The sequence below is a fragment of the Pseudomonas sp. TWI628 genome (assembly GCF_039673865.1).
GTDB lineage: Bacteria > Pseudomonadota > Gammaproteobacteria > Pseudomonadales > Pseudomonadaceae > Aquipseudomonas.
The window spans coordinates 1-57,671 of the sequence record NZ_JBDJMM010000011.1 but is presented as its reverse complement, the minus strand read 5'-3'; the positions used below and the strand labels follow the sequence as shown (position 1 = coordinate 57,671).

General features: G+C 62.8%; 52 protein-coding genes and 1 pseudogene (1 of these 53 running past the window's edge). 8 read left to right on the top strand and 45 right to left on the bottom strand.

The annotated features are described in order from the left end of the window. The 4 genes in view from ABE528_RS10515 to glnH are tightly spaced (at most 31 nt apart) and all read right to left on the bottom strand, a layout consistent with a single transcriptional unit that may run on beyond the window. Positions 1–539, bottom strand: the 5' portion of a protein-coding gene (locus ABE528_RS10515) for a C45 family peptidase (RefSeq protein ID WP_346652883.1). The gene continues 499 nt to the left of window position 1, outside the view; only the first 539 of its 1,038 coding nucleotides appear in the window; it begins with the start codon at positions 537–539; its stop codon lies off the left edge, out of view. 11 nt (positions 540–550) lie between these two features. Beyond that, a complete protein-coding gene (glnQ, locus tag ABE528_RS10510; protein WP_346652882.1) occupies positions 551–1,273 on the bottom strand; it encodes a glutamine ABC transporter ATP-binding protein GlnQ in 723 nt (240 codons plus the stop codon). After that, positions 1,270–1,926, bottom strand: coding sequence for a glutamine ABC transporter permease GlnP (glnP, locus tag ABE528_RS10505; RefSeq protein WP_152957397.1), 657 nt, complete (start codon positions 1,924–1,926; stop codon positions 1,270–1,272). The genes glnQ and glnP overlap by 4 nt, the downstream gene beginning before the upstream one ends. Before the next feature lie 31 nt (positions 1,927–1,957). Next, complete coding sequence (glnH, locus tag ABE528_RS10500; RefSeq protein WP_152957396.1) at positions 1,958–2,701, bottom strand: glutamine ABC transporter substrate-binding protein GlnH; 744 nt, start codon at positions 2,699–2,701, stop codon at positions 1,958–1,960. A 223-nt stretch (positions 2,702–2,924) separates the two neighbouring features. Here glnH and ABE528_RS10495 point away from each other — a divergent pair, with 223 nt between their 5' ends. Together ABE528_RS10495 and ABE528_RS10490 are read left to right on the top strand one after the other, a co-directional pair. Then, entirely contained in the window at positions 2,925–4,253 is a 1,329-nt protein-coding gene (locus tag ABE528_RS10495) for an aspartate aminotransferase family protein (protein WP_152957395.1), read from the top strand. 10 nt (positions 4,254–4,263) lie between these two features. Then, positions 4,264–4,827 (top strand): carboxymuconolactone decarboxylase family protein, encoded by a 564-nt coding sequence (locus ABE528_RS10490; RefSeq protein WP_346652881.1) that lies wholly within the window; start codon positions 4,264–4,266, stop codon positions 4,825–4,827. A 57-nt stretch (positions 4,828–4,884) separates the two neighbouring features. Here the strand turns inward: ABE528_RS10490 and ABE528_RS10485 are convergent, their stop codons facing one another. From ABE528_RS10485 to ABE528_RS10470, 4 genes are all read right to left on the bottom strand, one after another. Further along, positions 4,885–6,666: a monovalent cation:proton antiporter-2 (CPA2) family protein gene (locus ABE528_RS10485; RefSeq protein ID WP_152957393.1), complete on the bottom strand. Its 1,782-nt coding sequence runs from the start codon at positions 6,664–6,666 to the stop codon at positions 4,885–4,887. Positions 6,667–6,811: 145 nt separating this feature from the next. After that, on the bottom strand, positions 6,812–7,282 hold the full coding sequence (locus ABE528_RS10480; protein ID WP_152957392.1) for a phosphate-starvation-inducible PsiE family protein: 471 nt from the start codon (positions 7,280–7,282) through the stop codon (positions 6,812–6,814). A 60-nt stretch (positions 7,283–7,342) separates the two neighbouring features. After that, complete coding sequence (clpK, locus tag ABE528_RS10475; RefSeq protein ID WP_346652880.1) at positions 7,343–10,114, bottom strand: heat shock survival AAA family ATPase ClpK; 2,772 nt, start codon at positions 10,112–10,114, stop codon at positions 7,343–7,345. Positions 10,115–10,330: 216 nt separating this feature from the next. After that, positions 10,331–10,498 (bottom strand): hypothetical protein, encoded by a 168-nt coding sequence (locus tag ABE528_RS10470; RefSeq protein WP_346652879.1) that lies wholly within the window; start codon positions 10,496–10,498, stop codon positions 10,331–10,333. A gap of 354 nt (positions 10,499–10,852) precedes the next feature. On the opposite strand from ABE528_RS10470, the gene ABE528_RS10465 reads away from it, so the two are divergent. After that, positions 10,853–12,748 carry a GGDEF domain-containing protein gene (locus ABE528_RS10465; RefSeq protein ID WP_346652878.1) on the top strand — a complete coding sequence of 632 codons (1,896 nt, stop codon included), beginning with the start codon at positions 10,853–10,855 and terminating at the stop codon, positions 12,746–12,748. 305 nt (positions 12,749–13,053) lie between these two features. Here the strand turns inward: ABE528_RS10465 and ABE528_RS10460 are convergent, their stop codons facing one another. The 4 genes from ABE528_RS10460 to ABE528_RS10445 form a co-directional block, all read right to left on the bottom strand. Further along, entirely contained in the window at positions 13,054–14,583 is a 1,530-nt protein-coding gene (locus ABE528_RS10460) for an FAD-dependent oxidoreductase (RefSeq protein ID WP_346652877.1), read from the bottom strand. A 30-nt stretch (positions 14,584–14,613) separates the two neighbouring features. Further along, the gene (locus tag ABE528_RS10455; RefSeq protein ID WP_152957388.1) at positions 14,614–15,243 is read right to left on the bottom strand and encodes a dTMP kinase; all 630 of its coding nucleotides are present in this window, start codon (positions 15,241–15,243) and stop codon (positions 14,614–14,616) included. A 229-nt stretch (positions 15,244–15,472) separates the two neighbouring features. Then, positions 15,473–15,973, bottom strand: a complete 501-nt coding sequence (locus ABE528_RS10450) for a peroxiredoxin (RefSeq protein ID WP_152957387.1) — start codon at positions 15,971–15,973, stop codon at positions 15,473–15,475. Between the two features lie 88 nt (positions 15,974–16,061). Continuing rightward, the gene (locus tag ABE528_RS10445; RefSeq protein ID WP_346652876.1) at positions 16,062–17,555 is read right to left on the bottom strand and encodes an aldehyde dehydrogenase; all 1,494 of its coding nucleotides are present in this window, start codon (positions 17,553–17,555) and stop codon (positions 16,062–16,064) included. A 309-nt stretch (positions 17,556–17,864) separates the two neighbouring features. Here ABE528_RS10445 and ABE528_RS10440 point away from each other — a divergent pair, with 309 nt between their 5' ends. Then, positions 17,865–19,244, top strand: a complete 1,380-nt coding sequence (locus tag ABE528_RS10440) for an APC family permease (RefSeq protein WP_152957385.1) — start codon at positions 17,865–17,867, stop codon at positions 19,242–19,244. 87 nt (positions 19,245–19,331) lie between these two features. Here the strand turns inward: ABE528_RS10440 and ABE528_RS10435 are convergent, their stop codons facing one another. Next, positions 19,332–20,255: a LysR substrate-binding domain-containing protein gene (locus ABE528_RS10435; protein WP_152957384.1), complete on the bottom strand. Its 924-nt coding sequence runs from the start codon at positions 20,253–20,255 to the stop codon at positions 19,332–19,334. A 309-nt stretch (positions 20,256–20,564) separates the two neighbouring features. Between ABE528_RS10435 and cprA the strand changes: the two genes are divergently transcribed. Beyond that, positions 20,565–21,713, top strand: a complete 1,149-nt coding sequence (gene cprA / locus ABE528_RS10430) for a cationic peptide resistance protein CprA (RefSeq protein ID WP_346652875.1) — start codon at positions 20,565–20,567, stop codon at positions 21,711–21,713. A 57-nt stretch (positions 21,714–21,770) separates the two neighbouring features. Here cprA and ABE528_RS10425 read toward each other — a convergent pair whose 3' ends face one another. The 14 genes from ABE528_RS10425 to ABE528_RS10360 form a co-directional block, all read right to left on the bottom strand. After that, the gene (locus ABE528_RS10425) at positions 21,771–22,736 is read right to left on the bottom strand and encodes a D-glycerate dehydrogenase (protein WP_346652874.1); all 966 of its coding nucleotides are present in this window, start codon (positions 22,734–22,736) and stop codon (positions 21,771–21,773) included. A gap of 9 nt (positions 22,737–22,745) precedes the next feature. Further along, positions 22,746–24,038, bottom strand: a complete 1,293-nt coding sequence (locus tag ABE528_RS10420; RefSeq protein WP_346652873.1) for an MFS transporter — start codon at positions 24,036–24,038, stop codon at positions 22,746–22,748. 63 nt (positions 24,039–24,101) lie between these two features. Continuing rightward, a complete protein-coding gene (locus ABE528_RS10415; protein ID WP_346652872.1) occupies positions 24,102–25,052 on the bottom strand; it encodes a sugar kinase in 951 nt (316 codons plus the stop codon). Further along, complete coding sequence (locus ABE528_RS10410; RefSeq protein ID WP_346652871.1) at positions 25,045–25,824, bottom strand: AP endonuclease; 780 nt, start codon at positions 25,822–25,824, stop codon at positions 25,045–25,047. The genes ABE528_RS10415 and ABE528_RS10410 overlap by 8 nt, the downstream gene beginning before the upstream one ends. A gap of 69 nt (positions 25,825–25,893) precedes the next feature. Then, positions 25,894–26,916: a LacI family DNA-binding transcriptional regulator gene (locus tag ABE528_RS10405; RefSeq protein ID WP_346652870.1), complete on the bottom strand. Its 1,023-nt coding sequence runs from the start codon at positions 26,914–26,916 to the stop codon at positions 25,894–25,896. Positions 26,917–27,176: 260 nt separating this feature from the next. Continuing rightward, entirely contained in the window at positions 27,177–28,415 is a 1,239-nt protein-coding gene (locus tag ABE528_RS10400) for a cytochrome c (protein ID WP_346652869.1), read from the bottom strand. A 12-nt stretch (positions 28,416–28,427) separates the two neighbouring features. Next, on the bottom strand, positions 28,428–30,212 hold the full coding sequence (locus ABE528_RS10395; protein ID WP_346652868.1) for a GMC family oxidoreductase: 1,785 nt from the start codon (positions 30,210–30,212) through the stop codon (positions 28,428–28,430). A 3-nt stretch (positions 30,213–30,215) separates the two neighbouring features. Beyond that, on the bottom strand, positions 30,216–30,962 hold the full coding sequence (locus tag ABE528_RS10390; protein ID WP_346652867.1) for a gluconate 2-dehydrogenase subunit 3 family protein: 747 nt from the start codon (positions 30,960–30,962) through the stop codon (positions 30,216–30,218). 167 nt (positions 30,963–31,129) lie between these two features. Beyond that, a complete protein-coding gene (locus ABE528_RS10385; protein ID WP_346652866.1) occupies positions 31,130–32,413 on the bottom strand; it encodes an OprD family porin in 1,284 nt (427 codons plus the stop codon). Positions 32,414–32,451: 38 nt separating this feature from the next. Continuing rightward, entirely contained in the window at positions 32,452–33,768 is a 1,317-nt protein-coding gene (locus ABE528_RS10380; protein ID WP_152957373.1) for an MFS transporter, read from the bottom strand. Positions 33,769–33,835: 67 nt separating this feature from the next. Continuing rightward, entirely contained in the window at positions 33,836–34,360 is a 525-nt protein-coding gene (locus tag ABE528_RS10375) for a gamma carbonic anhydrase family protein (RefSeq protein WP_346652865.1), read from the bottom strand. After that, positions 34,361–35,563, bottom strand: a complete 1,203-nt coding sequence (locus tag ABE528_RS10370; protein WP_152957371.1) for a CaiB/BaiF CoA-transferase family protein — start codon at positions 35,561–35,563, stop codon at positions 34,361–34,363. Next, entirely contained in the window at positions 35,563–36,483 is a 921-nt protein-coding gene (locus tag ABE528_RS10365; protein WP_346652864.1) for a hydroxymethylglutaryl-CoA lyase, read from the bottom strand. Before ABE528_RS10365 ends, ABE528_RS10370 begins: the two co-directional genes overlap by 1 nt. A 98-nt stretch (positions 36,484–36,581) precedes the next feature. After that, positions 36,582–37,493, bottom strand: coding sequence for a LysR family transcriptional regulator (locus ABE528_RS10360; RefSeq protein ID WP_346652863.1), 912 nt, complete (start codon positions 37,491–37,493; stop codon positions 36,582–36,584). Between the two features lie 89 nt (positions 37,494–37,582). Between ABE528_RS10360 and ABE528_RS10355 the strand changes: the two genes are divergently transcribed. Together ABE528_RS10355 and ABE528_RS10350 are read left to right on the top strand one after the other, a co-directional pair. After that, on the top strand, positions 37,583–38,434 hold the full coding sequence (locus ABE528_RS10355) for a LysR family transcriptional regulator (RefSeq protein WP_152957368.1): 852 nt from the start codon (positions 37,583–37,585) through the stop codon (positions 38,432–38,434). Positions 38,435–38,533: 99 nt separating this feature from the next. Next, positions 38,534–39,529: an aldo/keto reductase gene (locus tag ABE528_RS10350; protein WP_346652862.1), complete on the top strand. Its 996-nt coding sequence runs from the start codon at positions 38,534–38,536 to the stop codon at positions 39,527–39,529. Positions 39,530–39,536: 7 nt separating this feature from the next. On the opposite strand, the gene ABE528_RS10345 is transcribed toward ABE528_RS10350, so the two are convergent. From ABE528_RS10345 to ABE528_RS10330, 4 genes are read right to left on the bottom strand one after another with little or no spacing between them, the layout of a single operon-like run. Then, positions 39,537–40,889, bottom strand: a complete 1,353-nt coding sequence (locus tag ABE528_RS10345) for an aromatic acid/H+ symport family MFS transporter (RefSeq protein ID WP_346652861.1) — start codon at positions 40,887–40,889, stop codon at positions 39,537–39,539. A 50-nt stretch (positions 40,890–40,939) separates the two neighbouring features. Continuing rightward, the gene (locus tag ABE528_RS10340) at positions 40,940–41,257 is read right to left on the bottom strand and encodes an NIPSNAP family protein (RefSeq protein WP_152957365.1); all 318 of its coding nucleotides are present in this window, start codon (positions 41,255–41,257) and stop codon (positions 40,940–40,942) included. Next, positions 41,257–42,975, bottom strand: coding sequence for an FAD-dependent oxidoreductase (locus ABE528_RS10335; RefSeq protein WP_346652860.1), 1,719 nt, complete (start codon positions 42,973–42,975; stop codon positions 41,257–41,259). Before ABE528_RS10335 ends, ABE528_RS10340 begins: the two co-directional genes overlap by 1 nt. After that, entirely contained in the window at positions 42,972–43,799 is an 828-nt protein-coding gene (locus tag ABE528_RS10330; protein ID WP_152957363.1) for an SDR family oxidoreductase, read from the bottom strand. The genes ABE528_RS10335 and ABE528_RS10330 overlap by 4 nt, the downstream gene beginning before the upstream one ends. A 177-nt stretch (positions 43,800–43,976) precedes the next feature. Here ABE528_RS10330 and ABE528_RS10325 point away from each other — a divergent pair, with 177 nt between their 5' ends. Further along, on the top strand, positions 43,977–44,855 hold the full coding sequence (locus ABE528_RS10325; protein ID WP_152957362.1) for a helix-turn-helix domain-containing protein: 879 nt from the start codon (positions 43,977–43,979) through the stop codon (positions 44,853–44,855). 13 nt (positions 44,856–44,868) lie between these two features. Here ABE528_RS10325 and ABE528_RS10320 read toward each other — a convergent pair whose 3' ends face one another. The 14 genes and pseudogenes from ABE528_RS10320 to ABE528_RS10255 all read right to left on the bottom strand — a co-directional run. Next, entirely contained in the window at positions 44,869–45,933 is a 1,065-nt protein-coding gene (locus tag ABE528_RS10320; protein WP_346652859.1) for a lipocalin-like domain-containing protein, read from the bottom strand. Then, entirely contained in the window at positions 45,923–48,370 is a 2,448-nt protein-coding gene (locus tag ABE528_RS10315; protein WP_346652858.1) for an FtsX-like permease family protein, read from the bottom strand. Before ABE528_RS10315 ends, ABE528_RS10320 begins: the two co-directional genes overlap by 11 nt. Beyond that, positions 48,367–49,026 carry an ABC transporter ATP-binding protein gene (locus ABE528_RS10310; protein WP_346652857.1) on the bottom strand — a complete coding sequence of 220 codons (660 nt, stop codon included), beginning with the start codon at positions 49,024–49,026 and terminating at the stop codon, positions 48,367–48,369. Before ABE528_RS10310 ends, ABE528_RS10315 begins: the two co-directional genes overlap by 4 nt. Before the next feature lie 96 nt (positions 49,027–49,122). Then, the gene (locus tag ABE528_RS10305) at positions 49,123–49,896 is read right to left on the bottom strand and encodes an IclR family transcriptional regulator (protein ID WP_346652856.1); all 774 of its coding nucleotides are present in this window, start codon (positions 49,894–49,896) and stop codon (positions 49,123–49,125) included. Between the two features lie 69 nt (positions 49,897–49,965). Next, entirely contained in the window at positions 49,966–51,423 is a 1,458-nt protein-coding gene (locus ABE528_RS10300; RefSeq protein ID WP_346652855.1) for an amidase, read from the bottom strand. Next, the gene (locus tag ABE528_RS10295; protein ID WP_346652854.1) at positions 51,420–52,730 is read right to left on the bottom strand and encodes a citrate-proton symporter; all 1,311 of its coding nucleotides are present in this window, start codon (positions 52,728–52,730) and stop codon (positions 51,420–51,422) included. The genes ABE528_RS10300 and ABE528_RS10295 overlap by 4 nt, the downstream gene beginning before the upstream one ends. Positions 52,731–52,814: 84 nt before the next feature. Then, positions 52,815–53,990, bottom strand: coding sequence for a M20 aminoacylase family protein (locus ABE528_RS10290; protein ID WP_346652853.1), 1,176 nt, complete (start codon positions 53,988–53,990; stop codon positions 52,815–52,817). A 142-nt stretch (positions 53,991–54,132) separates the two neighbouring features. Further along, entirely contained in the window at positions 54,133–54,483 is a 351-nt protein-coding gene (locus ABE528_RS10285; protein ID WP_346652852.1) for a hypothetical protein, read from the bottom strand. 57 nt (positions 54,484–54,540) lie between these two features. Then, positions 54,541–54,942, bottom strand: a complete 402-nt coding sequence (locus ABE528_RS10280; protein WP_346652851.1) for an immunity 22 family protein — start codon at positions 54,940–54,942, stop codon at positions 54,541–54,543. 115 nt (positions 54,943–55,057) lie between these two features. Next, positions 55,058–55,651 carry a hypothetical protein gene (locus ABE528_RS10275; protein ID WP_346652850.1) on the bottom strand — a complete coding sequence of 198 codons (594 nt, stop codon included), beginning with the start codon at positions 55,649–55,651 and terminating at the stop codon, positions 55,058–55,060. 64 nt (positions 55,652–55,715) lie between these two features. Then, positions 55,716–55,943, bottom strand: coding sequence for an AHH domain-containing protein (locus ABE528_RS10270; RefSeq protein ID WP_346652943.1), 228 nt, complete (start codon positions 55,941–55,943; stop codon positions 55,716–55,718). A gap of 11 nt (positions 55,944–55,954) precedes the next feature. Then, positions 55,955–56,125, bottom strand: a pseudogene (locus ABE528_RS10265) (RHS repeat protein); the annotation flags it as partial. A gap of 248 nt (positions 56,126–56,373) precedes the next feature. Beyond that, positions 56,374–56,928 carry a DUF1629 domain-containing protein gene (locus ABE528_RS10260; RefSeq protein ID WP_346652849.1) on the bottom strand — a complete coding sequence of 185 codons (555 nt, stop codon included), beginning with the start codon at positions 56,926–56,928 and terminating at the stop codon, positions 56,374–56,376. Further along, positions 56,921–57,671, bottom strand: a 751-nt coding sequence (locus ABE528_RS10255) for an RHS repeat-associated core domain-containing protein (RefSeq protein WP_346652848.1), incomplete at its 5' end; no start/stop codon positions are given. The genes ABE528_RS10260 and ABE528_RS10255, both read right to left, overlap by 8 nt.

Sequence of the window (57,671 nt, the reverse complement as noted above, 5' to 3'; positions counted from 1 at the left end):
AGAATCATCCGTGGCAAGCCGGCGGGGATATCCGTTGGGCGGATGTTGTTGACCGTCGCAACAACGCCGAACGCGTTGACTGCAAACGTATGGCCCGGGATCGAGCCGGGATAGACGAAGCTGATGAAGGCCACACCCTCCTCCGGGTTGGCGTGGACAATGGCACAATCATCGCGCAATTGGGGCAGCCCGTCTTCATTGTGGGCGATCAGTGTCTCCTGCTCTGCCTGACCAAACACAGTGGTACAGCCATCCACACTCACGAGCCCAGGAAAATCGCCCCGGCAGTTCCACATGAAGACTTCGTCGACCGGCAACTCAAGCCCGGCGGCAAGGCCTTCGATCTCCTGCCAGTAACGCGGATACCGTTCACGCACCTGCGTTTTCATTTGCCGCGCCTTATCCGTGTCGGCCAACGAAACGAGGTGTTGCCACAGTGGTAATAGGCGCAGTTTGCCATGTACGGATTGACGACCGAATTCACCCAGGCGCCGTCCGAGTTCGAACGCATTGCCGGCGATGTGAAGTTGAGCGAGCATCGCGTTGCCCCTTATGAAACGTGCTGGAGAAATTCGCGCAAGCGCGGGCTGGGTGGATTGGCGATCAGCTCTTGTGGCTTGCCGTCTTCGGCGATGCGCCCCTTATCGATGAAGATCAATCGGCTGGCGACCTTGCGCGCAAAATCCACTTCGTGGGTGACGATGACCATGGTCATCCCCTCCTCTGCCAGCGCCTTCATCACGGTCAGCACCTCATGCCGCAGCTCCGGATCCAGCGCAGAAGTCGGCTCGTCGAACAGCATCATCTTGGGTTTGACCGCCAGCGCCCGGGCAATGGCCACTCGCTGTTGTTGGCCGCCTGACAGCTGCGACGGATAATGGTCAGCGCGTTCGGCCAGGCCGACCTTGGCCAGCAGCTCACGACCGAGCGCATGCGCTTCGGCCTTGCTTGCCCCGCGCACCCGGATCGGTCCGAACGCCACGTTTTCCAGCGCCGTCATCTGTGGGAACAGATGGAACTGCTGGAACACCATGCCGGCTTCCTGGCGAATCAGGCGCTCATCGACCTTGGGGTCGTTGACCTTCAAACCGTCGACAATCAGCTCACCCTCGCTGATTTCTTCCAGCTTGTTGATGCAGCGCAGCAAGGTGGATTTGCCAGAACCCGACGGCCCGATGATGACCACGACCTCACCGCAGGCAATGCTCAGGTCGATGTTATGGAGCACCTGAGTGCTGCCGAAGTGTTTGGAAACGTTCTTGAATTCGATCACAGGATTTTCAACCTCGCTTCCATACGGCGCAGGATGTAGCTGAGCACCAGGGTAATGATCAGGTAGATCACGGCCACCGCAGACCAGACCTCCATCGCGCGGAAATTGCCGGCGATCACTTCCTGGCCCTGGCGGGTCAGTTCGGCCACACCGATGACGATGAATAACGACGTATCCTTGATACTGACGATCCACTGGTTGCCCAGGGCCGGAATCATCCGGCGAAACGCCAGCGGTGTGATGACATAGCGAAGGGTGTCGCGGCGAGAGAGCCCCAGCGCCAGTCCGGCTTCACGAAAGCCCTTGTTGATCGACAGGACGGCTCCTCGGGTAATCTCGCCGATGTAGGCACCCGAGTTGATCATGATGGTGAACACGGCGGCCCCGAACGGATCGATGCGCACGGGAATCATCAGGGGCAAGGCGAAGTAGATAAACATCACCTGCACCATGATGGGGGTGCCACGAATCAGCTCGATGAATACCAACGCTACCCGACTGCTGAAGAAACCACCGTAAGCGCGGGCGAAGCCCGCGATCACACCGATGATTGCGCCGCCGATCAGGCCCAGGATCGAGATCCAGAGCGTGAGTTTGGCACCTTCCAGCAGAACCGGGAGCGCATCCCAGATGGCGCTCCATTGAAATTGCATAACGGTGAACTCTCAGAAAACTTGGAAGGATTTACTGTGGTTGAGTGCCAAACCACTTTTCATAGATTCTGGCGTAGGTGCCATCCTCCCGAAGTTTCTTCAGGGCTGCGTTGACTGGCTCGCGCAGTTCGCTGCCTTTAGGGAAGCCGATGCCGTATTGCTGCGCCATCATCTGTGCACCCACGGCTTTGACCTGACCTTCGCCGGCGGTCTTGATGTAATAGAGCACGTTTGGCGTATCGTGCATGGCGGCGTCGACGCGCCCCGTGCGCAGTTCCAGATAGGCATTGTCGATGTTCGGGAACTGACGCAGATCTTTGGCCTTGAGATTGGCCTTGGCATAGTCGGCTGCCGACGTTCCGCTCTTCACCGCCAGGCTTTTGCCGGCAATGTCTGCTTCACCCTTGATGGTCTGGTTGTCACTTTTGACCATCAGCAGAAAGCCGCTGTCGTAGTAACCGTCGGAGAAATCGATAGCCTGTTTGCGCTCTTCCTTGATTGTGATCCCGGCAAGCGCCGCGTCCACGTTATGGGTTTGCAACGCGGGAATGATGCCGTTGAAATCCATTGGCTTGAGCTGATAGGTCACACCCAGCTCTTTGGCAATTGCCGCCCAAAGATCGATATCGAAGCCCACATACTCATTGCCCTGCTTGAACTCGAAAGGCACGAACGCCGTGTCGGTTGCGATCAGCAACTCTTTTCCGGCGGCCATCGAGGTGCCTGAAATGGCAAGAGCGAAAGCTGCAAGCGATACCTTAAGAAATTTTTTCATCGTCTTTCCTCTTCAAGGGGGAGGCTCGGTTGCCGTTGTCGGCCCGAGGGAAAGCGGCAGTAGCAAGGTATGGGGCAGGCCCCTGATTGTTATTGGCGGCATTCCATGCCAAGGGCGCGCGTCTACCAGCGCAGTACGAGCGGCGCTTCCTGCGGTGAAATGCAAATATCCGTTGCTTCTGATTTATATGCAAGTAATATTTGCACACCCCTTGGAGGTGATCATGAGCCACGTCTTGCATCGAAGCTTCAGCCATACCTACCCCACAGCCGTAGCAGGTGATGGGCCTTATCTGATTGATAGCGCCGGGAAGCGCTACCTGGATGCCAGTGGAGGCGCAGCAGTTTCTTGCCTTGGCCACAGCGACCCTGAGGTCATCGAGGCAGTACGCCATCAGATTGGGCAACTGGCCTACGCCCACAGCTCTTTCTTCACCACTGATGTCATGGAAGAGCTGGCAGATTTTCTTGTCGCCCGCGCCCCTGAAGGGCTGGAGTCTGTCTATTTCGTGTCCGGCGGTTCTGAGGCGGTGGAAACCGCACTCAAACTGGCGCGGCAATACTTCGTGGAAATTGGCCAGCCCAGTCGCAAGCATGTGATTGCACGTCGCCAGAGCTATCACGGAAACACGTTGGGTGCCCTGGCGGCGGGTGGTAACGAATGGCGACGTCGGCAGTTCGAGCCATTGCTGATCAACGTCAGCCACGTCAGCCCGAGTTATGCCTACCGTGATCAGTTACCGGGTGAAACCGTTGAGCAATATGCCCAGCGACTAGGCGAAGAGCTGGAATCGGAAATCTGCCGCCTGGGCCCGGCAAACGTCATGGCTTTCATCGCTGAGCCTGTCGTAGGGGCCACCTTGGGTGCCGTTCCAGCTGTCGCGGGCTACTTCAAACGCGTCCGTGAAATCTGCGATCGCCATGGCGTGCTGCTTATTCTCGACGAAGTCATGTGTGGCATGGGCCGCACGGGTTCACTGTTCGCGGCTGAACAGGAGGGCATCACTGCCGACCTGATCACCATCGCCAAAGGGTTGGGCGCCGGCTACCAGCCGATTGGCGCAACCATGGTCAGTGCGAAGATCCGTGACGCTATCGCCAACGGTTCAGGCTTCTTTCAGCACGGCCATACCTATATAGGCCACGCGACCGCCTGTGCTGCTGCCTTGGCGGTGCAGAAAACCATCGAGAAACGCGGGCTTTTGAGCCAGGTCGTCACGGTGGGTGACGCCCTGCACGCGCGTTTGCTTGAGCGGTTCAGCGGGCACCCTCATGTGGGTGACGTTCGAGGGCGCGGGCTATTTCGTGGCATCGAACTGGTCAATGATCGGGCAACGAAAACGCCTTTTGATCCTTCGATCAAACTGCATGCACGGGTGAAGAAAGCGGCCATGGCACAGGGTCTGATGTGCTACCCCATGGGCGGAACTGTGGATGGGCAACGAGGGGATCACATTCTGCTGGCACCGCCCTTCATCATCGACTCAAGCCATATCGACGAAATCATTGATAAGCTCGCGCTGGCAATAGACAGCTCAATCGCAGGAGTTTGAGAAAGCGCTCATGAACATTCAATCCCGCTTGACCTCACTCCCTGAAGAGCAGATGAGCCAAGAACAGCGCAAGGTGCTAAGTGACATCCTCCAAGGGCCACGGGGAAATCTGGACGGCCCATTCCTTGCGTGGATCCACAGCCCTGCATTGGCTGATCACGCACAACGCCTTGGGGCGTTCTGCAGGTACCACACTCGGCTGGATTTGCGTTTGAGCGAGTTGGCGATACTGCTCACCGCAGCCTGGTGGCAGTCCCAGGCAGAGTGGCAAATTCATGAGCCCATTGCTCGAAGCAGCGGGCTGAGTGACGAAGTCATCGACGCGCTGCGCGCACAGCGTACACCCACCTTCATCCAGGAAGATGAGGCCATCGTCTACCACTTGGGTGAAGAGCTCTACCGTACGCGTCGGGTCAGTGACGACCGCTATCAGGAAGCGGTGAAGGCTTTCGGCGAGCCCGCTGTAGTCGAGCTGGTTGCGATTTTCGGCTACTACGCCTTGGTGGCCATGACGCTCAACGTCTTCGCTGTCCGGCGCCCTACAACCGCACCTTTGCCATTCCCTGAACCTTGAAAACAGCCGCCATGGAAGGCTTGCGTCAGATCCGTTGATGAAGCGTGGCTGACATGCTCACTGAGCATTCCGCGCTTCGTGGGGCGGCGGCTCAATGCGCTCGATATTTCCCAGGACCAGCGCTCGCCCGGCAAATAGACCGCCGGATGTTTCCAGGGCAAAACGTTCGGCATCGCGGGTGCGTACCTCGTCGGTCACCGCGTCGGCTTCGTGCGCTGAGGCACCCAGGCTCAGCACGGCCTGGTGGCCAAGCAGCAAGGCGGATTCAAAGGTTTCCCGCACGATGTAGTCGGCGTCGTGCTTGACCAGCTCCAACGCGTGCTCGCGGTCAAAGGCGCGCACCAGCACCTTCACCTGCGGGCAATAGTGCCGCGTGCTTTCGACGATGCGTGTCGCGGCCTTCTTGTCATTCACGCACACAATGATGGTGCGGGCGTGATGGGCCCCGGCAGCATGCAACAGGTCGTGCCGGGCACCATCACCGTAATAGACCTTGAAACCGTAAGGCTCGACGGCGCGGATCACCTCCGGGTCCATGTCGATGATTGAAAGCTTGGCGCCATGAGCGAGTGGTGCCTGGCAAGCGATCTGGCCGACACGGCCAAACCCTATGATCAGGACATGACCTTGAAGATTCTGTGCCGGCTCCACACCGTCCATGGAAACCGCCCGGGGCCGCGCGAAGCGCTTGTACAACAGAAGGTTGACCGGCGTAAGGGCCATGGACAACACCACGATAGCCGTCATGTTGGCGTTGATTTCGGCACTGACGACCCTGAGTTTCAGCGCTTCGGCAAACAGCACGAACGCAAATTCACCCCCCTGGGCCATCAGCACGGCACGGTCCAGCGCATCACCATGCTGGCTTTTCGCAAGGCGCGCGACCCCGTAGATACACAGCGCCTTGACCACCATCAGCGCCAGCACGCCAGAGCTGATGAGCAGCCAGTTGCTGGCCACCACCTGCAGATCCAGCGCCATGCCGACGCCGAGGAAAAACAGCCCCAGCAACAGCCCGCGAAACGGTTCTATGTCAGCCTCAAGCTGGTGGCGGAAGGTGGACTCCGACAGCAGCACACCGGCAACGAACGCGCCCATGGCCATTGACAGGCCGCCGATTTCCATCAGCAGCGCCGCTCCCAGCACCACCAGCAGCGCGGCAGCAGTCATCACCTCGCGCGCCCTGGCTTGGGCCAATACCCGAAACAGCGGGTTGAGCAACCACAACCCGATGACCACCAGTGCGCTCAGGGACAGCGCTGCGGTCGCCATGCGCTGCCACAGGGGGGAGCTGGGTTCGGGCACCGATGCAGTAGGTGCCAGAAATGCCACCACCGCCAGCAACGGCACTATCAACAGGTCTTCAAACAGCAGAATGGAGACGATGCGTTGGCCCCTCGGCTCGGTCAAGTCACCCCGCTCCGAGAGCACTTGCATGACGATCGCCGTGGACGTGAGTACAAAACCGGCCGCGCAGACGAATGACACCTGCCAAGGGAAACCAAAGGCCTTGCCGACGACGGTGAGCAGAACGGCACAGATCAACACCTGCAGGCTGCCCAGTCCAAAGATCTGCGCGCGCAGCTCCCACAGATGCGAGGGTTTGAGCTCCAGGCCAATCACGAAGAGAAACATCACCACGCCCAATTCGCCCACATCAATGATGGTGTGAGGGTCATTGACCAGCTGCAGCCCGAAGGGTCCGATCATCATCCCCGCCAGCAGGTAACCGAGCACCGAGCCGAAGCCGATGCGCTTGAGCAGTGGCACGGCCACCACGGCAGCGCTGAGCAACGTGATGACGCCCAACAACAGTCCTGCGTTGCCTTCAGCGGCCATGCCCTCGACCCTCAGCCCCTGTCAGGACCGGTTATGGAGAAAGTAGCGTTCGAGGTTTTCACGCCTCGATCTGAACGCATATGGCATTACACATCCGCGTTCTTTTTCCCGTTGAGTCTTTGCCTTGGCACCATTCACACAGAGCCTAGGCAACTCGATCATCGCGCTCACGCAACAGCCAGTAGGTCAGCCCCAGGGCCAGGGTAGCGCCAGCGAGCGCCGCGACTTTGGCCGGGCTGACATCGGGATCAAGGATCACGATCTTGCGTGACAGCGCGATCAACCCGATCAAGAGGACCGTCTTGACCTGAATGATGCTGCCACGGCGCAACACAACGCGCACGATGGAATGCTTGAATTCCATCGCGATCAGCAGCGTCATGACCATACCGAACACATTCTGGAAGATCCGGTGGTCCAGCGGATTGAACGCATCGATGATCAGCAGGCTGAAGACTATCTGGATCAGCTGCACCAGCGACACCACGATAACCACCGCGATCACCAGCGAAAGAATGTGGGCGACGATCTGCTCGAAACGCTCGTAGAACGTCAACACCGCCCACTCGCGACGCAGTCGCATGCGCGTGGTCTCGGGCTCATTGCTGTCCTTCATGCCTCACCTCTTCAGCAGCAAGATCATTGCAACGAGAAACCGCAGCCTTCGGCCTGCGCTTCACGCACTTTCACTGTCGAGCTCTTTGGCCGGCACGGCTTGCCGGTGCTCGAACCCGACCCGCTCCGCCTTGTCGTCCCAGCGCGCATGGGCGTGATCACCCTTGCCAATGCCGCCGCCGAGCATCTCACGTGCCAGTGCCGTCTCCAGCTCGCTGCGGATCATTCGCTTGAGCTCGCGGGCACCGAATTCGGGCTTGTAGCCGACTTCAGCCAAGTGATCGACCAGTGTCTCGTCGAACGTCAGCGTCACGCCCTGGCTGGCGGCATTGCGGGCCACGCGGTCGAGTTGCAGGCCAACGATGTGGCGGATCTCCTGCTTGCCCAGCGCATGGAAGACGATGATCTCATCGATGCGGTTGAGGAACTCGGGGCGAAAGTGCCCGCGCAGCACATCCATCACCTCGACCTTGGTTTTCTCGTACTCCTCACCCGCTGCTCCGGGCGCCTTCAGCCGCCGCTGAATGATGTCGGAGCCCAGGTTGGACGTGGCAATGATAATGGTGTTGGTGAAGTCCACCACGCGCCCCTTGCCATCGGTCAGTCGCCCGTCGTCGAACACCTGCAGCAGGATGTTGTAGACGTCGGGATGGGCCTTCTCGATCTCGTCGAGCAGCAGCACGCTATAGGGCTTGCGACGGACCTTTTCGGTAAGCTGGCCGCCTTCGTCATAACCGACGTAGCCCGGAGGCGCGCCCACCAGCCGAGCCACGGAATGGCGCTCGCCATACTCCGACATGTCGATACGCAACAGGGCGCTCTCGTCGCCGTAGATGGTTTCGGCCAGCGCCTTGGCCAACTCGGTCTTGCCGACGCCGGTGGAGCCCAGGAACAGGAACGTGGCCACCGGCTTGCTGCCTTCGCGCAGCCCAGCGCGCGACAGCCGAACCGCGTCCGCCACCGCGCGCACCGCCTCGTCCTGCCCCACCAGGCGCTCATGCAGCCGCTGCTCCAGGTGCAACAGTTTCTCGCGCTCCTCCACCGTCAGTTCATTGACCGGAATGCCGGTCAGCCGCGAGACGATCTGCGCCACATGTTCGGCCTTGACCTCGGTGCTGCCCGAGCCGCGCTCGCGCTCCCACTCCTCGACCCGCTGCTTGAGTTCGGCCTCCGTGGCTTCGACGCGCTTGCTGATCTGCGCCGCATTGTCATAGTGCTTGCGCGAAGCCGCATAGTCCTGCTCACGGCGCAACTGGTGCAGTTCCGACTCCATTTCCTGCACCGCAACCGGGCGTGCCGTGGCCGATAGCTTGACGCGGGCGGCAGCCTGATCGAGCAGATCGATGGCCTTGTCCGGCAAGAAGCGCGCGCTGACGTAGCGGTCGGACAGTTCGGCGGCAGCGATGATCGCGTCCTCGGTGATGCTGACCTTGTGGTGCGCTTCGAAGGTGTCGCGCAGGCCGCGCAGGATCATGATGGTCTGCGCCACCGTTGGCTCGGGCACCATGACCGGCTGGAAACGCCGCTCCAGCGCAGCGTCCTGCTCGATGTACTTCTGGTACTCGTTGAGCGTCGTCGCGCCGATCAGGTTCAGCTCACCGCGCGCCATCATCGGCTTGAAGACGTTGGCCACGTCCAAACCGCCTTCTCCACCGCCCTGCCCTGCACCGACAATGGTGTGCACTTCGTCGATGAAGAGAATCAGCTCACCCTGGTGCTCGGCAATCTCCTTCAGCACCTTCTGCACGCGCTCCTCGAACTCGCCCCGGTACTTCGCGCCGGCCACCAAGGAATTGATGTTCAGTTCGACCAGGCGTTTGTCACGCAGCGTCTCGGGCACTTCGCCGGCCACCATGCGCTGAGCCAGGCCCTCGACGATGGCCGTCTTGCCCACGCCAGGCTCGCCGATCAATACAGGGTTGTTCTTCTTGCGCCGCGCCAGTACCTCGATGGTGGTTTCGATTTCCTGTGCCCGCCCGATGACCGGGTCCAGCTTGCCATCACGCGCCATCCTGGTGAGATCGCGCGAGTACTTGTCGAGCTCCGGCGTATCGGTCGGCGCCTCGGCGCGGCCATCCTCGGCACCTTTGCCAACCACCTTGCTTACCCGCTGACGCAGGGCCTGCGGCGTAAGGCCATAGCGGCGCAGCAAGTTGGCGGCCAACCCTTCACCCTCTTCGGCCAGCCCGATCAGGAAGTGCTCGGGGCCTACGTAAGCGTGCCCCAACTCATTGGAGGCGACGAAGGCGCGACTCAGCGCATCCTTCACCCGTGGTGACACACCGACCTCGCCTTCAAACGGTTTGTCGCCGCGCTTGGCTTCGGCCTCGATCTGGCGTTTGAGGTCGTCGACCTTGAGCTTGAACTGGCTCAGGATGGTCTTGACCACGTCGCTGTCGGCCAGGGCCAGCAGCAGGTGTTCGGTATCGACTTCGGACCGACCAAACTCCGTGGCACGCTTGGCAGCTTCCTGCAACAGGGCCTCGGAGTGTTCACTGATGCGGCTGGCCAGCCCGCTGCCGCGACGCCGCGGCGCGCCAGCCCCTGCGCGGGCAGGTTCGCCAGACGACGCTTCGGCCACATCATCGGCATCTGCGGCAACGGTTACCGAGTCTTCTCCGTTGCCGAAGAAATCGCTGCCCATGAATTCTTCGAACAAACCGCTGCGCGAGCCGAAAAGGGCCTCCAGTGGGGAAAGGGTGCGTTTTTGCTGGCGCACCAATTGGCGGTAGTGATCATCACACAACAGCATGGTGCTGTGGCGGCCATTGACCTTGGCTTCCACCCGTGTCGTGGCGGGTTGGCCACAGACCTGACACTGTTTGCTGGCCATGCGGGCGCTCCTTGAATCATAGGGACGACGAGGTGGAGCCTGCCGCAGCGCCTCGTCTGCTGGTGGGCCTTCATGACGACTGCAACGGAATCTCCGAGTCAGCTTCAATTCGGAATCAAACGGCTGTGCTTCGATGCACGCGCTTTGCGCTCGTCGAGGATGATCGTCAGCAGCCCATTGTCGAATGGGCGCTTGATCAAAACCTGATCGGCATCGTCAGGCAGGTTCAAGGGTCGCGGGCAGCAGCCGTATAGCGTTCGGCACGAGGTAGTGCGCACTTCTGCTGCTCTTGTAGCAGTCGTGCGTGATCGGGATGTTCTTTCCTTGAGACCGGGCAATTCGAAGGAAAGCCAGCACTGCATCCGTGAAGTCCAGCGCCAGCATTGAGCATGCCTGGGAGTCAAGCGCTGGAGGGCGAGCGCCGCAAACAGACGCGGCCAAGCCCAGGGGAACTTTTGCAATACTGGCTAAAGTCTGCGCCTGGTAGCCCGGAAGTCAAGCAGTATCTGCGGTTTGTTCCGTGAAAGTCAGCGGGCGGTGGTCAGGCCGTTGCAAGCCGAATTCAGCCGCATGCGCTCCATCTGATACGTTCTTTTTTCGATCACCTGAGTCTTTTTCGTGGCAGGCCCACTGCTTTATAAGATCTCGCGATCGGGGTGCGATCGGACTGCGCCCGGGCACTCACTGCTCGAGACGCTCAGGCAACCGGAAGGCCTCGCCTGTACTCAGCAATCCCCCATGAACACCTCCTGCACGAGCTCTCACAGCATGGCGCTTCCCGAGTCTCAACGCGACATACTCGGTATGATCGCGACCAATCATCAACTGCACGACATCCTCACCGCCATCTGCTTGATGATCGACGCCCAGGATCCCGGCACGCTGTGTTCGGTACTGCTGACCGATGCGCAAGGCAAGCATTTGCTGAAGGGTGCCGCGCCTGGCCTGCCACCGGCCTACAGCGAGGCGATCCATGGCATGCCCATCGGTCCTCGGGAAGGCACGTGTGGCACGGCGGCATTCCGGCGCGAGCTGGTGGTCACCGCAGATATAGCCCGCGATCCGAGCTGGGAGCGTTTTCGCAGTCTGGCGCTAGGTTACAATCTGCGCTCCTGCTGGTCGTTGCCATTACTCTCGCATCAGGGCTGCGTTCTTGGGACATTTGCGCTTTACCAGGATCAGGCGGTTGCGCCAAGCGAGGCGCAGATCGAGCGCTTGACCTGCGCGGCGCGGCTGGCTGCCATAGCGATCCGGCATGAGCGTGACGGCCAGCGCCTGGAGGAAAGCGAACAACGCTTTCGCTCATTGTTCACCTATTACGAGCGCCAATTGAGCATCAATGCCAACCATGACAGGCTGACCGGCTTGCTTAACCGCCTGTCCCTGGAGGGCCGTCTTGGGCTGGAGTGTCGCAGCAGCCGTCAACGTAAGTGCCACCTGGCGGTCATGTACATCGACCTGGATGGATTCAAATCCATCAACGACTCCATCGGGCACTACTTCGGCGATCAAGTGCTGATCGAGGTGGCGCAGCGCATGACCCAGCAGGTTCGTCCGACTGATACCGTCGTGCGTATGGGCGGCGATGAGTTTGTCGTTTTGCTGACGGACCTGCTGTGTGACGAAGACGTTGTCCCGGTGGCCGAGCGACTGCTGGCCAGCATTGGCAAACCCTATTGCATCCATGGCATCGACCTGCACGTCAGCGCAAGTATCGGTATCACGCTAAGCGACGGTCACATCGGGCAGCCGATGCAGCTGATCCAGCAGGCTGACATGGCCATGTATAAAGCCAAGCAACAAGGTCGCAACAACTTTGAGTGGTACACCAGCGATCTGAACCAGCGGGTCTGCGAGCACAGAAGCCTGCGCAACGACCTGCAGAAGGCGCTCGAGACCCGGTCGTTCAGCCTGCATTACCAACCGCAGATCGAGGCGCGCACTGGGCGTGTGGTCGGGATCGAAGCGTTGTTGCGCTGGGAGCATCCGGTCAGGGGGTTCATCTCCCCTGCGGTATTTGTGCCGGTGGCCGAAGACAGTGGTCAGATCGTCCCTCTGAGCCTTTGGGTGCTCGAAACGGCTTGCGCGCAGTTGCGAAACCTGTGTGATCAGGGCTTCACCGACATCTCGATGGCGGTCAATATTTCGCCGATGCATTTCCAGCGCGGTCAGTTCGTTGAATGTATCCAGGCAGTGTTGAGCAAACATGGGCTTAGCGCCGGGCAGTTGGAGTTGGAGATAACCGAGTCACTCTTGCTGCATAACGTTGAACACGCAATTGCAACATTGCACCGCCTAAAAAACCTAGGTGTACGCATTGCGCTGGATGATTTCGGTACGGGATTTTCCAGTCTCAGTTATCTCAAGCGCTTGCCAATAGACAAGATCAAGATCGATCGCTCCTTCATCCAGGATATTTCGACCAACCCACACGATGCCGCCATCACTCAAGGGATAATTTCGATGGCCCACCATCTCGGCCTGTCCGTGGTCGCGGAAGGTGTGGAAACTGCACCCCAGGTGGACTTCCTGGAAAGTGGCCGATGCGATATTTTCCAAGGGTATTACTTTGCCAGGCCAATGTCGCACGAGGCGCTCAGGATTTTCCTGGCTGACGGGAGAACCTTGAATTAACACCAGGGTGCCGGCTGCGCTGACCATTCGCGCCCACAGCCATGAGCACTGACTGTGCTTCTGGCTTTGCCTCCCGTTCCTCCTTGCCCGCCAGGACTACACAACACCCACTTCCCCAATAATGGGTGCTGCATGCCCAACCCAATGCGCCGCGGGCTGTCATGCAGAGACATGACGATGGCCACTGCATCCACGACAAGCACGGCGACGGCGACCAGAAACATGAAACAGTGGTCTTCAAAGAACATTGCCGTATTACCCACTTTGTGGTGTTTTGCAGGCTGCAGCAATTCCTGTTCCAAGGCTCAGGCCGTTGGCAACACAACGCCTTGCTTTTCAAAATATCGGCTCAAGGCAGATGCATTCCCCTCAGGCTCAGCCACTGCGACATAAGTATCTGGCCGCAATAGATAAGCAGCATGCCTGGCCACGCCGGCCCGCTCACATACAGGCTCCCAAGCGAAAACATGCAGTGAAATGCCCTGCTCCCTGCACCATTGGGCCAGCTCTGGTTTGGCTTCGCCGTACACATGCACTTGCCACTCAATGGCGCTCAGTGGTTCGTAGTTATCGGCAACCGCCCCGGGCAGCCACGGTAGACGGTCACCGCCTTGAACCGCACCAGCCCTGCCTTGACTCAGCGGGCTACCACGGTAATCAAGGGTGGTTTGCGAAACCACGCGGAACAGGTATTCACGGACGCTCTCGCGCTTGTAGGCAACGCTGGCGATGACCGGCGCGATGCGCGTGCGCACGAAATCAGCGAAGCCACCCTGGGCGGTAACGAAGCTGAACAGTTTGTCGGTTGTATCCACCAACTTGCGGGCAAATGCCTGACGTTCGATCGGATAGCTGTCGAGCAGGGTATCGGGCGAGTGGCCTTTGATCACCGCAGCCAACTTCCAGGCCAGGTTGTTCGCGTCGAGTATCCCGGTGTTCATCCCCTGCCCGCCTGCCGGGCTGTGAACATGCGCAGCATCGCCGAGCAGAAACACTCTGCCACGGCGGAAATGATCCGTGACGCGGTGATGAACGCGGTAGCTGGAAAACCAGTTCACCTCGGTAATCTGGAGGTTCAAGCCGTTGATGGCATCATGGCCAACGTCCGCGAACGTCAGGTGCTCAGGGTGCTCGGCACGTTCGTCTCGCACGGTACCGATCAGGCGGTATTGATCCTTTTCGCCATAGCACAGAAGCAGCACAAAGTCGGACTTGTCAAAAGCCACGTGTGCCTCACCCGCAGGTTCGACGCCCGCTACCCTGACATCTGCAACATAGAAAAGCTGTTTATAAGTGCCGCCCTCGAAACCGCTGCCGATGGCATGCCGAACGAGGGAATGAGCACCATCGCAGCCGGCCAGGTAAGCCGCAGTGCATGCCCCTTCCCGCCCGTCAGCCTGCTTCAGGGTGGCCGTGACATGGCTTTCCCCCTCCTCAAAGGCTATCAGTTCGGTCTGCCACTCCACGTCCACGCCAAGTGCATGCAGCTGTTGCCCCAGCAAGCGCTCATGGCGATCCTGGGGATAGATCAACACAAAGGGGTAAGGAGAGATTTCAGCGCCTGCATCCTTCAACGGGATGCGCGCCCTGCGGCGGCCTCGCGCCCACATGTTCATGGCAGGGGTTTTATAGCCGGCGTCTATCACCGCCTCGGCCAGATCGAGCTGGCGATAGAGCTCCAGCGTGCGGGCTTGGACAGCCATGGCGCGGGACGCTTCGCCCGGGCCAGCACTCTTGTCGACGACCCTTACCGCAATGCCCTGCCGGGTGAGCCAAAGTGCCAGAGCCAGCCCGGTCGGGCCGGCGCCCACAATGAGAACGTCGGTTTGCGCCATGATCTCATCTCGCACATCAATGATTACACGTCATTTTAGCGGGCACAGAACCTCAAGCACGCGCTGGATCTCGGCAACCACCTGGCTCGTCGCCTGCGCGATCGTGCCTTCATTACGGCACAGCACCCAGCCGTGATCCGCCACCGCCCGCTCGAACGCTTCGGTACAGGCGACCTGCTCATCCAGCTTGTGAATCACCGTACTACCCAGCCCACGCGTGCGTGCCGCCGCCCTCGCCCACGAGGTATCGGGCGAGGTGACCACGCCAACATGCAGGTCTGGCACTTGCACATTGCGTTCACGGTTCATTCGCAGAATCTCGGCAAACGGCACTGTGCGGCGAAACGCGGCATCGGAGGGGTACCAGCGATCGATCAGGATGATGCTGTCCGCAGGTTGCCTGGGCAGTACGTTTTGGGAAATCCACGCACGGCTATCGGCCAGCCGCGCACAGACCTTCAATTCCAGGTCCTTGCAGGGGTTTCTCACGAGCTGGTTGACCAGCGCCATGGTTTCGCCCCTGAAGGGGTCGCTTTTTTTCTCGCAAAGCCGGATCACTTTGCGGTTGTCTGCCCTCAGGGCCTGGGTAATGGCCTCCAGCAGCGTGGTCTTGCCGGTGCCCTTGGGGCCATCTAGCGCAACAAATAGCGGACGTTTCATGTTCAATACTGCGTGGAAGCGGGTCTGGATACCGAGATGAACATGATGCACTGAAAGCGGGCCACGGTCTCGCTTGTCGGCTCGACGAGGTCGACCAACCCTAAAGAATTTGGCCAGCGCAGGGCGATATCAAAAGGCCTTCATGCCAAGGATTCCAGGCTGGAGCACATTTGTACTCCACCCCTCGAATCATCACAGGGTCAGATGTGTATTGCGGGCCAGGCACCCATCAGCGCACCACAGCCAGCATGCTCGCTGCATCACTGACTTCAAACTTGCCAGGCGCCTCTACCGCAATATGCTTGACCACACCGTCGTCAACCAGCATGGCATAGCGCTGCGAACGCCATCCCAGGCCACGGGCCGAGAGGTCCTGGATCAGCCCCAGCGCCTCGCTGAATTCGCCATTGCCGTCGCCGATCATCTTCACCGCGTCGCCCACCTGCAGGCTGTTGCCCCAGGCGTTCATGACGAAGGCATCGTTCACCGAAACACAGAGAATCTCGTCAACGCCGGCCGCGAACAGCTCTGCTGCCGCTGCGACATAACCCGGGACGTGACGCTCGGAACAGGTGGGCGTGAACGCGCCGGGCAAACCGAAGATCACCACTTTCTTCTGCTTGCAGCGCTCACCCACCGAGAACGCGTTCGGGCCGATCGGGCAGGCGCCCTCGCCGTTACTGTATTCGTAAAGGGTAATGTCGGGCAGTTGCTCGCCGGGCTTGATCATCGCAGTCTCCTGGGTAAGTGGATGGCCGAGCTTGCCATGATGCAGCAATCCATCAGGCCATGCTCGCCCCCGTGGCCCTTGCATTTTATCAGCCGCGCAGCTGATACCAGGTCGTCTTCAACTGCGAGTACTTGTCGAACGAATGCAGCGACAGGTCGCGACCGAACCCGGACTGTTTGCCACCGCCAAACGGCACGGTCACATCCAGCGCATCGACCGTGTTCACCGACACCGTACCCGCCTTGAGCGCACGGGCAACCCGGTGCGCCCGGTTCAGGTCATCGCTCCACACCGACGCCGCCAGGCCGTAGACGCTGTCATTGGCCAGGCTGATTGCCTGCTCTTCGGTATCGAACGCACTGACCGCCAACACGGGGCCGAAGACCTCGTCCCGGGCCAGGCTCATGCGCTTGTCGACGCCGGCGAAGATGGTCGGCTCGATGTAGTTGTCCGAGGCCCCGATGGTCAGGCGTTGCCCGCCACAGACCAGCCGCGCACCTTCATCAACGGCCTGGCCGATGGCTCGGATAATGCGCGTGGCCTGCTCGGCATCGACGATGGCACCGGCACGGCTGGCCGGGTCCAGCGGGTTGCCTGGCTGCCACTGGCGGGCCTTGGCCTGCAGGCGTTCGATGAATTCGTCATGGATCGAACGCTGCACATACAGCCGCGAGTTGGCCGAGCACACTTCGCCCTGGTTGAAGAAAATGCCAAAGGCAGCCTTTTCGGCCGCCAGGTCCAGGTCCTGGCAGTCGGCAAATACCAGGTTCGGGCTTTTGCCACCGCATTCCAGCCACACTTGCTTGAGGTTGGACTGTGCCGAGTACTGCATGAAGTACTTGCCGACCTGGGTGGAGCCGGTGAACACCAGGCAATCGACGTCAGGGTGCAGGCCCAGCGCACGGCCTGCCGTTTCGCCAAGGCCCGGGACCACGTTGAGCACACCTTCCGGCACGCCAGCTTCCAGCGCCAGCTCGGCCAGGCGCAAGGCCGAGAACGGCGATTGCTCGGCGGGCTTGAGGACCACGCTGTTGCCCGCCGCCAATGCCGGGGCGAGCTTCCAGGCCGCCATGTCGAGCGGGAAGTTCCACGGCACCACCGCAGCAACCACGCCCAGCGCTTCGCGGGTGATGGTGGCCAAGGCATTGGCGGCGGTCGGAGCGACCTGGTCATAGAGCTTGTCGAGCGCCTCGCCGTACCAGGCGAAGACGTGGGCCGAACCTGGCACGTCGATGTTATAGGCATCCATGACCGGCTTGCCCATGTTCAGCGAGTCCAGCAGCGCCAGTTCTTCGCGGTGGGCCATGATCAGCTCGGCCAGGCGCAGCAACACCTTCTTGCGCTCAACGGGTGCCATGCGCGGCCACGGCCCTTGCTCGAACGCCTTGCGCGCCGTGCTGACGGCCAGGTCGACATCGGCCTGGTCACAGGCAGCGACACGGGCGAGCACCTGATGGGTTGCCGGGTTGATGGCGTCGAACGTTGCCCCGCTGGCGGCACCCAGCTGGCGGCCGCCGATCAAAGCCTTGTCGCGCAAGTTCAGGCCTGCCGCGCGCTGTTGCCAGTATCCGAGATCGTACATACACACTCCTGACGACCGTCCCTGCGGTCCGATTGTTATGGGTCTGGGCAACATTCTTGGCCCAGCCGCAGGCCCGGCGAAACCAGCTTTTTGCTGCCCCTTGCAGAGGAAAATACTCGCCAGCAGCGGGCGCCAGGGTTTACGCGACGGGCGCAGAATGCTCCCCCCAAAGGGTGATTTCGAGGCCTCCCCGAGTGTGGGAGCATTCGAGCCGCCCCACCCCATGCCACGCCTCTATTCAAACGCCCTTACCAGTAGCGAGCCCGCTCGCCTACTGCAGCTTCCTGCATCCCATTTCAGGAGTTAGCAATGCATACAACAACAAATACAGCCCAGCCCCACCCCCACCAGCCTGCGTCACCCAGCAACACTTCAGGTCGTTTCAGAAAGTCCATGGGCATGACCGCGCTGGTGCTGTTCGGCCTCGCCTACATGGTTCCGCTTGCCGTCTTCACCACCTACGGGCTGGTCACCCAGATGACCAAGGGCCACTTGCCCATCGCCTACCTCCTCACCCTGGCCGCCATGCTGCTGACCGCCTACAGCTACGGCCGAATGGTCCAGGCCCATCCCTACTCCGGTTCCGTCTACACCTACACGCGCAAGGCCTTCGGCAGCCACTTCGGCTTCATCGCCGGCTGGACCTTGCTGCTCGACTACATCTTCCTGCCGCTGCTCAGTTACCTGCTGATCGGCATCTACATGTCCGAGTACTTCCCGGCCATCCATGCCTGGGTGTGGGTGGCCGGGTCGATTGCCCTGGTGACCTTCCTCAACCTGATCGGCATCGAGTCGATCACCCGGGTCAACTGGATCCTGGTGGTGGCACAGCTGGTGTTCATCGTGGTGTTCGTTGCGCTGTCGGTACGCCACATGAGCGGCCAGGCCGCGCCGGTATCGCTGCTGGCGCCGTTCCACCACGAAGGCTTCAGCGTGCCGCTGATCATGACCGGGGCGGCGGTACTGTGCCTGTCGTTCCTCGGTTTTGATGCGGTGTCGACCATGGCCGAAGAAACCAGCAACCCGACCCGGCGTATTCCCCAGGCGATCATGGCGGTGTCGCTGATCGGTGGCTTGCTGTTCCTGGTGGTGTCGTACTTCGCACAGATGGTGTTCCCCGACTGGGCCAGCTTCGCCGACCCGGATTCGGCTTCGGTGGACGTGATGCGCCGGGTGGGGGGCGAATACCTGGTGACCGCCTTTACCGCGACCTATGTGGCCGGCTGCTTCGCCTCGGCGATGGTGTCCCAGGCCAGCGTGTCGCGGGTGCTGTTCGCCATGGGCCGCGATGGCGCGCTGCCGAGGGTGTTTGGCCAGCTGGTGACGAAAAAACGCGTGCCGGCGACGGCGATTGTGCTGGTCAGCCTGCTGTCGTTGGTGGCGCTGTTCATCACCCTGGATACCGTGGCCAACATGATCAGCTTCGGCGCCCTGTTTGCCTTCTCGGCGGTGAACCTGGCGGTGGTCAAGCATTACCTGGTGGACCAGCAGTTGCGAGGGATGCGCAACGGCCTGCTGTACGGTGCGATTCCGGCGCTTGGCTTCCTCAGCACGATCTGGCTGTGGACCAGCCTGTCGAGCATGTCCTTCACCATAGGCCTGAGCTGGATGGGCGTTGGCCTGCTTTGCCTGTTCGGGCTGACCAAGGCCTTTCGGGTGAAGTTGCCGGAGTTGCAGATGGCCGAGTGATGGGGTGCCTATGAGATCGAGCGCCGCCACGCGGCGCTCGATCTCATAGGCGCCAGAAACCCAAAGGCGCCCGCCAGCATCAATCCCCTACCCAGCCCGAATCTCACGATTACCACTCATGTAATACTCCAGCCGCCCACGCAGCCAGCGCTCGGCCGGGTCGCTGTCGGTGGTGCTCAGCCAGACCATGGCCAGCTCCAGCGGCACGGTGTCGAACGGCAAGGTTTCGGCCTGCAGGTTGCCCCAGCTGGCCATGGCCTCGGCGGCGTAGTCCGGGCAGCAGGCAAGCAGATCGGTGTCGGCCAATATGGCCGGCAACGAGCTGAACTGGGGCACCGACAACACCACATTGCGCGTATGGCCGATTTCCTTCAGCCAGTCATCGACCACGCCTTGAGTATTGGCCGTTGGCGAGATTTGCACGTGAGGGCGCTGGCAGAACTCCTCCAGGGTCAGTGGTTGCGCCGACTTGTCGGCCCTGAGCACCCGCGCCTGCATGGTACGTAATACTTTACGTTTGGCATTGGCCGGCAGGCCGCGGGTCTGGCTGATGCCCACCGTGACATCCCCCGACGCCAGCAGGTCGGGGATACGCCAGTAGTCGACATGCTGCACCACCACGACCACATGCGGTGCCTCGGTGCGCAGTGCCCGCAGCAACGGCGGCAACAGCCCGGACTCGACGTCATCGGACAAGCCGATCCTGAAGGTCATCTTGCTGGTCGGCGGGTCGAAGTCATGGGTCAGGCTCAGCGCCGCCGACATCGCGTCCAGCGCCGGGGTAAGGTGCTTGATCACCTCCGCCGCCCGCGCAGACGGCTCCATGCGGTTGCCGACGCGAATCAGCAGCGGGTCGTTGAACATCGTGCGCAGCCTGGCCAGGGCCGCGCTGACCGTCGGCTGCGCAAGAAACAGCTTTTCGGCGGCGCGGGTGAGGTTGCGCTCTTGCATCAAGGCCTCGAACACCACCATGAGGTTGATGTCCGCCTTGCGCAGCTCGTTTCGATTCATGCCCGCTCCTGATCGTCGTCCAATCCCAACAGGATAGGCGTCAGGTCAGGGCACCGAAGGTATTTTTCACATTCATCTCACTTATTGATAACACCGCCTGTGTCATCTTTGCATGGCGCATCATTTAATTAATGAAGGCTACTACTTTCATTAACTTTTGTTTCATATGAAACCGGCATTTCGTTAATTGCAACTTCCCTCCCAACGCCCTGACAATCGCCCCCGCTCCGAGCTGAACGCCAGTCCCTGCGCGCTCTAGGCACGAGCTCAAACCTCGATGACAGCCAATAAACTTTTCAGAGGAAGTTTATGAACGCGCCTGCCCCACACATCAACTTCGACCTTCATGAACATCTGCTGCTGACCGGCGCCACCGGTTTTCTCGGTGGCTCGGTAACGGCCCAATTGATCGCCAATGGCCGCAGCGCCAACCTGTGTTTCCTGGTGCGCGCCGACAGCCGTGAGCAAGGCCTCGAACGCCTGCGCGACAACCTGCGCCAACACGGTGTTGGCGAGCAGGACTGCCTGGCCCTGCGCGCCGACCAGATCATTTGCGGCGACTTCCTCGACACCACCTGGCTGGCCGAAGCCACACCCCGGTTGATGCAGATCGACCGGGTGATCAACTGCGCGGCGGTGGCCTCGTTCTCGAAGAACCCGAACATCTGGCCGGTCAATGTCGAAGGCACCTACGCCTTCGCCGAGGTGATGAGCCGCTCGACGCGCCTCAAGCGCTTCCTGCACGTGGGTACGGCGATGAGCTGCGGGCCGCAACGCGAGTCGCCGATCAGCGAGTCTTGGGAATTCCCGGCCGCCGAGCAGCAACTGGTCGACTACACCGCATCGAAGGCCGAAATCGAACGGCGCATGAGCGAGCAACTGCCGCAACTGCCGCTGGTGGTGGCGCGGCCGTCCATCGTGGTTGGCCACCGCACCCTCGGTTGCCAGGCCTCGGCGAGCATCTTCTGGGTGTTCCGCATGGGCTTTGCGCTGGAGAGCTTTACCTGCGAGCTGGATGAGCAGATCGATGTGATCCCGGTCGATTACTGCGCCGAGGCGTTGATCGGCCTGACCCTCAAGCCACGCCTGGAGCACAACCTGTACCACATCTCCGCCGGCCACCAGGCCGCCTGCACCTTTGGCGAGATCGACCAGGCCTTCGCCCACGCCAACGGCGCGGAGCCAGTGGGCGAGCGCTACCGCAAGGTCGATGTCGATGACCTGAAGAGCCTGGCGCAGGACTTCGAGGCGCGCATCGGCCCGGCCAACCCGCGCCTGGTACTGCGCGCCCTGCGCCTGTACAGCGGTTTTGCCGACCTCAACTACCTGTTCGACAACAGCCGCCTGCTTGAGGAAGGCATCGCCGTGCCGCCGCGGTTCACCGACTACCTGGATGTGTGCGTGAAGTCGTCCAGCGGGGTCAGCATCGCGACCCAGATGCAGTGGGATTTCAAGTAAGCGCTTACCCTGTGGGTGCCGGCAAGCCCGGCGCCCACATCACCTTTGTGCTTCCCGTTATATGGGGTTGACCAGGTTCGGCGGACGCTGGCCTGCCAAGGCACTTAACAGGTTTTCAACCGCACAGCGTGCCATGGCCTCTCGCGTCTCATGGGTGGCTGAACCGATATGCGGCGTCGCCACCACATTGTCGAGCTGCAACAGCGGCGAATCGGCAGCCAGCGGCTCCTGCACGAACACATCCAGCCCAGCCCCACGAATCCGCTTGCGCTGCAGCGCTTCGATCAACGCGGCTTCATCCACCACCCGCCCACGGGCAATGTTCACCAGGATCGCCTCGGGCTTCATCAAGCCCAGCTCGCGGGCGCCGATCAGGCCCTCGGTGCTGGCACTGAGCGGCACCGTCAGGCATACATAATCCGCCTCGGCCAACAGCGCATCCAGGCTGCAGTAACGCGCCGCATAACGGGCCTCCACTTCAGGCCTGGCCCGCGAACTGTGGTACAGCACACGCATGCCAAACCCGGCGGCGCCGCGCCGGGCCAAGGCTTCACCAATACGCCCCATGCCAACGATGCCCAGGGTCTTGCCGTGCACATCAGTGCCGAAGTGCGCCGGTCCCAGGCTGGCCTGCCATTTCCCCTCACGTACCCAATCGGCCAGTTCAACCACCCGCCGCGCGGCCGCCAGGATCAGGGCGAAGCCGGTATCTGCGGTGGTCTCGGTGAGCACGTCAGGGGTGTTGGTCAGCATCACCCCGCGCCGTGTCAGGTCGGCGACGTCGTAGTTGTCGACGCCCACCGACACACTGGAAATCACCTCCAGCTGTGGAGCAAGGTCGAGCAGCTCACTGCCCAGGCGCAAACTGGCGCCCAGCAGGCCTTGCGCCCCCGGCAAGGCATCGCGCAGGCGCGCCAGCCCATCTGCAGCGCCGGTGTCCACCCAGGTGACTTCTACCTGTTCCTCCAGCTTTGCCAGCAAGGCGTCGGACAGGCGTTTGTACAAGACGATGCGTTTCTTCATGGCTGCTTCCTATTGGCTCATGGCAAGGCGTGGGCCGCCGCGCTTGGCCCGGCCTGAGGTCTGTGAAGTTTTCAGTACGGCGGTCAGTGCGACTGCGCTCAGCAGCGCCCCCGACATGAACAGGTACGAGGCGCCCGGGCCGCCGGTAGCGCCATTCAGATAGCCCACCAGCCACGAACCGCCGAACGAACCCAGCGCGCCCATGCTGTTGATCAGTGCCATGGCGCCACCGGCCACGTTGCTCGGCAGAATCTCCGGCACGATGGCGAAGAACGGACCGTAAGGTGCGTACATGCACGCACCGGCAATCACCAGCAGCGCATAGGACAACCAGAAATGCTCGGTGCCCAGGGCATAGGAGCCATAGAACGCCACGGCAGCGATCAGCAGCGGCGGCCAGACGAAGCGCTTGCGCTTTTGCAGCCGGTCCGACGCCCAGGACACACCGATCATGCCCACCACGGCCGCCAAGTACGGCACCGAGGCCAGCCAGCCGGCCTCGACGATATCGACATTGGCCGCCTGCTTGAGAATCGACGGTAGCCACAGCACGAAGCCATACACGCCGATGCTCCAGCAGAAGTACTGCAGCGACAGCACGATCACCTGTGGCGAGCGGAAAGCCTCGCGGTAGTTCTTCACCGGCTTGATGCCTTGCTGCTCGGCAGCCAGGGCCTGTTGCAGATCAGACTTCTCCTGTTCGCTCAGCCACGTCACCTGGGCTGGCCGGTCATCCACCAGGCGCCACCAGATGAAGGCCCAGAGCACCGCCGGCAAGCCCTCGATGATGAACATCCAGCGCCAGTCGAAATGTTTGATCAGGTAGCCCGACACTACCGACATCCACAGGATGGTCACCGGGTTGCCGAGCATCAGGAAGGTGTTGGCCCGCGAACGTTCGGCGCGGGTGAACCAGTGGCACAGGTACACCAGCATGGCCGGCATCACCGCCGCTTCCACCACGCCGAGCAGGAAGCGGATGGCGATCAGCAGGTGCACGTTGCTGATCATCCCGGTCAGGGTCGCCAGGCCGCCCCAGAGGATCAGGCTGACGAAAATCAGTTTCTTCACGCTGCGTTTTTCGGCGTAGATCGCGCCGGGTACCTGGAAGAAGAAATAGCCGAGGAAGAACAGCGCCCCCAGCAGCGAGGACAGCACAGGCGTGATCTTCAGGTCGTCGGCCATGCCCGAGGCTGCGGCAAAGCCGTAGTTGGCGCGGTCCAGGTAGGCCAGGCTGTAGGTGATGAAAACGATCGGGATGATGTACCACCAGCGGCGTGGTGCGAGGCGAGTCGATTGCATGAAACGTTCTCCTGAGCTTGTTGTTCTTGTCGCAACAGGGCCGGCATGCCGGCGTTCAGCGGTTCAGGCACTTCTGCGCAGTTCGTGCGCTTGCAGCTCATGGCGCTGTGGCAGGCCTTCCATGTCGCCACGCGATTGCACGGCGCGGCTGCCGCACCAGTTGCCGCGCGCCACTGCGTCAGCCAGCGGGTGGCCTTCGAGCAGCGCGCTGACCACGCCAACGGCGAAGGCATCGCCGGCACCCACGGTGTCCACCACCTTGGCCACCGGCACCGGGGCCACCTGCCCCGAGCTACGGCTATTGCGGTAGTAGGCACCCGCATCGCCAAGCTTGATCACCACGTGCTCCACCCCTTGGTCGAGGTAGAAGGCAGCGATGTCGGCAGGCGTGTGCTGGCCGGTCAGCAAACGGCCTTCCTCCAGGCCGGGCAGCACCCAGTGGGCCTTGACGGCCAGGGCGTTGATTTCGCGGACCATGCTCGTGTGGTCGGGCCACAGCGACGGGCGCAGGTTCGGGTCGAAGGAAATACTGCGCCCGGCCTCGCGCATGCCATCGATCAGGGCATGGGACAGTGCCCGGCAGCTGGCCGACAGCGCGGGCGGAATGCCCGTGGCGTGCAGGTGGCGGGCCTGCAGCAATGCCGGGTCGAGCAGCGCGGTGGAAAGGCGGCTGGCGGCGGAGTCGCTGCGGAAGTACTCCACAACCGGGTCGCAGCCATCATCGCAGCGGCTTTTCAGCTGAAAGCCGGTCGGCCGGCTGCCATCGACTTCGACACGGCTGCAATCCAGGCCTTCCTGGCGCAAGCTGGCGAGCACGAAACGCCCCAGCGAGTCATCACCGACCCGGCTCAGCCAGCGCACGCGAAAACCCAGCCGGGCCAGGCCGATGGCAACGTTACTGTCGGCGCCAGCGATGCGTTTGCCGAAGGTGCCGACACTGGCCAGGTCACCGGTCTGCTCGGCGACGAACATGGCCATGGTTTCGCCGAAACACAGTACGTCATGCTCAAGCATGGCTCACCTCCTCGCTCACCCCCAGCCTGGCCAGGTTGTGCACGTGGGCGCGGGTCACCGCCAGCAGGTCATCGCCGACCAGCGGGTACTCGACCGCACGCACCAGCCCAGGGCTGAACTCATCGAACAGCGCCTCCCAGCCCAGCAGGTCGACAGCCTTCGGCGGCACGGCGTGCAAGCGGCCATCTGCACCTTGCTGCACAGCCTTGCAGTGCACGTAGCGCACCCACCGACCGAGCTGGCGCGCAGCCTGCAACGCGGACTCGCCCTGCCATTGCCAGTTGCCAATGTCGAAGGTCATGCCCAGCGGCAGCGCCCAGCCCTGTGCATGCTGGAAGAAACGCAGCAGCGGCTCGATGCGCCCGCCTTGTGCGGTCTGGTCATTTTCCACCAGCAGCACAGGATCACCCTCGCGCAGCAGTGCCTGCAAGGCGCTGACATCGCATTGTTCACGGTAATGCCCAAGTGAAACCTTCAGCGCCACGGCGCCCAAGGCCTTGGCCAGCGCCAGCTTGGCAGGCAACTGCGGGGCTGGCGCGCCTTGCGCCGTCCACAGCTCCAACGGCGAGGAATACAGGCACTCCAGCCCCGAGGCGGCGATCGCCGCCGAAAGCGCGGCAGTGTCGGGCGCTGCGTCGAACAACTCTTCGCGCAATTCAATGCGGCTGACGCCGGCGGCCGCCAGCAGTTCGATGAAACTCGCCTGGCCACGCTGGCGCACAAGGCTGGCGCCGTAGCTGGAGAGACTGATGGAAACGGGGTTCGCGTGCATTGTTGTTGTCCTTATGAAACCGGTTTCATTTTTGGTTGCAGGCATGCGGGCAGCCCGGCTGCCCGCGGGTTATGCGTGTGCTTGAGTGGAACCTCGGGTAATCAGCTGTGCCTTGAAATCGATGCGTCGAGGCGCATCATTGCTGCCGCGCAGGCGTTCGAGCAGGCACTCGAAGGCAGCCACGCCGATGCGCTCGGTGGGCTGGGCCAGTGCGGTGATGCCGCTGCCGACCAGGGGGTACCAGTCGAGTTCGTCAAGGGCGATCAGGCCCACTTCGCTGAACAGCTTGCAGCCCGAATCATGCAGTACACGGGTGACCGCCAAGGTGGCCACGCCGTTGAAGGTGAAGATCGCCTGCGGGCCATGGCCCTTGCTGGCCAGGAAGGCGCCGAGCTTGGCCGGCAGGCCGGCGTCGACCTCCAGCAATTGTTGGCGCATGCCGTTACGGTTGCTGATCGACGCGGTAAAGGCTTGCACCCGCTCCAGGCGCGAGCTGGTGCCATCCAGCGGTTCGGTAACGGCGAGAATGTCGCGATAGCCCCGTGCCTGCAGGTGGTCCAGGGCCTGCTCGATGGCATCGGCGTTGTCCAGGCCGACCAGGTCGACCTTGAGCTCCGGCAGCTGCCGGTCGACCAGCACCATGGGGATGTCGCGCTGCAGGTTGAGCAGTTCGCCGGGGTGGCGGCCGAGGGTGTTCACGATCAGCCCTTCGACGTTGTAGGACTGCAGGGCCGTCAGGTGGTGGCGCTCCTGCTCGTCGTCGCGGTTGGTGTTGCACACCACCAGGCTGTAGCCGTGCTGGCGGCAGGCGGTTTCCACGCCATGCATCACGGCCACTGAATAGGGGTTGAGAATGTCGGCCACGAGCATGCCGATCAGCCGCGTCTGGCCACGCTTGAGGCCGCGGGCCATCTGGTTGGGCCGGTAGCCCAGGCGCTCGATGACCTCTTCCAGGCGCTTGGCGGTGGCGTCGGCCAGTAACTGGCGATCGCCGCCGATGTAGCGCGAGACCGTGGCCTTGGACACACCGGCCACACGTGCCACTTCGCTAATGGTCACCCGCTCGCGGGGATTGGAGGGTGAATCGGTCATTGCGGGTCCCTTGTGATTGTTGTCGGTGACGGCGAATGAAACCGGTTTCAATACAGCAAAACCTTGCGCGTTCGTCAACCTCCCTTTTGTCGGGAGTGTCACAGGGAGCATGAGACAAGGCAACAAGTATGCGCCCTAACCCATTGATATAAATATTGAACAGGATGCAGAAAAGTGTGTGGGTTTACCCGCGAATGCGTCATCGAATCCAAAATCGCATTCGCGGGTGAACCCGCTTCTACAGGGTGACGGCGATACCGTTAGCGGAGGTGTTTCACCTCAGTGGCGCTGACCTCGCTGCCTTGGTTCCCCCAGCTGCTGCGAATGAAGTTCACCACATCCGCCACTTCCTGGTCGCTCAAGCGCCAGCCGAACGCCGGCATGGTGAAGTTCGACGGCGCCGTGTGCGTCGCCGGCACGGTCCCGCCCGCCAGCACCACATGGATCAGCGAAGTGGCATCCGCCGTCTGCACCACCGGGTTGCCCGCCAGCGCCGGGAACACCCGGGTATAACCGTGGCCATCGGTGCGGTGGCAGGCCGCGCAGTTGTCGATGTACACCGACGCCCCTGGCTTGCTGTCGTCGCCCTGCCACAAGGCATCGGCCACCTGCTTGTCATACACATGTGGCTTGTCGTCCGGGTTGCTCGGCGGCAAGGTCTTAAGGTAGCGGGCAATGGCCGTCAGGTCGGCATCGCTCATGTGCTGCATGCTGTGCTCGACCACATCGCTCATGCCACCGAACACCGCGCTGCGGTCACTGCGGCCGGTCTTGAGGAACTGCGCCAACTGCGCCTCGCTCCAGCTACCCAGGCCGTCCTTGTAATCGCCCCGCAGGTTCTTGGCGATCCAGCCCTCCAGCGGCGCACTGCCGGCCAGGAACTGCTCGCCATCGGCCGGGCTAAGGGCCTTTTCCTGCAGGGTCAGGGCCCGCGGGGTGTGGCAGGCGCCACAATGGCCCAGGCCTTCGGCCAGGTAGGCGCCACGGCTGACCACCGGGTCGGCGCCAGCTGGCGCCTGCCAGGCTTTCGCCTCGGGTGCGAACAGCCCGCGCCAGATCGACAGCGGCCAGCGCATGCTCAACGGCCAGGGGATGTCGGCCGGCTTGTTGGGCTGCGCGACCGGTTCGACGCCTTGCATGAAGTACGCATACAGCGCCTGCATGTCGTCGTCGCTGACCCGCGCATAGGACGGGTACGGCATGGCCGGGTACAAGGTACTGCCGTCCTTGGCGATGCCTTTGCGCACCGCCTGGTCGAAGTCGGCGAAGCTGTACTGGCCGATGCCACTGGCATCCGGGGTGATGTTGGTGGAGAAGACGGTACCGATCGGGGTTTCCATCGGCAGCCCGCCGGCAAAGGGTTTGCCGCCCTTGGCGGTATGGCAGGCCACGCAGTCACCCGCACGGGCCAGGTATTCACCCTTCTTCACCAGGCCATCGTCGGCCTGGGCTACCGCCGTGGCGCCCAGCAGCAGGGTGGCGATCAACAGGTTCTTCATGTTCATCGCTCCTCAAGCCTGGACCAGCGGGCCGGGGTTCTTCAGGTATTGCTCGCGGATCGCCCGGGCCGACCAGTAGGTCAGCGCCGCCACCAGGCCAGTGGGGTTGTAGCCCAGCCCCTGGGGGAATGCCGACGCACCGGGGACGAACACGTTGTGCACGTCCCAGCTCTGCAGGTAGCGGTTCAGTGCACTCGTCCTAGGGTCGCTGCCCATGATCGCGCCACCGTTGAGGTGGGTGGTCTGGTAGCTGGCAGTGTTGAAGTGTTCCTTGACCTTCTTGCCGAGGATGGCGATGGACTTGGGGTTCATCGCCTGGGCGATCTTGCTCAGCTTGTCGACCATGAACTGGTTCATCCTGATGTCGTTTTCCTGCCAGTCGAAGGTCATGCGCAGCAGCGGCTGGCCGTAGGCATCGCGGTAGGTCGGGTCGAGGTCGAGGTAGTTGCCGCGGTACGACTGGTGCGCACCGTGGGCGTCCATCGAGACCTGGTGGGTGTAATAGTCGGCGGTGGCCTTTTTCCAGGCGCTGCCCCAGGCCGGGGTGCCGGGCGGGTTGGCGACCCCGGCGATCGGCCGGCTGCCGGCCTGGTTGACCCACATCGGCGAGCCGCCGACGAAACCGTGCGGGCCGTGGTCGAAGTTGTCGGCGTTGAAGTCGTCGATGGCCACGCCGTTGCCGCCGGCACCGATGAAGTTGTTGGTGTAGGTGTCCTTGTCGAAGAACGCCTTGACCGTGCCCATGTTCTGGTAGGCGAAGTTGCGCCCGACCACCCCTTCGTTGTTGATCGGGTCGTAAGGCTTGCCGATGCCGGACAGCAGCATCAGGCGCACGTTGTTGAACTGGAAGGCGGCGAGGATGACGATGTCCGCCGGCTGCTCCACTTCGCGGCCCTGGGCGTCGATATAGGTCACGCCGGTGGCCTTGCGCTTGCTGTCGTCCAAATTCACCCGCAGCACATGGGCGTTGGCCCGCAGCTCGAAATTCGGCAGCTGGCGCAACGCCGGCAGGATGTTCACGTTCGGCGAGGCCTTGGAGTACATGTAGCAGACGTAGCCGCTGCAGAACCCGCAGAAGTTGCACGGCCCCATCTGCGCGCCGTACGGGTTGGTGTACGGCCCGGAGGTGTTGGCCGACGGCAGGTTGTAGGGCTTGTAGCCGAGGCTGGCGGCGGCCTTTTCGAACAGCTTGGCCGACACCACGTTCTTTTGCGCTTGGAGTGGGAACGGGTTGGAGCGGTCAGGCGCGTAGGGGTTGCCGCCCTTCCCTTCACCCACCCGTTTGCCATTGACGGTCCAGGCCTGGCCCGAGGTGCCGAACACCTTCTCGGCAAAGTCGAAGTGTGGCTCGAGTTCCTCGTAGCTGACGCCGAAGTCCTGGATGGTCATGTCTTCGGGGATGAAGCGCTTGCCGTAGCGCTCCTCGTAGTGGCTGCGCATGCGCAGCTCCATCGGGTCGACCCGAAAGTGCACGCCCGACCAGTGCAGGCCCGCGCCGCCGACGCCCTTGCCCGGCAGGAAGGCGCCGAGCTGGCGGTTGGGCAGCGCGACATCGTTGACGCTATGGCGGATGGTAACGGTCTCTTTCGACACATCGACGAACAGCTTCTTGCGCACGCTGTAGGTCAGTTCGTCGATCACCTGCGGGTAGCTGCCCTCCGGGTAGGTGTCCTGCATCGGCCCGCGCTCCAGCGCCACCACCTGCAGCCCGGCTTCGGTGAGCTCCTTGGCCATGATCGCACCGGCCCAGCCGAAACCGACGATCACCACGTCAGCCTTCTTCATTGTATTGGCCATGCCTTACGCCCTCTCGCCACGTATCGAAACTGCCGGGAACGGGTACGGCTCGTTGCGTTCGACCCAGTCCATGAAATCTGCCCGGGCGCCCGGGAAGCCGATCTGTGTCCAGCCGACCATGCCCTTGTTGCCACCGTGAATCGGGTCGCAGAAGAAGCCTTCGCGGGTGTTCTGCACCAGCAGGCTGAAGAACACCTTGGCCGGCAACTGCTCGAAAATGATCTCACCGGCTTCGATCTTGCCGAGAATCTTGTCTCGGGTAGCGCTATCTTGCTCGGCAAAGCTTTTACCGCTGGCGTTCTTGCACCAGGCCTCCGTGGCAGCGATGCCCAGGCGGTAGATCTGTTGCGGGCTGAGTTGCAGCTGGTAACCGAGCTCCGGGGCGGCATCGGCCTTGAACGGGCCCTGCATGTACCACTGGGCACCGGTGGCATACGGGGTGTTCATCTGGCGGTCGATGAACTCGACGGCGCCAGCTTCCAGCGCGCCGGGGCCGAGTTCGTCGGCGGGGATGATGCGCGACACGGCCGCTTGCACGAAGGCCCATTCTTCGGCGCTGAAGAAGGTTGGCTGATAGTTGCCTGCAGGTGGCGTGGCCGGCACCTTGCCGTGTAAGGGTTCGGCGCGCACCGGCTCGGCCAGCAGCTGGCTGGCACCCAGGCCGGTACTGGCCACGGTGACCACCGGGATCAGGGTCAGGGTCTTGCGCAGGAAGTCCCGGCGCGGGTTGTCGGGGGCATGCTCAGGCATTTCGGGTCCTCATCAGCATCGGGGCGGCCTTGGGTTGCGCCATCTGGTGTCCGGCCGGGGCCGGAAAAGCCGCGTAATCTAGCTGGTTTGGACATCTTTTGAAACCGGTTTCATACCCTGCGACATCCTGAACCTTGACACGCCTCCCACCTTAAAACTGCCAAACCCTAGAATTCGAAGCTATAGCCAACAATCACCCGGTTCTCGTCCGCCGCATCGGCAAAGTTCGAGCGCATGCTTGCATTGCGCCAGCGCAGCGACACGTTCCTGAGTGCCCCCGACTGCACCACATAGGTGATGTCCGTGGTCCGCTCCCACTCCTCGCCTTCACCACCCCGTACCTCGAGCGCCCTGCCCTTGGCCGTGGCGATACGCTGCGGGTCGACCTGATCACCCTTCACGTAGCGCACGTTGAAGGTCAGGCCAGGTATGCCCAAAGCGGCAAAGTTGTAGTCGTAGCGCAGCATCCAGGCACGCTCGTTGGCCAGGGCAAAGGTGCTGACCTGTTGCTCGCTGAACAGGTAGGTATCGGTACCGCCGACATAGGCGTAGGCGGTATCACCGCTGACCTTCTGATAGCCACCACTGAAGGTATGGCCGCGCAGGCTGTAGCCAACGTTGGTGCTCAAGGTGCGGTTGTCCACCTCCCCCAGCAACGCCCTGCCCTGTTCCCTGGCGTTGAACCAGCGCCACTCGGTGAACGCCTCACCCGGCCCAATGGCGACGCGGTATTTGAAACCTGCGAAATCACGGTGGAACAGGTCTTCGAGCTCGCTGGTGTGCAGGCTTACGGTCAGGCTCTTCAGTGGCTGGTAATCCGCCCCGGCGTAATACAAGCGGTCACTGCTCACCGTCGCTGAATAGGCGCCCTGTTGCGCCATCGCCGTCAGGTCTTCGAAATCGGTGGAGTCCCGCAGCTTGGTCGCATCCACCTGCAGCACGGTGAAGGTGAAATCGTCCAGATCCTTGCTGACCAGTTGCGCGCCGTTGAACCACTGCGGGAACAGCCGACTGTAGTTCGACGCCAGCAGCGGCAACTGCGGGCTCAGCCCGCCGACCTGCAATTCGCTGCGCGACAGCTTCGCCTTGAACGTGGCGACCGCCTTGCCGTAGTCGTCCACCGCGCGCTTGTCGCTGCCACGGGGCAACAACCCGGTGCCACTGCGGTCGGGCGAAGAATCGAGCTTGATGCCCAGCATGCCGGCTGCATCCAGGCCAAAGCCGACAACCCCGTCGGTGTAGCCGGACTGCCACTTGAGCATGAAGCCCTGGGCCCATTCGCCGCGCCGCGACTGGGTGGCGGTATCGCCATGGAAATCGCGGTCGAAGTAGAAGTTGCGCAGCTCCAGGCTGCCCTTGCTTTCGTCGACAACGCCTGCCTGGGCCACCTGGCACGCGCAGCCAAGCGCCGCGAGCATCAGCGATGCCCGCCGGGAGAGGGAAATATTCATGGTTACGCCTTGTTGTTCTTGTAGGAAAGCGTTGGGGTTCAGGCTTTGGGGTTTTTGACGTAGCGCATCACCACCAGGCAGGCGATCAGGATCAGCGGGGCAATCGACAGCATGCCCATGTAGCTGCTGCCGCTGAGGTCGTTGATCTTGCCGACCATCACCGGCGCGACGATGCCGCTCAACTGGCCGACCGAGTTGATCGCCGCCGTACCGGTGGCGATGGCCAGGCCCGAGAAGGTCGACTGGGGGATGGTCCAGAAGATCGGGATGGCGATGAAGGTGCCTGCCGTGGCCAGCACCAGCGCCGCCATCATCGCCCAGGACGAGTCCGCGAACAGGCAGGCCAGCAGGTAGCCCAGCGCCGACGCCAGCAGGCAGTACACCAGGTAGCGTTTGCGTTCGCCGGTGCGGTCGGAGTGCCGGGTCAGCAGCACCATGCCGATGCAGGCCACCGCATAGGGCAGTGCCGACAGCATGCCGACCCACAGCATGTCCTGCACGCCGGACGACTTGATCAGGTGCGGCATCCAGAAGTTCAGGCCGTAGGACGCGGTTTTCACCACGTAGTAGATGAACGCCATGATCGCCACTTCACGGGTCAGCAGTACCCGCCAGATCGACCCCATCACCGGTTTCTGCACGCGCCTGTCCTGGGCCAGGTTCTCCGCCAACAGGTCTTTTTCCTCGCGGCTCAGCCAGCGGGCCGACTCGATGTCGCGGTCCAGCTTCCACAGCACCAGCACGCCCAGCAACACACACGGCAACCCCGACATCAGGAACAGCCAGTGCCAGCCGGCCAGGCCCAGCACGCCGTCCATGGTCCCCAGCAGGAAGCCCGCTGCCGGCCCACCCACCGCGCCAGCCAGGGGCACGGCGAGGAACCACAGGCCGTTCATCTTCGCCAGGTGCTTGCGCGGGAACCAGCAGGCCAGGTAGAACAGGATCGCCGGGCCGAAACCGGCCTCCATCACCCCGATCAGAAAGCGCAGGAAATACAGCGTGTACTGGGTGTAGGCGAACACCAGCGCCGCCGTGGCCAGGCCCCAGGACACCATGATCCGGCAGATCCAGGCCGGCGCCCCGTAGCGTTTGAGGCCCAGGCTGCTCGGTACTTCGAACAGCACATAGCCGATGAAGAACATGCTCGCGGCCAGGCCATAGGCCGCGTCGCTCAGGCCCAGTTCAGCCTGCATCTGGGTCTTGGCGAAGCTGATGTTGATGCGGTCGAAGTAGGAAAACAGGAAGCAGATGATGGCCAGCGGCATGATGCGCCAGGCCACGCGGCGGTACAGCAGCAGTTCATTGATGTGGCTGTCGGCGCGCTCGCGCGCCACTTCGCCGGTCAAGGCAACCATGGTGGATCTCCATTCTTGTAATTATTGGAGAGCGACGGCGCCCGTGGTGGGCACCGCGTGCAACGGGTCAGCCAATGCGCACGAGCTTGTCCTTGAAGGCCCGGCCCTTGTGCACGTACTCGGCGGCATTGGCGTGCATGCCGGCGATGGCTTCGGGGCTCAGTTCACGTACCACCTTGGCCGGCGCCCCGAGGATCAGCGAATTGTCAGGGAACACCTTGCCTTCGGTGACGACGGCGCCGGCACCGACCAGGCAGTTGCGGCCAATCACCGCGCCATTGAGCACCACGGCCTGGATCCCGACCAGCGCGCCATCACCGATGCTGCAGCCGTGCAGCATGGCCTGGTGGCCGATGGTGACGTTGCAGCCCACGGTCAGGGCAAAGCCTGGGTCGGCATGCAGCACCGCCCCTTCCTGCACGTTGCTGTGCTGGCCGATGCGGATCGGCTCGTTGTCACCGCGCAGCACCGCCTGTGGCCACACGCTCACACCCTGCGCCAGGGTGACATCGCCGATAACCGTGGCGTCCTCGGCAACGAACGTTTCCGGGTGAATGTGCGGCGTCAGTGTGTCGTATCGATAGATCGCCATTCAGTGCGCTCCCTGGCTCTGCTCGTCGGTTTTCAGCACGCCGGCCGCACACAGCTCGGCGATGTGTTCATCGCTGTAGCCCAGCTCGCGCATGACCTTGTGCGTGTGCTCGCCAATCCGCGGGATCGGCCGGCGCGGCTGCAGGCGCTGGCCATCCAGCGAAAGCGGCAGCAAGGGCATCGGCGTGCTGCTGCCATCCTCCAGCAGCAGGTCCGCCATGCCACCGCTCTGGGTCAGGTGCGGGTCGTCGAACAGCTCTTCCGGGCGGCGGATCGGCGCGAACGGAATGCCGTTGGCCTCCAGTTCCACGGCCAATTGCTGGGCATCAAGGTTGGCGAACACTTCGGCCAGGTGCGCCAGCAACCGCGGCCGCTGCAATACCCGGTCATTGTTGGTCGCCAGCGTCGGGTCATCGAGCAAGGCCGTCTGGCCCAGCAACTGGCACAGGGCCTGCCACTGGCCTTCGCCCGTGGCAGCGACGAACATCTGCTCGCCGCCCGCAAAGGTGAACACGTCATAGATGGCCCAGGCGCTGATGCGGTTGGGCATCGGCGCCGCAGCCTGGCCGGTGACCACGTACTGCTGCATGTGCTGGGCCGCGAGCAACACGCAGTTCTCGTACAGTGCGCTCTGCACTTCGCGGCCGACACCCGTGGCGTTGCGCTCGTTGAGCGCGGCCAGCACACCAATGGCGCCGAACATGCCGCCCATGATGTCGTTCACCGAACTGCCGGCGCGCAGGGGGCGGCCCACCGGCCCGGTCATGTAGGCCAGGCCGGCCATCATCTGCACCACTTCGTCGAGCGCCAGGCGGTTGTCGTACGGGCCACTGAGAAAGCCCTTGTGCGAGGCATAGACCAGGCGCGGGTTGCGCTGGCGCAACGTGGCGCAGTCGAAGCCCAGTGTGTGCATGCGCCCGGGCTTGAAGTTCTCGATGAACACGTCGGCGCTGTCGATCAGCGCCAGCACCGCCTCACGGCCCTGGGGCGTGTCGAGGTCGACGGCGATGCACTGCTTGTTGCGGTTGAAGGTGCGGAAGAACCCCGCCCCGGCCCCCAGCAAGCGGCGTGTGCCGTCACCGCGAGTGGGCTCGATCTTGATCACTTCGGCACCCAGGTCGCCCAGGATCATGCCACAGGTGGGGCCCATGACCATGTGCGAAATCTCGACGACACGAATGCCGTCCAACGGGAGTCTGGACATTACGCATTTCCTGGGTAGTTGAGCGGCAGGCCGGCGCGGGCAATGGCGCCATAAAGCGGTTCATCCGGCAGCGCCTCGCGCAACAGCTGGCGCGAGGCGATCAGCGCCGGCAGGTCGATCCCGGTGTCAAAGCCCATGCTTTGCAGCATGAACACCAGGTCCTCGGTCACCGTATTGCCCGACGCCCCCGGTGCGAACGGGCAACCGCCCAGGCCGGCGAGCGAGGCATCCAGCTCGCGGATGCCCTGCTGCACCGCCACCAGGCTGTTGGCCAGGGCCAGGCCACGGGTGTCGTGGAAGTGCGCGGCGCGCAAGCGCTCGCCGGCAATCGCCCGTACGGCCTGGATCACCGTCGCCACCTGGGCAGGGTTGGCGTAGCCGGTGGTATCGCCCAGCGAGACCAAATCACAACCTGCCTCGATCACCTGTCGGGTCAATTCGCACAGATCGCCCAGCGGCACCTCACCCTGGCGGGTGCAGCCAAAAGCCACCGACATGCCGGCGATCATCTGCACCTCATGACGCCCCAGTTCACTGCGCAGCTGGCACATGCGCCGCAGTTCCTCGACCATTTCCTGGGGTGTGCGGCGCACGTTGGCCAGGCTGTGGGCGGTGCTGACCGATACCGGTGCGACAATCCGCTGGGCGCCGGATTCCAGCGCATCCTGCGCTCCGCGCAGATTAGGCGCCAGCACCGTCACCAGCAGATCGGGATAGGTCAGAGCGTGGGCCACTACCTGCTTGGCATCGGCCATCTGCGGCAGCAGCCGGGCCGGCACGAACGAGGCGACTTCCATATGGCGCACGCCAGCGGCATAGGCACTGTCGATCCAGCGCAACTTGGCGGCGGTCGGCATCACCGTGTGCAGGCTTTGCAACCCATCGCGCATGCCGACTTCATTGATTGTTATTGTTGTCATCGCGGTCTCTCTGTCTGAAGCGTGGGGCCAGACTAAGAGCAGGACGACAGGCAGAAAAGACGTGTTTCACGGGCTGATCCATCGTCAGCCGCGATGGATCAACCCCGTGTTTGCCAGGCCGGCGCGCGCAGCAGCAAATGGTCGAGCAGGCGACGCGCAGACAGGCTCAAGGCATGGCGGTCGCGCATGCAGATGACGAACTCGCCCAGCGCCCAGTCATCGCTCAGCGGGATCACCCGCAGGCCGAACAGCTGCGCGTAGCGCGCCACTGCCTCCTGCGGGAACACCGCCAGGCCCAGGCCAAACTGCACCAGGCGATAGGCCGCATCGAACGACGACACGTACGAGCGAAAACGCAATTCCTTGCCCGCCGCCTCGGCGCTGTTGCGCATGAAGGTATTGAGCGTGGCGAAGGCCGACAAACCCAGGTGCTCGTAATCCAGCGTCTCTTCGAAAGCGATGCTGCCACGCCCGGCCAACGGGTGATCGGCGCCGACCACCACGGCCAGGTGGTCCTGGCGGTACGGCACGAACTCCAGATCACCGACGGCCATGGACTTGCGGCAGATGCCCAGGTCGGCACTGCCTTCCGCTACCCCGCGTACCACGTCCGGGCTGAAACGCTCCTCGATATCGGCCTGGATCAGCGGGTTGGCGAGCATGAACGCCGACAGCTCCTCAGGCAGGAACTCCATGATCGACGACACGTTGGCCAGCACCCGCACATGCCCGCGCGCGCCTTCGGCGTACTCGCTCAATTCGCTGTCCAGGCGCTCCATGGCCCGGGTCAGGTCACGCGCATGGCGCAGCAGCGCGAGGCCCGCCGGGGTCGGCTCGACGCCACGCTTGCTGCGCTTGAGCAACGCCGTGCCAAAGCGCGCCTCGATGTCCGAAATCCGCTTGCTGACCGCCGACGGCGCCATGAACGCGCGCTCGCTGGCGCGCGCAATGGTGCCGGCTTCGCAGACCACGATGAACAGGTGCAACGACAGGTGATCGAGCGGTTGCATGGCAGTACCTGGCCGGGAAATGGCAGCCATCCTAGCACCTGCCGGGCGCATAAGGCCGTATCATGGCCCCTCTACTTCAGAGGCCCGCCATGTTCGATTGGGAAGACCTGCGCCATTTCTCCGCCTTCGTCGGTACCGGCTCGCTGTCAGCAGCGGCCAGGCAGTTGGGGGTCGACCACGCCACCGTGGCCCGGCGCATCGCTGCGCTGGAAGCCGCCTTGAACCTCAAGCTGGTGGACCGCCGGCCCAGGGCCTACGCGCTGACCGAGGTAGGTCGCCGGGTTGGCGAATACGCTGAGCAGATGACCCAGTCGTCGTTCGCCCTGGAGCACTTTGCCAATGCCGGCCAGCAACAGGTGGAAGGTGAAGTGGTGCTGGCCGCCCCGCCCGCGCTGCTCGGCAGCATCATTGCCCGGCGCCTGGATGCGCTGATGCAGCGCTATCCGCAACTGCGCCTGAAGCTGGTCGGCAGCAAGTCGCGCGCCTCGCTGGCCCGACGTGAAGCCGATATCAGCATCACCCTGGCCAGGCCCACCGAGCCGACGCTGGTCGCCAGCCTGCTCGGTTATCTGGATTACCGGTTATACGCCGCCCCCACCTACCTGCGCAGCACGGGCACGCCACGCTACATCGGCTACGACGAATCCCAGGCCAAGTCACCGCAGCAACAATGGCTGCTCAGCCAGACCGGCAACCAACCCTTCGTGTTGCAGAGCAACGACCTGCGCATCCAGGCACAGGCGGCGGCCGGCGGGGTCGGTGTCGCCTGCCTGCCGGCGTTCATGGCGCAGGAGCATGGCCTGGAGGTTGCCGGCAAGGATGAACAGACCATGAGCATCGAGATCTGGCTGGCGGTGCACGAGGATGTACGCAACACGCCGCGCATCAAGGCCGTCACCGACTTCCTGCAGCAACAGGTGAAGCCGCTGCTGCGCTTGTGAATTTTTGCGGATGGCGCCTGCACCGATTCGGAATTTTCGCAGCCAGCCAGCACCGCTAAGCTTCCCTGCATCGCACAACCGATCACTGAGGAGCAGCGGATGCAATACGTCAAACTGGGCAACACCGGCCTGGACATCTCGAAACTGTGCCTGGGCTGCATGACCTTCGGCGAACCGGATGCCGGCACCCACCCGTGGACCCTGGGCGAAGCCGACAGCCGCCCGATCATCCGCCACGCCGTCGAGCAAGGCATCAACTTCTTCGACACCGCCAACAGCTACTCGGCCGGCACCTCGGAAATCATCCTCGGCAAGCTGCTCAAGGCGTTCACCCGCCGCGACGAGACGGTGATCGCCACCAAGGTGTTCTTCCCCGCCAACATGTGGGAAGGCAGCACCCGCCCTAACGAGCAAGGCCTGTCGCGCAAGGCGATCATGGCCAACATCGACGCCAGCCTGGCCCGCCTGGGCACCGACTACGTCGACCTGTACCAGGTCCACCGCTGGGACTACCACACGCCCATCGAAGAGACCATGGAAGCCCTGCACGATGTGGTCAAGGCCGGCAAGGCGCGCTACATCGGCGCGTCGTCGATGTATGCCTGGCAGTTCGCCAAGGCCCAGCAGGTGGCGGCCAGCAACGGCTGGAGCCGCTTCGTGTCGATGCAGAACTACCTCAACCTGATCTACCGCGAGGAAGAGCGCGAGATGATCCCGCTGTGCCTCGACCAAGGTGTCGGCCTGATGCCCTGGAGCCCGATGGCCCGCGGCCGGCTGACCCGACCCCATGGGCAGCAGACCGCACGTACCCGTACCGACATTTCTGGGCAGTCGTTCTACGAAAAGACCGAAGTGGAAGATGGCCGGGTGATCGACGTGGTCGAGCAGATCGCCGGCGAGCGCGGCGTGCCAATGGCGCAGGTGGCGCTGGCCTGGGTGCTGGGCAAGCGCGGTGTTTCAGCGCCGATTGTCGGGGCGTCGAAAGTGGCACAGCTGGATGATGCGATTGCGGCGTTGGCGTTCCAGCTGAGCGCCGAGGAAATCGCCCGGCTGGAAGCGCCCTACGTGCCGCATGCGGTGACGGGCTTCAAGTAAGCCTGCGTCAACCTCGCGACGACTGGAGTACATCTGTACTCCTTTCGGTCTTGGCGTACCACCCCTGCAGCAACACCGCCAATGCCGCCAGCCCCGCCGGCACCAGCAGCGAGGCGAACACCTGGGCGAAACTCCAGCCCAGCGCCAGCATCTGCGCCCCGGCAAAGGCGCTGAGGATGGCACCCAAACGGCCGATGCCACTCATCCAGCTGGCCCCCGTGGCGCGGGCCTCGGTCGGGTAGAAGGCGGCCGCCAGCGCATTCATGCCCACGCTCGCGCCGTTCAGGCCAAAGCCCACGGCCCAGGCGATGGCGCACAGCCAGGCGAAATCACCGGCCACCTGGCCAATGGCGAAAATCACCGCGCCACTGAACAGGAAGGTCAGCATCAGCACCCGCTGCGGGTGGCAGCGGTCCATCGCCCAGCCTACCGAAACAGCGCCGAGCGGCCCGCCGATCTGGAAGCAGGCGGTGACGATGGCAGCTTGTGACACCGAGAAGCCACCGCCCTCCTTCACCAGGGTCGGCAGCCAGCCGCTGAACAGGTAGACCAGGAACAGCGCCAGCACATAGCCCGTCCACAGCATCAGCGTGCCAAAGCGGTAACGCGGCGAAAGGATGGTGGCGATGGCGCCGCCCTTGTGCGCGCTGACCGCAGGTACCACGAAGGTACTGTCGGGGCCGCAGTACGCCGGTGCCAAGCGCTGGACGATGCGTCGGATGCGCTGCGGGTCGGCGCCTTGGCTGACCAGGAAGGTCACCGACTCGGGCAGCCGCCAGCACAGCAACGGCAAGACCAGCAGTGGCAATACGCCGCCCAGCGCCAGCACACTGCGCCAGCCCAGGTTGGGGATCATCCAGGCGCTGACGAAGCCGCCCAGCGCCGCACCCAGCGAAAAACCGCAAAACGCCAGGGTGATCAGCAACGAGCGGCTGCGCGCCGGGGCGTATTCGCTGACCAGGGTACTGGCGTTGGGCATCGCCGCGCCCAGGCCCAGGCCGGTGAGAAAGCGCAACGCAACCAGGGTTTCCAGGTTGGGGGAAAAGGCCGAGGCCAGGGTCCACAGGCCGAACAGCAGCACGCTGCCGAGCAGCACCGCCTTGCGCCCGTAACGGTCAGCCAAGGGGCCTGCGACCAGGGCGCCGAGGGCCAGGCCGATCAGCGCGGCGCTGAGCACCGGGCCGAGCGCCTGGGCACCGAGTTGCCATTCGCTTTTCAGTTGCGGGGCGATGAAGCCGATGATGGCAACGTCCAGGCCATCCAGGGCGATGATCAGGAAGCCGAGGAACACCACCCACTTCTGGTAGGCGCCGATGGGTTGCTGGTCGATCAGTTGGCGTATGTCGATTGCGTGATTCATTTACCTGACCTCTTGTTGTTCTTATTGAGGGTGCTGGCTAGCGGGCAACATCAACTGCGCAGGTGCACCGGCTTGATGATTCGCGTTTCCTGCGCCACCACCAGGTCGCGGGTAGCCTGCAGGTACGCGGCAAAATCCGGGTCGGCATCGCGCGCAGCGCTGCGTCGCTCGAAATCCTCCAGGCTGTCATAGCCCCACAGGTGCACCACCTGGTTAAGCGGCCCGATGCTGCTCACATAGAACCCCAGCGGCGTACCCAGGTGCCGGCGCAGGATGGGCATCGCCAACTGCTCGAAGGCTTCGAGAAACGCCGCCATGCAACGCGGCCGAATGGTGTAGATGCGGTGGTCGACAATCGCCTTGTCCATCACGCCACCTCCCGTGCCTGAGCGGCACTGGCCAGCCCCTGCTCGACCCCGGCCAGGTGGCGCCCGGTGATGTAGCCGAAGGTCATGATCGGCCCCAGGGTGATGCCCGCACCGGGGTAGTTGCCGCCCATGATGCTGGCCCGGTCGTTGCCCACTGCGTACAGCCCGCTGATGGCGCGCCGTTCGCCATCGAGCACCTCGCCGACCACGCTGGTGCGGATGCCATCGAAGGTGCCGAGGTCGCCCATGACCACCTTCACCGCGAAGTACGGCCCGTCACCCACGGGCGCCACGCAAGGGTTGGGCTGCTGTTGCGGGTCGGCCAGGTAGCGGTTGAACGTGTTGCTGCCACGGCCGAATTGCCGGTCCTCGCCGTGCACTGCGCCCAGGTTGTACTCGCGTACCGTGCGCTCCAGGCCTTGGCCATCGATACCCGCCCTGGCTGCCAGTTCGGCAAGGGTGTTGCCCTTGAGCAAGTAGCCATTGCGCACCAGCGGCCCCAGCGGCATCGGCGCAGGCTTGGCATAGCCCAGGCCATACTTGGCCAGGGTGCGCCGGTCGCAAACCAGCCACATGGCGGTTTCCGGCTGGTCGGCGCACGCGTCGATCAGGGCCGCACCGACATCGTGATACGAGTTGGACTCATTGGTGAAGCGCTTGCCTGTACGCAGCACGCCAATCACCCCAGGCTTGTAACGGTCGAGCAGGTGCGGGAACGCCACCTGCTTGCCACCGGCCATCGGCACCTTGGAGACTGGCATCCAGGCCGCCGCAGCCTGCAGGCGGATATCCACCTTGCCGCCCAATGCCTCGGCCATGCGCGCACCGTCGCCAGTGTTGCCAGCCGGCACCGGCGAGAAGTGCTCGCCGCCCCGGCGCACATGCGGGTAAGCCTCTTTCAAACGCTGCAGGTCATGAGAGAAGCCACCGCACGCCAAGACCACACCGCGCCGCGCTTCTATCCGTAACTCACTCCCCTGCTGCTGCGCCAGCGCCCCGCTCACCCGCCCGCCTTCGCGCAGCAGCTGCCGCGCCGGGGTGCCGGTGAGGATCGGGATGCCCAGGTCCAGCGCCGACTTCACCAGCCGCGCCGCCAGGGCATTGCCGCTGGTGACCTGGGTGCCGCGACGGTACAGCAGCAGTTCCTTGAAGTGGGTCAACAGCCGTTTGGCCACATAGCTGAACGAGGTCAGCGAACGGGTGACATTGAAGAAATGCTTGAGGTCGGCATTCGACGAATTGAACATCATGCCAATGAAGGTGATGGTCTTAAGCGGCGGGCGCAGCCGGGCCATGTCCGCCCCGAGGCCGCGGATATCGTAGGGTGCGGCCAGGATAGAGCGGCCGATATCGACGCCGCCCTCGACCTGCGGATGGTAGTCCGGGTACAGCGTGGGGACGAACTTGACCGTGGTCTCACGCTCGAAAAACGCCACCATCTGCGGCCCATATTGCAAGAACGCTTCGACGCCAGCGGCATCGAAACAGGCGCCGGTTTCGTTGCGTAGGTAGGTCAACGCCTGTTCATGGCTGCCGTTCACGTCATGCCGGTTGCCCGGCACCCACAGCACGCCACCGGAGAAGGCCGTGGTGCCACCAAAGCAGTCGTCCTTCTCGATCACCAGCACATCCAGGCCATGTTTCCTGGCGGTGATCGCCGTCGCCAGGCCACCCGCCCCGGCGCCGATCACCAGCACATCGCAGCTGCGCGTGTTCATGCCTTCACCCCCTCGAAGCCGGGGCGCGGGATCAGCGCCATGGGCATGCTCTCCAGGCCACCATCCACGGTCAGTTCCGCGCCGTTGACATAGTCCGCGCGCGGGCTGGCGAGGAACAACACGGCGTCGGCGATATCCTGCGGCTCGCCGATGCGCTGGTTGGCGGTCATCGCGCTGCGCTGGCGCTCCACCTGCGGGTCGGCATAGAACGCCGCCGACAGCGGCGTGCGGATCAGCCCTGGGCACACGGCGTTGCTGCGCACGCCACGCGGCCCCCACTCCACGGCGATTTGCCGCGACAGCATGCTGACCCCGGCCTTGGCCGCGCTGTAGGCACCGCTGTTGGGCTGCGGGTAATGCGCGGCGATCGAGGCCACATGCACGATGCGCCCCTGGCCACGGGCAAGCATCGCGCGGCCGAAGCCTTGCGCGCACAGCAAGTAGCCGCTGAGGTTGACCGCCAGCACCTGGTTCCATTGCTCCAGGCTCAGGGCCTCCAGTGCCCCCGGGCGCAGCACGCTGGCATTGTTCACCAGCACATCGCAGCGCCCATGCAGCGCTTGCACCTGGGCGGCGGCCTGTTCGACGCTGGCTGGGTCGGCAATGTCGCAGGCCAGTGCGCTGACTTCGCCAACACTGTGCTCGCCCAGGCTGGCGGCCAGTTCCCGGCACTTGTCGAAGTCACGGTCGAGCAACACCACATGGGCCTGTTGTTCGACCAGCGCGGCGGCCAGCGCGGCGCCGATGCCACCGGCCGCACCGGTAACCACGCAAACGGCTGAATCCAGGCCCAGCCAGTTGGAGTAAATCTTGTTGTTATGCATGCTGCTCTCCAGAGTGTCGCTTGATCTGGCGAACAGCCTAGGGCCGACGGGCCGGCCGGCAGAATGGACAAAACCTGCAAGCGTCGCCACATTCCGCTCAATTTTGTACCTGCCCCCTGAAGCCGGCGCCTGGCTGTGGCACAGTGGCCCGGTAGCGATCAGAACAATTACAAGCACATGAACAAGATCCCCAACTACGCCCTGTACGGCGAAACCGCGCAGCCAGTGTGGCACGAGTCCCTGCATGTGGAGCGGATCTCCCAGCGCTCCGGCGCGCACAACTGGGAAATCGCCGCGCACCGCCACGACGGCCTGCTGCAGCTGCTGTACCTGCAGAGTGGCAGCGGCGAAGTGCTGTTCGACAGCGAGCGCGTGCAGGTCTGCGCACCTTGCGTGGTGTATGTGCCCGCGCAGGTGGTGCACGGTTTCCACTGGTCCGGTGCGGTCGAAGGCCAGGTGATCACCGCTGCGCAGCCACCGCTGGAAAGCGTCGCCCAGGTACTTGCGCCCAACCTGCTGGCACCGATCCGCAAACCCCAGGTCATCGCCTTGCCCCAGTGGCCCGCCGAAGAAGACCCGCTTTTGCCGCTGTGCCTCGCCCTGCGCGAGGAGTACCACAACCGCGCCCGCGAACACGTGGCCAGCAGCATGGCGCTGCTGCTGACCCTGCTGATCCAGGCGCTGCGCCATGCTCAGGAACCGCCGGCTTTCGGACAGCGCCCGGTATCACGGCGCAGCCAGCAACTGACCGGGTTTCGTGAACTGGTCGACAGGCATTACCGCGAGCACCGGCCGATGGGCTTCTATGCCAGTGAACTGGGCATGACCCTGGCGACGTTGGGGCGCTTGTGCCAGGAGCATCTGGGGATGACCCCAATGAATGTGATCAACGCCCGGCTGGTGCTGGAGGCCAAGCGGGTGCTGGGGCATTCCGATGCGAGCGTGAAGGCGATCGCCCATGAACTGGGCTTTGCCGATGTGGGGTATTTCAGCCGGTTCTTTCGCAAGCAGTGCGGGGTCAGCCCGAGTGCGTTTCGCGGTGACAAGCCGGTGTAATGTACTGCCTGAGCTAATACCCCGTCATTTCCAGATACCCCCGTCCTGGTGCGCTGCCAGTCACCCGCACCGGCCCCTCCCAATAGGGGAACCGCGTGCCCATCCAGGCCTTGGTCTGCACCGCCTCGACTTGCACATCCAGTTGCACCGCGGGCACTTGAACTCGCCAGCGGGTCGGCACGCGCTTGCCGTTGTCCTGATCGGTCCAGGCCAGCGGTGTCAGCTCGACCTCAGCCGCCAGAAGCGCGCGCACCTGCCCGTCAGGGCCAACCCAGGTGCCGGCCCGGTACGGCTGCCCCTGGTCCTCACGCACCTGAAACAACATCAGCTTGGCGCCACTGCCCAAGTGCAGCGAAAACCAGTCCCAGCCACTTTGCCCGGCCGCCAGCGGCTGGCTGCTCCACTCCCGGTCAAGCCAGGCCTGCCCGGTTACCGCAAGGCGCTGCCCGTCCCGCTCGACCTCGCCACTGACCTGGTAGAACGGCTGGCTGTAATAGTACGAAGCCTGGCCCTTGCCGGACTTTTCGCTGTACCCCCGATCGCCGTGCAGCACCAGCGGCTTGTCGCTGGCCAGGGTCAGGTCATAGCGAAAACCCTGGCCGCTGGCGCGCATCTGCAAGCGCTGGATGCTGTCATCGCCTTGCAGCGACCAATCGTTGATCCACGCCCGGAACGGCCCGGTTTCGACGCCGGCCTGGCCGATGCCGCCGCGTGCCAGCGTTTCGCTGACCTGGTGGCCGCCGGGGTCGGTCAGGGCGGCGTGACCCATCCACAGGTTGGGGCTGTTCCAGCCGTAGGTCTCGGGGCCGGGGCGCAAGGCTGAGCGGAACAGCGTCCATTGCACCCCCCAGTCACGGCCCTGGGCATCGCGCAGGTTGGCGGTGACGTACCACCACTCGATGCGATAGCCATCGTGGGCGCCGTGGTCGCGGGGGAACACCAGCGCAGTGTCGCGCCTAACCTGCTTGAACGCTGCCGCCTCGGCGCCCAGGCCGGCATAGCTCCTGGCTGGCGGCGCAGGCGCGTCACACCCAGCCAGCAGCAGGCAGGCCAGCAACAGCCAGGTTTCAACCCTCATCGCTGAACCGCCGCAACAGCTCGCCCGGCTGGCGCCGCGCCAGTTGCCACAAGGGCCAGGCGCTGGCCAGCAGGCTGGTCAGCACACCCAGCGCGGCCAGTTGCGCGAGTTGGCTGGCAAACACGTGCCAAGGCAGCCGCCAGCCGAATGCCTGCACGTTCACCACCGCCACCAGGCACCATGCCAGCAGCAACCCGAGGGGGATCGCCAGCAGCACGGTGAACCCGCTGAGCATCAGCATCTGGCCCAGGCTCAGCCAGGCCAGCCAACGGCGCGGCACGCCCAGCGCCCACAGCGGTGCCAACTGCCCCAGGCGCTGCTGGCCCAATGTCAGCTGGCTGATGAACAGCGCCACGCCAGCGACACCCAGGGTGAGGCTGTTCAGGGCTGCGGTGACGGCGAAGGTACGGCTGAATACCTGCGTCGACCAGGCTTTCAGGCTGGCCTGTTCCACCAGTTGCGAGTCGTCCAGGCCGTAGCGCTTTTGCAAATCCTCCTTCACCACCGCAACCTGCCCGCATGGCATCAGCAAGCTCAAGCCACTCAGGCTGGCCGTGGTCGCATGCTCACGCAGCCAGCCGGCATTGACCAGCACATGCCCTTTCGGGTTGCCATAGTCAGCGTGGATGCCCACCACCCGCATGCCCTGCGGCGGCTCGCCCGGCAGCTGAACTTCATCGCCGATGCCCACGCCAAGGCGCCGCGCCAACTGTTCGCTGAGCATGGCGCCTTGCCCATTGGCCACCTGCGCCCAGGCGTGCGGAGCTTGCTCCAGCAGTGGCCAATGGCTGCGGTAGAACGGATGATCGATCACCCCTTGCACCTGCACCGGCCAATGCTGCAGGCGCCACTCCACTCGCCAGCTTGGCAGCACGGCGTTGACGTCGGGGTCATGCTGCAACTGCTGGTAGATCTGCAGCGCCTGAGTGCCGTCGCGGGGTGTGACATACAGGTCCGCGGCCAGGCGCTGGTCGAGCCAGCCGACAAAAGTGCGGCGGAAACCTTCGGTCATACCGCCCACGCCGACGCTGGCGGCCAATGCCAGTAGCAATGCCATAAGCGCCAGGCTCAGCGCCGGCAATTGCTGACGGCTGTCGGCGACGAACCACTGCGCCAGCGGCCGCCGGGTATGTCGCGCCAGCCCCGCGAGCAACAGGGCCAGCACGCCTGGCAACGACAAGGCGGCCGCCAGCAACAGCGCGGCAAGCAGGGTGAAAGCACTGGGCAGGCTGTTGCCGACGTAACCGCAGCCCAGCGCAACTACCGCAAGCACGGCGGCGGCCATCGCCTGGCGCTTCAACCAGGGCACCTGTGCCAAACGCCAAGCCTGAGGTTGGGCCAACGCCAGCAACGGCAACCGCGCTGCGCGCAACAGGCTGTCGATACCGGCCAGCAAGGCACCGAGCAGGCTCACACCTATGCCCATCAACCACCAGTACAACGGCAGATGCAGGTGCCCCGAGACCTGGGCGCCATACAGGCCGCGCAGGCTGGAAGCAAAATCGGGCAGCAACAGCGCTGCCAGCAGGTAACCCGCCGCCACACCGGCCAGGCCACCGGCCACGGCGAACACACCCAGTTCCAGGGCCAAAGCCGCCAGCAACACCTTCAGGCTGACACCACACGCGCGCAAGGTGCGCATCAGACCGCGCCGTTGCTCCAGCGCCAGGCCGATGGCCGCATGGGCGATGAACAGCCCGACCACGAATGCCAGCAGGCCGAGGGCCGTCAGGTTCAGATGAAAGCTTGCGGTCAGGCGTTGCAGGTCGGTGTCATCGTCTGCTGGCTGTACCTTCAAACGGTCAGCGAGCGCCTGCGGCAACGGCTGGTCGGTGTCGCTGACCAGCCGTGACAGCTGCCCCGGCGCATCGAGCAAGGCCTGGGCCACACCGACATCAACCAGCATCACGCCGGGGGCCAGCTGTTCATTGAGCATCAGCGGCGGCAACGCCTGGCCATCGACCGTGCGCCGCTTGCCCGCCAATTGGCGCAAGGTATCCGGGCCGACCCAGGCTTGCCCGGGGCTGCCGATGAAGGCCGGCAAGTCGAAGCTTGCCGGGTCGGCACCCGCGACGGCCATGCCCGGCAGCAGGCTCAACGGCTCGATGCCGATCAGCCTGACGGCAACGGCTGGCTCGCCGGCCAGGCGCAAAAGCCCTTCCAGCACGGGCGTCACTTGCCAGCCTTGCCTGCGCAGTTGCACGTAAAGCGCCTGGTCGAAACGCGGCCCAGCGCGGGCGACGATCTGCAGGTGCGCCGCCCCGCTCAGCACGGCACTGGCCTGGGCATAGTCGCTGCGCGCCTGGGCGTTGAGGGCCTGCACGCCGGTCCACAAGGCCGTGGCCAGCCACAGGCCGGTGAAGATGCTAAGGCACTGCAAGCGGTGGCGCCACCAATGGCTGCCCAGCGCCTGCAGGGCGATCAGCAGGTTGTTCATGCCCCTTGCACCCGGCCCTGGTGCAGCACGCAGCGGTGTTGCAGGCAAGCGGCCAGGCGCGGGCTGTGGGTCACCATCAGCACGCTGCTGCCGGCCTCGCCGACCAGTTGCAGGAGCAAGGCCAGCACCTCGTCGCTGCTGGCTTCGTCGAGGCTGCCGGTGGGTTCGTCGGCGAGCAACAGCGCCGGCCGGCTGGCCAGTGCCCGGCCGATGGCGACACGTTGCTGCTGGCCGCCGGACAGCTGTTCTGGATAACGATCCAGCAACGTCGACAAACCAAGGCGTTCGGCCAGGTAGGCCAGCCACTGCGGGTCGTGGCGGTTGGCCAGACGCGCCTGGAAGGCCAGGTTAGCCCCCACGTCGAGGCTGCTGATCAGGTTGTATTGCTGGAAGACCAGGCCGATGCCCTCGCGCCGCCAGCGGGCCAGGGCGGCTTCGCCGTGGCCGTGAAGGGGTTCACCGTCGATGAGGATGCGCCCGCTGTCGGCACGGTCGAGGCCGGCGACCAGGTGCAGCAAGGTGCTTTTGCCGCTGCCGGATTCGCCCATCAGGGCCAGGCTGCTGCCGCGTGCAAGGGTCAGGTCGACGCCGCGCAGGACCTGGAGCGGGCCTTGGGCGGTGGGGAACGACTTGTGCAAGTGCTCGATGACCAGCATGGGAGTTGCCTTTGGGGAGGTAATTGCAAGTGTATGCCTTGAAATTTGTGGCGGCGCTCGATCGCGAAACCACCAAGCATCTACCGCCAAACACCCCTAACCCACCAACGCATCCTGCACTTCCCCGACAGTCGCCGCCAGGCTGTTCAGGTGCAGGCTCATCACCTGTTCCACCGGCGCCTGATCCAGTGGCCAGTGCAAGGCAATGCTCCCGGCCAGTTGCCCCTGTACCCGCACCGGCAAGGCAATCGCCCGGATCAGGAACGGCAAGCGCACCGGATACTCCCAATACCCCTCGGTACGCTGCCCAAAACCCTTGAGCGCATCCCCTTCCAGGCCGCGCATCAACTCTTCGCCGCCGCCCCGCTCATGCCGGGCCAGGCGCTGCACCTCATCTACCTCCAGCTCCTTCAGGCACGCCCGGCCCATCGCCGAATGGAACAAACTGGCATGCTGGCCGACGATCTGGCAGTTGCTCGGATAACGCTTACGCAACACCTGCGGAATCGCACTTTCCATCACCTCCAGCCGCTCGCCGTCGAAGCTCGACAGGTCGACTACCAGCCCAGTGCGCTCGCTAAGCTCCAGCAGCAACGGCGCAGCGCTTTCCACCAGTTGGCGCTTGAAGCGCTGCTGGCGGTCGCCGAACAGGCGGCGGGCACACAGGCGGTAACGCCGGTCGCTGAGCCCGCGGTAAACCCAGCCCTGCTCCTGCAGGGTGGCGAGCATGCGCGAGGCCGTGGCCTTGGGCAGGCCGGTGAGGTAATGCAGCTCTTCCAGGCCCAGGGCCTGATGCTCGCCAAGCAATTCGACGATGGCCAGCGCACGCTCCACCGAACGCACGCCGCCGCTGTCTGTCGCTGTGCCCATGGATCCGACCTCCCTGTCTGTGCGTGGATGGTCATCATGCCCAGCAAGATACGGGCCGGGCCAGCCCCTTCAGCGTGCCAGGAGGCTTGGCGGTGGTCGCCGCGCCACCCAGCGGGTCAGCTGTTCATGGGCGTAGGCCAGCTGCAGCACGGCATGGTCAGCCTGGGCCGGGCCTATGATCTGCAGGCCCGTGGGCAGCCCCGCAGCATTGAAACCGACCGGCACGCTCATGCTCGGCAGGCCTGCCAGGGTCGGCCCGATCACCACCTCCATCCAGCGGTGATAGGTGTCCATGGTCCGCCCCCCGACCACCTTCGGCCAGGCCTCGGCTGCGTCGAAAGGGAACACCTGGGCCGAGGGCAACAGCAGGAAATCGTAACGCTCGAACAGTGTGTGCAGGGCCTGGTACCACGCGCTGCGGTCCAGCGACGCCTGATAAACGGCGGCGGCGCTGAGCTGCAGGCCACCCTCCACTTCCCATTGCGCCTCGGGTTTGAGTAGCGCCCGCTTGCCTGGGTCGGCATAGGCCGCCGCCAGGTTGCCGTGCACCAGGAAGTGGCGGTGAGTCAGCCAGCATTGCCACAACCGCGCCTGATCGAACGCAGGCTGGCAAGCCTCCACTTCGCAGCCGAGCTCGGCGAAATCGGCCAGGGCCGCTTCGCACAGGCCCAGCACGCCGTCTTCCATCGGCAGGTAGCCGTCGTAGTCACCCAGCCAGCCGATCCGTGCGCCTTTGAAATCTCGCTGCAGCCCGGCCGCAAAATCCCGCCCGCCGTCATTAAGCGACAACGGCACCCGCGCATCATGCCCGGCCTGCACCGTCAGCAAGCGGGCCACATCGGTGACGCTGCGCCCCATCGGCCCCTCGGTGGCCAGCTGCTGCATGAACAGCTCCGGCGTCGGCCCATAAGGCACCCGCCCCAGCGACGGGCGCAGGCCGAACACGTTGTTGAACGCCGCCGGGTTGCGCAGCGACCCCATCATGTCGCTGCCATCGGCCACCGGCAGCAGGCGCATGGCCAGTGCCGCCGCCGCGCCACCGCTGCTGCCGCCGGCCACGCGGCTGTGGTCGTAGGCATTGGTGGTGGTGCCGAACAGCGTGTTGTAGCTCTGCGAGCCCAGGCCGAATTCCGGTACGTTGCTCTTGCCGATAATGATCGCCCCACTGGCCCGTACCCGCGCCACGCTGATGGCGTCGTGTGCCGGCACCTGCCCGGCGAACAACGGCGAACCCAGCGTGGTGCGCAGCCCGGCCGTGGCGGCCAGGTCCTTGATCGCCTGGGGCATGCCGTGCATCCAGCCACGGGACTGGCCGCGCGCCAGTTCGCGGTCGCAGGCATCGGCCTCGGCCAGCAGGTCTTCAGTGGCGCGCAGCGACACCAGCGCATTGACCTGCGGGTTGCAGCGCTCGATATGGCCCAGGTAAGCCTGCATCACCTCGCGGCACGCCACCTGGCGGGCATGGATGGCCCGGGACAGGGCCTCGGCGTCGAGGGCGACGATCGGATCGATAGCTAACGCGTTCACGGTTTCACTCCAAGGTTGTAGGCGACGGCCTTGCCGGCGCGCGGCGCTTCTTTCAGGCAATAGGTGCCAAGCAGGGTCAGCAGGCAGGCGAACAGCACGTAGAACGACGGTGCCACCGGGGTGCCGAGCACCTTGCTCAGCCAGGTGACGATCAGCGGAGCGAAGCCGCCGAACACCATCACCGCCACGTTGTAAGCCACCGATACGCCGGTGGAACGCACCTCGACCGGGAACTGCTCGGCCAGCGCGGTCGGCGCCGGGCCGAAGAAACCGCCGATGGCCGTGCACAGCAGCAGCTGCATCACCAGCAGGCGCTCGATCGAAGGCGCTGCGGCCACCCACACATACAGCGGGTAGACCATGACGAAGAACGCCAGGGTGAAGGCCATCAGCACCGGCCTTCGGCCGAGCCGGTCCGACAGCGCGCCAGACAGCGGAATCACCACGGTCATCAGGCCCACGGCGAGCATCTGCACCAGCAGCACCTGGTCCAGCGGCAGGCCGAGGTTCTTGTGGGCGAAGGTCGGCATGTTCACCAGTACCACGTAGAACGACACCGTCGCGCCACAGGCCAGGCCCATCGACACCAGCAGGCTGCGGCGGTGCTCACGCAGCACCTGCCATAGGCCCGGCGCCTGCCCCTTGGCCTGCTCTCGTGCTTGCAGAAACTCCTCGGGCTCTTCCATGTGCTTGCGAATCCACAGCCCCACCGGGCCGATCAGCAAGCCGAGCACGAACGGAATCCGCCAGCCCCAGCTGTCCAGCGTCTCGGGCGTGCACAGGTGGGTGACCAGCGCGACCATCGCCGCCCCGGAAAACACCGCCAGGCACTGCCCCACCAGCTGCCACGAGCCATACAGCCCCTTGCGGTTGGCCGGTGCGCTCTCCACCAGGAACGCCGTGGCACTGGCGTACTCGCCGCCGGTGGCAAAGCCCTGCAGCATGCGCGCGACCACGATCAGCAGCGGCGCGCCCATGCCGATGGCGAGGTAGCCGGGGGCGAACGCGATCATGGCGATCGACACCGTCATCAGGCGGATGATCAGCTGCATCGCCGCCTTGCGCCCCTTGCGGTCCGAGTACACACCCAGCAGCACCCCACCCACCGGGCGCATGAAAAAGCCCACGCCGAAGGTGGCCAGGGCCATCAACAGCGAGCTGTATTCGTCGTCCGAAGGGAAGAACTGGCGGGCGATGATGCTCGCCAGAAAGCCGTACACGATAAAGTCATACCACTCCAGCGCATTGCCGATGACCGCCGCCACCACTTGCCGGGTACGCGACGCGCCTGTATTGGAAATCTGCATGCGGAACACTCCATCTTCTGTTCAAGTGATCGCCCGGGCGCAGCCGCACCCGGGTGCCAGCGGCAGTCGTCAATACAGGGTCGATCAGGCCGGCTTGAGCCAGCTCTCGGTCAGCGCGCCCCAGTAGGCAGCGCCGGTCAGCAGGATGTCGTCGTTGAAGTCATAGGCCGGGTTGTGCACCATCGGCCGCTGCAGGCCATTGCCGATGAACAGGTAAGCGCCCGGGCAGCGCTGCAGCATCCAGGCAAAATCCTCGCTGCCCATCAGCTTGCGGGTGTTGCCATCGACCTTGTCGGCGCCCAGCAGCGCTTCGCCGACCTGCTGGGCAAAGGCGTTCTCCGCGGCGTGGTTGACCAGCACCGGGTACGCTGGCCGGTGCTCGATGCTGGCCGTGCAGCCAAAGCTCTCGGCCTGGCTGACGATGATCGCCCGCACCCGCTCCAGAGTCTGCGCCCGCACCTGGGCATCCAGCGCCCGCAGGCTCAGGCGCAGCAGCGCCTGCTGCGGAATCACGTTGGCCGCCTCGCCCGCCTGCAGCGCGCCGACCGTGACCACCGCCGCCTCCTGGGCATCGATGTTACGCGCCACCACCGTCTGCAGCGCCATCACCACACTGGCCGCCGCCACCAACGGGTCGACCGTCAGGTGCGGCATCGAGCCATGCCCGCCAACGCCCTCGAGGGTGACGGTGAGCAGGTCCTGCGAGGCCATCATCGGCCCCTCGCGCAAGCCAAGGTGCCCTGCTGGCAGCCCCGGCATGTTGTGCATGCCGAACAGTGCATCACAAGGAAAGCGCTCCAGCAGCCCATCGGCAAGCATCGCCTCGGCCCCACCCTGGCCCTCCTCGGCCGGCTGGAAGATCAGCGTCAACGTGCCGTCGAACTGCCGTGTAGCGGCAAGGTAACGCGCTGCACCCAGCAGCATGGTGGTGTGGCCGTCATGGCCACAGGCATGCATGCAGCCCTGGTGGCGGCTGCTGTAGGCGGCGCCGGTGGCCTCATGGATCGGCAACGCGTCCATGTCGGCGCGCAGGCCCAGCTTGCGCGGGCTGCTGCCGTTGCGCAGCACCCCGACCACACCGGTCTTGCCGATGCCGGTGTGCACCTCGTAGCCCCACTGCTGCAGCAGCGTGGCGACCAGGGCCGAAGTGCGGCTTTCTTGGAAACCGAGTTCAGGGTGAGCGTGGATATCGTGGCGGATGGCGTGCAGGTCGCTGGCCACGTCGTTGAGCCAGGCCAGGATGTGGTGGTGTTGCTGCATGGGGAATCTCCTCGCGCGGGTGGGGCCCGTTCTTGTTGTTCGCTTTGAGATCACGACGGGGAAGGCAGGTCGTGCTTGGCGACAGATAAGCGCGAGTGGCGAGGGAGTACAAACGAATGTGGTTCCGCGTAGTGGAACCACCTTAGAAAAAGTGATTGTAGAGCGCGTATCCACATGCCAGAACGCAGAAGTTCAGGATGATCATCGACAGGTTTCGCCCTTCATAGATATGGCTCCAGGGCACCACTTGGACCAGCTTCTCTGGCGGTACGCTCTTCAGGTAACGGTGGCGGATGATGAAGTAGATGATGCTGATCACGGGGTAGATGAAGATGGCGATCATCGCAGCACGCAGGCCACCCAAAAGCGCCAGGAACGCCGGTGTGAACAGGTAGGCGCACTTTACCCAGAAATCCATCTCCACCAAGTTGTCGTGGACCTCACTGCCCGGATGCGGTGGCTTGTTCTTGCGTTTTGTCGTCCTTGCGGGCATTTGAACTCCATTTCCATTCAGGTTACTTGCGCTTTGACCACCCCGCCTCCATGGCCATCATTCGCCTTCGAACAAGCCAACATAGCGCAGGCCGTTATAATGTTCTTTGAGCGGTGTCGGGATCACCAAGCTGCCATCAGAATACCAGAACATTGCATTCATCTTCACAATGCCAAGACTCAAGCAAATGGCTTTGACCCTGTTCCATTCGCTTCTGTCGATTGCGGAGTCACCCAGCATGGCGTCGATATCAACCAGTGTGGGTTTGCGTGGGATGATGCCAATGAAATCCTCGTCGTACCAGCGTTCGCCGACATCGGTACAGAACTGACAGACCGGGTATTGAGGGTCGTCAATCTCATAGTCGCCTGAGTAGTCGATTTCAAAGTATTTCAGATTTTCTTCCTCTTCGGTAAAATTCACGCCTAGCCAGAGGTGAACCCTGTTGAACCTAGACAAACATTTATTCAAAGCTCATCTTGTAAACCGCAATCGCGACCTTGGAGAGATACACCTTATAAGCATCTAAAATGAAGACCCACCACATCGACATGGGGCTCATATCGAGTCTCAATTAAACCCTATAGACGTAAATCTTTGATTCTTTACTAGAGAAATACAGACCAATCAAAACCTCACCATCCCGCTCTACAAATATCTCGGTACCAGGCACGCTATTAGAGGCATAAACAATCATTGAAGCCACCTGTTGCCCCTTACACTTATACTCATAGCACCAGTACTCACCATCATCCTCGAGATGACATGATATATATGGTTTTCCGTTTTCAAAAACAACACCAGAAGCGCGAACTGCCTTTCCATCGTCGTCAAATCGAACTGAAGACCTCAATTGACCCTCCACCTGACATATTTCAGTCTCTATTATTGTCGAGCTCACACCATATATATCTGACCTATAGAACTCCCCCGCCTCGTTGCAATAAAATTTAAAGCAGTTTTTTTTGCTTTTTGGCTCATTTTCCAGGATAGGTGAAGGAGTCACTCCAGCCAACTCCAACCCATAGGGTAATATTGAAAAACTAGGCCCCTTCGACCATTTCGCATCTTCATTTTTGATGCGCTGCGCACCCGCGACGTCGGGAGGGTCCATTTCAAGCTTAGACTGTAATTTTTCGAATAAGGCCGTAAATTTATCTGGAATCACAACTACCTCCTAACAGCAAATGTTTTACCGCCACTTAACTGCTCTTTGAGTTCGGCACGTCCATTCAAGAACTTTTTCTTGGTTGTCTTGCCTGCCAGCGTACCATACACGTGTTGTTTGTAGGCATTACCATGTATGCCGGCGCCCTTGTGTGGCGTTGCAAGTGTGCCGGGGACCTTGCAGACTCTGTATTTGGTAACCAGATGCCGTTTTTCCTGTTATTGATATCGACCCCCAGCTCCTTCATCTGTTTCCTCAAGGCAATCATTCTGACGTCCTTTGAGTTGGAAATTACGATGTGATGAAGCTGAAGCTGCGCACGGTGTCGCCGTTGCGGTTGATCACCGTGGTCAGCTGGCCGTGTTCGTCGTAGCGGTACTGGGTGAGCGTTTCGACGGCCTGGTTGTCGACTACGCGCTTGATGTCGGTCAGGCGGCCCAGCGGGTTGTCGTAGTGCAGGTGCACGCGGGTGCCATCGGAGGTGTGGGAGAAGTGCGGAAAGTGGCCGTCCTGTGTGCAGACCGGACACATCTGCTCGGGAGGCTTGTCGTTACACTTGCTAGCAAATGCCGTAAAAATATTGGCTCCACCAAGGATCTAGCAGAGCCAATTCATCTATTAATTGTTAAAGATCAGATTCTTTTTCAATCAAAGCCCCACAGCCATCCCTACCTTCTAAACACCCACACAATAAACCCAGACAAGCTTAGATCCACAGATATCTAAGGCGTAAATTGCAGACCGCGAACTGAGTTGCTCTCAAAAATAGACTTAACACGAGCAGACACGACAATAGTAGCACTTTCCTCCTTAGCCCTTACAACATCACTAGACAGTTCAGCCTCATCATTCAGAACAATCTTACTAAACCACCGCGGACCATCAGGCATATAGCTAAGCAACGGCTCACTGATAGATTTTTGCAAATCAAAAGCAGACGAACTATCAATCACATTAAAAACCTTATAACCGACATGAGACACACCACCCAAGACCAGTTCTGCATCCACAAATTGCACACCGGTAATACCTTCTTGGCACATCAACTCGTGTAGTCGCGGCGAGATCAAGTTAGGCCCATCACTAAAGAAAAAATCATAAGCCAACAGCTTGGATGCACTAACCTTTCTCGCCCCCTCGAAACAAACTTTTATATCCTCCCCTACAACCACGCCCTCTTTAAAAACTCCAGAATCCCTACCTGACAACATCTTTATCTTAAGCCAATAGCTTTCCGGATAGTCTTCTGCAATAGATAATATAAAGTTTTTAGCCACAAGCTGCTCCTCGGACAGAGTTCTTATTCAGCATCGTTTTACCTGCGCGAAGTCCCTTCCTCTCATCCACCATTACTCCGTGAATGGCCTTTTGGTAGTCGGCTTTTGCCCAACCGTTTTTCTTGCCGTACTCGTGAATTATATCCAGCTTTTTCTCTACAGCCGAAGTATATTGTGCATGTGAGCCGCGATGAACTGTTCGCGTCGGATGATTCTCTTCATATTTCGGCAGATAAATAATGTTTGACAACTTATGAATATTTACCTCCCCCGCCTGCATAGCAGCATGGTTAGATAGCTGCTGCGGGATAATATGATGCTTTTGGAAACCATCTATCCCAGGCATTGTATTGTAGGTAATCCACCCTAAGGGATCGAGCCAGCTAATTGGGTTCGCCGCATATTGGTACAAGTTTACGCCACCCAACAAACCTATTGGGTCGTGCGATACATACCTCCCAACTTCCGAATCAAAATAACGGAAAGTATTGTAGTGCAGCGCAGTTTCGTCATCGAAGTACTGGCCTTGGAATCGTAGGTTCTGTTCGACTTCACTAACGTCCAGCTGCTCAATGGAACCCCACGAGCGATACGTCGCCTGCCAAACAATCGTGCCATCACTGTCCGTCAGTTCCAGCGGCGTACCAATCTGATCCGTATGGAAGTAATAAAGCTTCTGCCCTTCCCCTTCCGCCTGATCAACCCGCGCCAACGGCGCATAGCTACCCGGCTCGTACACATAC

Coding starts and splice junctions, on each gene's coding strand:
- ABE528_RS10315 (WP_346652858.1), bottom strand. CDS start 48,370: ATGAACAACCTGCTGATCGCCCTGCAGGCGCTGGGCAGCCATTGGTGG.
- ABE528_RS10435 (WP_152957384.1), bottom strand. CDS start 20,255: ATGAATCGAAACGAGCTGCGCAAGGCGGACATCAACCTCATGGTGGTG.
- ABE528_RS10330 (WP_152957363.1), bottom strand. CDS start 43,799: ATGCATAACAACAAGATTTACTCCAACTGGCTGGGCCTGGATTCAGCC.
- ABE528_RS10450 (WP_152957387.1), bottom strand. CDS start 15,973: ATGATCAAGCCCGGCGAGCAACTGCCCGACATTACCCTTTACGAATAC.
- ABE528_RS10470 (WP_346652879.1), bottom strand. CDS start 10,498: ATGCTGGCGCTGGACTTCACGGATGCAGTGCTGGCTTTCCTTCGAATT.
- ABE528_RS10440 (WP_152957385.1), top strand. CDS start 17,865: ATGCATACAACAACAAATACAGCCCAGCCCCACCCCCACCAGCCTGCG.
- ABE528_RS10480 (WP_152957392.1), bottom strand. CDS start 7,282: ATGAAGGACAGCAATGAGCCCGAGACCACGCGCATGCGACTGCGTCGC.
- glnH (WP_152957396.1), bottom strand. CDS start 2,701: ATGAAAAAATTTCTTAAGGTATCGCTTGCAGCTTTCGCTCTTGCCATT.
- ABE528_RS10410 (WP_346652871.1), bottom strand. CDS start 25,824: ATGCACGCGAACCCCGTTTCCATCAGTCTCTCCAGCTACGGCGCCAGC.
- ABE528_RS10310 (WP_346652857.1), bottom strand. CDS start 49,026: ATGCTGGTCATCGAGCACTTGCACAAGTCGTTCCCCACCGCCCAAGGC.
- ABE528_RS10285 (WP_346652852.1), bottom strand. CDS start 54,483: ATGCCCGCAAGGACGACAAAACGCAAGAACAAGCCACCGCATCCGGGC.
- ABE528_RS10355 (WP_152957368.1), top strand. CDS start 37,583: ATGTTCGATTGGGAAGACCTGCGCCATTTCTCCGCCTTCGTCGGTACC.
- ABE528_RS10495 (WP_152957395.1), top strand. CDS start 2,925: ATGAGCCACGTCTTGCATCGAAGCTTCAGCCATACCTACCCCACAGCC.
- ABE528_RS10465 (WP_346652878.1), top strand. CDS start 10,853: ATGAACACCTCCTGCACGAGCTCTCACAGCATGGCGCTTCCCGAGTCT.
- ABE528_RS10295 (WP_346652854.1), bottom strand. CDS start 52,730: ATGCAGATTTCCAATACAGGCGCGTCGCGTACCCGGCAAGTGGTGGCG.
- ABE528_RS10335 (WP_346652860.1), bottom strand. CDS start 42,975: ATGAACACGCGCAGCTGCGATGTGCTGGTGATCGGCGCCGGGGCGGGT.
- ABE528_RS10350 (WP_346652862.1), top strand. CDS start 38,534: ATGCAATACGTCAAACTGGGCAACACCGGCCTGGACATCTCGAAACTG.
- ABE528_RS10375 (WP_346652865.1), bottom strand. CDS start 34,360: ATGGCGATCTATCGATACGACACACTGACGCCGCACATTCACCCGGAA.
- ABE528_RS10415 (WP_346652872.1), bottom strand. CDS start 25,052: ATGCTTGAGCATGACGTACTGTGTTTCGGCGAAACCATGGCCATGTTC.
- ABE528_RS10395 (WP_346652868.1), bottom strand. CDS start 30,212: ATGGCCAATACAATGAAGAAGGCTGACGTGGTGATCGTCGGTTTCGGC.
- ABE528_RS10370 (WP_152957371.1), bottom strand. CDS start 35,563: ATGTCCAGACTCCCGTTGGACGGCATTCGTGTCGTCGAGATTTCGCAC.
- ABE528_RS10340 (WP_152957365.1), bottom strand. CDS start 41,257: ATGGACAAGGCGATTGTCGACCACCGCATCTACACCATTCGGCCGCGT.
- ABE528_RS10360 (WP_346652863.1), bottom strand. CDS start 37,493: ATGCAACCGCTCGATCACCTGTCGTTGCACCTGTTCATCGTGGTCTGC.
- ABE528_RS10380 (WP_152957373.1), bottom strand. CDS start 33,768: ATGGTTGCCTTGACCGGCGAAGTGGCGCGCGAGCGCGCCGACAGCCAC.
- glnP (WP_152957397.1), bottom strand. CDS start 1,926: ATGCAATTTCAATGGAGCGCCATCTGGGATGCGCTCCCGGTTCTGCTG.
- ABE528_RS10365 (WP_346652864.1), bottom strand. CDS start 36,483: ATGACAACAATAACAATCAATGAAGTCGGCATGCGCGATGGGTTGCAA.
- ABE528_RS10420 (WP_346652873.1), bottom strand. CDS start 24,038: ATGCAATCGACTCGCCTCGCACCACGCCGCTGGTGGTACATCATCCCG.
- clpK (WP_346652880.1), bottom strand. CDS start 10,114: ATGGCCAGCAAACAGTGTCAGGTCTGTGGCCAACCCGCCACGACACGG.
- ABE528_RS10460 (WP_346652877.1), bottom strand. CDS start 14,583: ATGGCGCAAACCGACGTTCTCATTGTGGGCGCCGGCCCGACCGGGCTG.
- ABE528_RS10445 (WP_346652876.1), bottom strand. CDS start 17,555: ATGTACGATCTCGGATACTGGCAACAGCGCGCGGCAGGCCTGAACTTG.
- ABE528_RS10405 (WP_346652870.1), bottom strand. CDS start 26,916: ATGACCGATTCACCCTCCAATCCCCGCGAGCGGGTGACCATTAGCGAA.
- ABE528_RS10325 (WP_152957362.1), top strand. CDS start 43,977: ATGAACAAGATCCCCAACTACGCCCTGTACGGCGAAACCGCGCAGCCA.
- ABE528_RS10455 (WP_152957388.1), bottom strand. CDS start 15,243: ATGAAACGTCCGCTATTTGTTGCGCTAGATGGCCCCAAGGGCACCGGC.
- ABE528_RS10305 (WP_346652856.1), bottom strand. CDS start 49,896: ATGGGCACAGCGACAGACAGCGGCGGCGTGCGTTCGGTGGAGCGTGCG.
- ABE528_RS10290 (WP_346652853.1), bottom strand. CDS start 53,990: ATGCAGCAACACCACCACATCCTGGCCTGGCTCAACGACGTGGCCAGC.
- cprA (WP_346652875.1), top strand. CDS start 20,565: ATGAACGCGCCTGCCCCACACATCAACTTCGACCTTCATGAACATCTG.
- ABE528_RS10320 (WP_346652859.1), bottom strand. CDS start 45,933: ATGAGGGTTGAAACCTGGCTGTTGCTGGCCTGCCTGCTGCTGGCTGGG.
- ABE528_RS10385 (WP_346652866.1), bottom strand. CDS start 32,413: ATGAATATTTCCCTCTCCCGGCGGGCATCGCTGATGCTCGCGGCGCTT.
- ABE528_RS10490 (WP_346652881.1), top strand. CDS start 4,264: ATGAACATTCAATCCCGCTTGACCTCACTCCCTGAAGAGCAGATGAGC.
- ABE528_RS10400 (WP_346652869.1), bottom strand. CDS start 28,415: ATGAAGAACCTGTTGATCGCCACCCTGCTGCTGGGCGCCACGGCGGTA.
- ABE528_RS10485 (WP_152957393.1), bottom strand. CDS start 6,666: ATGGCCGCTGAAGGCAACGCAGGACTGTTGTTGGGCGTCATCACGTTG.
- ABE528_RS10345 (WP_346652861.1), bottom strand. CDS start 40,889: ATGAATCACGCAATCGACATACGCCAACTGATCGACCAGCAACCCATC.
- ABE528_RS10425 (WP_346652874.1), bottom strand. CDS start 22,736: ATGAAGAAACGCATCGTCTTGTACAAACGCCTGTCCGACGCCTTGCTG.
- ABE528_RS10390 (WP_346652867.1), bottom strand. CDS start 30,962: ATGCCTGAGCATGCCCCCGACAACCCGCGCCGGGACTTCCTGCGCAAG.